Origin of the sequence: Actinoplanes sp. GCM10030250, assembly GCF_042666575.1 — a bacterium.
Classification (GTDB): Bacteria; Actinomycetota; Actinomycetes; order Mycobacteriales; family Micromonosporaceae; genus Actinoplanes.
Map to the genome: position 1 here is coordinate 1 of NZ_JBHTDO010000030.1, position 57259 is coordinate 57259.

Consider the following 57259-nt stretch of genomic DNA (forward strand, 5'->3'; position numbering starts at 1 on the left):
GGGTGGGACTCGTCGAGTGAGCCGTTCGGTGAACCGGTGTACGGCCCTCCGCCGGTCTGAGAGAGCGCCTGATTCACGTACTTGATGTGTTATGTGAGTTCAGGTGCTTTGCCAGTTTGGGGTGGTGCGGAATTTATCGCATCCTGTCTATTTTGGTCCATTTGGCAACACACGCTCATCGGCATGGTCGGGTTTTTAATCGTGGTGACGTTCCGGAGGCCATGAGGGCGGTGAGGATGTACTTGGGTGGCGGTTGAGGTGTCGATGCCGACGGTGCCGTTGTCGAGAATCGGCCGGCGGCCCGGTGAACGTGTCGCGCGAGCACGGGTACGTCGTAGTCAGGCTCGGCGCCCTGGGCGGCCCGAGCGCGAACGCCTACTAGTGGTACAGCTGGAGTCGTAACGGGTCCGGGCTGACCATCAAGTGATTAATGCGTTGCCCGGCGTTTCACGGGGACCGTGAAGTACGAGGTGAACCGGGACCACATCCACATGCCGGTTGTGGCGTCGCGGAACAGGTTGCCGTCGGCATGCAGGCGCACGAGGTGCTCGCGGATCGACGGCGGTGGAGGGCCGTTCAACCAGCGGTGTCCCGGGCAATGCAGCCGGCCTTGCCGGTACAGTTCGTCCATCAGCGCATCGACGGCGTCGACCACCCGGTCGTCCGTTCCTCGGAGGAACTCACGGGGCAGCCGGTTGAGCACCGCACTGATCTCCGCGACCGTTCCCGACGCCTGCTCCGCAGCCGCCGCAGCGATGAACTCGTCTTTCACGCGGTCACCGTACCCGCGCAAGCCAGGTTGTCGGGGAAGTCCGCGACCGCGCGATGGGCGGCACCACGACACTCCGTCGCCCAGCGCAGGGCTCTATGCGACTGGTCCCTACATGCACGTGGGGATTGGCATCCCTAGGGAGTGAGCCTCAGGTGCGTCGTCTGCGCTATCGGCGGCATGAAGGTGAATTGATCAAGACATGCGCATCGGCACTCGAATCACCTTTTTCTTGAATGTCGACCTTCGGCTGGGATCCAGGAGTTTCATGCCACCCTGCTCGCGCTTCGAGAGCGGCCCGACGTTGAAGATGTGCGGGTAGGTATCACCGAGGTCATGGGCGACAACGAATGGCCTTTCAGCGATCATGTCTACGTTGTCGCCAGGGCCTCCGTGCCCGAAGTGCTGCGCTTTACCGCCGCGCTCCAGCCCGAGCCGGAAGTCGGGTCACGCTGGTGGACGGGCTACCCGCCGACCATCGAGATTCCCGTGCCCGAAGGGCAACGGCTGATGACCCTCTGGTGGGATTAGTTCATCCGTCAGCAGGGCCGGTCGGGTGGGCACTCGCTCCGCGGCAGATCCGGATGGCGGGCTCCCGGCTATGGTTTCTCCGTGCTGGTCAAATGGATCACGTGCTGGGCACCGGACCGTGTGGCATTCGGCGTTGGCCAGCAAGCGTGGGCTGAGCTTCACGGCGTTCCTGGCTTCCTGGGTCAGGGTGGTGGCTGGAGCAGGAACACGGCCGGCGTGGCACAGATCTTCGGCCTATGGAACGATCCGGCCAGCTACCAGGCATTCATGGGCGGCGCGCACGACCGCATTGCCGCGGCTCAGGTAGGCACCTTCGATGAGGTTCGGGTACGCATTTTCGACCAGCGGCTCGTCATCGGCGAGGGCTTCCCCGCCGACCATTCCGCGGCTTCGTTGCTGCGGCTCGCGCATTGCCATGTGCGGAAGCGCCGCCAGGCCCATTTCGTCCGGGCGCAGGCCGATGTGTGGAACCCCGGCATGGCAGCGGCGCCAGGCATGTGCGGCGGCGTGTTCGCGCAAAGCGGTGAGGCGGAGTTTCTGGTGCTGTCGGCATGGAGAACGGCCGGAGATCACCAGCGCTACCTCGACGAACGCTTCGGCCAGTTGCGCGAGCGAGCGGGGCTGACAGTCGATCTCGACGCTGTCACCGGTGACGTGGTCGACCTCGAGCCGAGCTGGACCGTCCTTGGTTGATTCCCACGTGGCCTCGGTCAGGGGTTGATCAGTCTCCAGTCGCCTCCGGCCGTCAACTGCACTCGCCAGTACGGCATAGGGTCCGACGCCACGCGCCTACCTGCGTTTTGTTGCCGGGTGCGTTGAATATCGCGGAGTTGTAGACCCACCCTCCGTCCAGCCCTCGATGACCTCGGGTGGAGGACGGACACCAGCACGGTGTTGCCCGGGGTGATGTCGGCGTGCTCAGCCTCCTGCCGCGAGATGGTGAGCACATCGGATAGGAACTGGTAGCCGCTCGTTGGGGGCACTGGTCATCCGGTGGGGAGGAGGCAGTCCGCCCGCCCCGGCGGCTTCGATGGCGGGGTGCCTGAAGACGGGAGACGTCAATGCTGAAGCACCCCAAGGCCGACCGCCAATCCACCGAGGCCCTTGCCGTAGCGCCCCATTTTGGCGCCGAGGGAGTGTCCATACCTCGCCACGAATTGCCGGAGGGCGAGCTGGCGCCGGACGTCGCTTATCAGATCGTGCACGACGAGCTGATGCTGGACGGGAACGCCCGGCTCAACGCGGCCACGTTCGTGACGACGTGGATGGAGCCGCAGGCCGACCGCCTGATGGCGGAGTGTTTCGACAAGAACATGATCGACAAGGACGAGTACCCGCAGACCGCGGAGATCGAGACCCGGTGTGTGAACATCCTGAGTCGTCTCTGGCACGCGCCGGACGCCCAGCAGGCGACCGGATGCTCGACGACCGGGTCGAGCGAGGCGGCGATGCTCGGCGGCCTGGCGCTCAAGCGTCTCTGGCAGCGGCGGCGCGAGGCCGCCGGCCGGCCGGCGGTGCGGCCCAACATCGTGATGGGCATCAACGTCCAGGTGTGCTGGGAGAAGTTCGCCAATTACTGGGACGTCGAGATGCGTCTCGTCCCGATGAACGACGACCGGTACCACCTGACCGCTGAGGGCCTCGAGGAGTACTGCGACGAGAACACCATCGGTGTGGTCGCTGTCCTAGGCTCCACGTTCGACGGTTCATACGAGCCGGTCGGCGAGATCTGCGCGGCGCTGGACGCCTTCCAGGAGCGGACCGGCATCGACGTGCCGGTGCACGTCGACGGCGCCTCGGGCGCGTTCGTCGCACCGTTCCTCGACCCTGACCTGACCTGGGACTTCCGGTTGCCCCGGGTGGCTTCGATCAACACGTCCGGGCACAAGTACGGCCTGGTTTACCCGGGTGTCGGCTGGATCGTGTGGCGTGACGCGAAGGCCCTGCCGGAAGACCTGATCTTCTGGGTGAACTACCTCGGCGACGACATGCCGACCTTCGCGCTGAACTTCTCCCGGCCGGGTGCGCAGGTCGTCGCGCAGTACTACAACTTTCTGCGGCTGGGTTTCGCCGGATACGCCAGGGTCCAAGGCTACGCCCGGGAGGTCGCTACCCGGCTCTCCGGGCGGATCGCCGGACTCGGCTCATTCGAGCTGATCACCCGTGGCGACGAGCTGCCGGTGTTCGCGATCAAACTGCGCGATGAGGTCACCGGCTACACGGTTTTCGACGTGTCGCAGGCGCTGCGGGGACGCGGCTGGCAGGTTCCCGCGTACACGTTCCCGAAGAACCGGGAGGACCTCGCCGTGCTGCGGGTCGTGATCCGGCGCGGGTTCACCCACGACCTGGCCGACATGCTCGTCGATGACCTGCGCCGCCAGGTGCAGCTGCTGGAGAAGCAGCAGCGGGGCGGGGCCGACGCTGCCGGGTTCCACCACTGAGGTGGCGATGGCGTGGTGCTTCGCGCTGGGGTCGGTCTGCTTCCTGATCGGTCCCATCCCGGCCTACGCCGAACTGGTCGGCGCCGCCGCCGACGCGGCCACCTTCTTCATCGGGTCGATCCTGTTCACCGCCGGGGGCGCGCTGCAGGTCAAGGCGGGCGGCGGGCGTGCGGCCCGGTGGGCCGCGATCAGTCAAGCGATCGGTACGGTTTACTTCAACGTCAGCACCTTCCGCGCGATGCAGGTCGCCGTCTCCAGCGACACCTACGACCACCGGGTGTGGCGGCCCGACCTGCTCGGCTCGATCTGCTTCCTGATCTCCGGCGTGATCGCGTATCAGCGCGCCGGCCGGCGCGGCTGGCAGCCCGCGGTCAACCTGCTCGGCTGCGTCTTCTTCGGCGCCTCGGCGGCGGCCGGGTACGTCCTACCGGCCACCGGGTCGATGGTCAGTGAGACCGTCGCCAACGTGAACACCACGCTGGGCGCCGCGTGCTTCCTTGCCTGCGCAGTGCCGGGGCTGCGTTCGTCCCGTACGAGTGACGCGCCCGCCGGCGGTCCCGGGTGATGTTGCCCCACCACACTTCACCTGAACCTCGCCTGGAAGACGCGGCGGACCGCTGGAGACCGTGAGCACAGTGGCCCCGCGCGGTCATCCGCGGGGAATGATGATCGGCGTTGCTCGCCGTGGCTGACTGTGCAGGACGCCGCCGCGCCGCGCCGTCGCCCAGGGCCTGGCGAACGCCGCACAGGAGACACGGCGCCGAAGGCCGAAACCCAGGCAGTCGACCTGGCCGGTCTGGTTCCAGACGTCAGAAGACCCTTGACCAGTCGTCACGCATACTGACCACCGTCCATCCGCTGCGCTGCGCCTCCTTGAGCGCCTCCTCGGCTCCCTCGGTGTAGCCGAATTCCCGAGCCTCGTCGTCGTGCAGGACGAGCAGGCGGAAGAACGGCTTGTCCGCGTGCCGGGTGAAATCGAGCATGGCGATGTCGCCGTTGGAGTTGCCCGCGGCCAGCAACGGCCGACGACCGGCCCGGCTCCAGATCCGGACCGGCTTCTGCGGGCCGTCATCCAAATAGTCGGCCTCGGCCTTGTGGATGATCGTGCCGCCGTGCTCGTCGCTTCGGTAGGCGAGCGCCACGGTGCTGCCGATCACCCGCTCGCGGGGGATGCCGTACACCTCGTCGCTGATCGGGCGCATGAAGTCGCGGCCGCCGCCGGAGGCGATGTAGTTGGTGAAGCCGTTGGTGCTCAGGTACTGCAGCAGGTCGACCATCGGCGTATAGGCGCAGCGCAGATACTCACGGCCCAGGGTGGGGTGTTTCGTCTCGCGCAGGAACTGCGCGGACCGCGCCTCGAAGTCCTCGACCGTGATCCCGTCGTACGCCGTGAGCAGACCTGCGGTGAAGACACCGGCCTTGCGGTCGTCGCCGGCGTAATGGTCGGTCAGAACAGAGCCGAGCCAGCCGAAATCCTGCTCGTAGGCAGCTTTCCACGGCTGTCGGGCTCGCAGTGAGGGATCGGTCTCGGCCATTTCCACGAACCTGCGCAGGATGAAGTCGAGCTGAATCGGCATCGGCTTCTCGCACCACAGTGTGCCGTCGTTGTCGAAGACGGCTACCCGATCCTCGATCGGTACCTCGTTGATCGCGCGCTGGACGAACTCCAGAATTGCGTGCTTGGTCGCCCCGTCCCGCCAGCTCGGCAGTGTCGCGGTCGGGCTGCCACCAGCGGTCGTTGCTGTCATCAGTCCACGATCGGCTGGCGGGCAGAACTGCGGATCACCCTTGCGGGGTGAGGTAACCGGCACTGCGCCGGGCGGCACCGAGCGTGCGATAGATGGCCTTCATATGGGCCTTGACCGTGTTGACCGAGACGCCCAGGCCGGCAGCTATCTCGGCGGCGGTCAACACGGTGGGTAGATAACGCAGTACCTCGGTCTCGCGCTGCCCGCCCAAGATGCGAGCACATAGCCGAGTACCGCGACGGCCAGCATCGCGCGGCGGTCTGCCCGTTTCGACGGTGCCCTCGACCTTTGATCCACTGCCATCCGTGCCACCCCCGGAGAGTCATGCTCGACTGTTCCCGCCGCGCGTTCAGCGATCAACATCACTGGCTGGCACCGGGCTGCCCCGTCCTCACCCGGGCGGGATGAGGCGGCCGGCGGGGCACTCGGCGTTCACTGCCAGGGAATGCGTGCCACTCGACGTCCACAACGCGGAGGCTGACGATGCCGACGGACCGGCCCAACATCCTCGTCATCTGGGGAGACGACATCGGAATTTCCAACCTGAGCTGCTACAGCGACGGGTTGATGGGCTACCGAACACCGAACATCGACCGGATCGCGGACGAGGGAGCCCGGTTCACTGACTACTACGGTGAGCAGAGCTGCACCGCCGGGCGGGCGGCGTTCATCTGCGGGCAGAACCCGATCCGCACCGGGCTCACCAAGGTCGGTATGCCGGGCGCGACCGTCGGCCTGCAGGCGGAGGACCCGACCATCGCGACCGCCTTGAAGGCGCACGGTTACGCGACCGGACAATTCGGCAAGAACCACCTCGGTGACCGCGACGAGCACCTGCCGACGGTGCACGGCTTCGACGAGTTCTTCGGCAACCTCTACCACCTCAACGCGGAGGAGGAGCCCGAACTGGAGGACTACCCGACGCCGGACGAGATGCCGAACTTCCGTCAGCAGTTCGGCCCGCGCGGTGTCATCCACTCCTGGGCGGAGAAGGACGGCACCCAGCGTATCGAGGACACCGGCCCGCTGACCAAGAAGCGGATGGAGACCGTCGATGAGGAATTCCTTGCCGCCGCGTCCAGCTTCATCCGGGACAAGGCAGACGCCGAAGAGCCGTTCTTCGTCTGGTTCAACGCCACCCACATGCACTTCCGAACGCACGTCAAGCCGGAGAGCAAGGGCCAGGCGGGGCGGTGGCAGTCCGATTACCACGACGCAATGGTCGACCACGACAAGCTGGTCGGCGGACTACTTGGGCTGGTTGACGAGCTCGGCATCGCCGAGAACACCATCGTCGTCTACTCCACCGACAACGGCCCGCACATGAACACCTGGCCGGACGGTGGTATGACGCCGTTCCGTGGCGAGAAGAACTCGAACTGGGAAGGTGCCTACCGGGTGCCCGCGGTGGTGCGGTGGCCGGGCCGGATCGCCCCCGGAACCGTGTTCAACGGGATCGTGAGCCACGCCGACTGGTTCCCGACCCTGCTCGCTGCTGCAGGCGTGCCGGACATCGTCGATCAGCTGAAGGCCGGCGCCGACCTGAGCGGTATCCGGTTCAAGGTGCACCTTGACGGCCTCGACCAGACCGCCTACCTCACCGGTGAGGCGCAGGAAAGTCCCCGCAAGCACTTCTTCTACGTCTCCGACGACGGCGACCTGACAGCAGTGCGATTCGCCCATTGGAAATTGGTCTTTCTGGAGCAGCGGGCGCCCGGAACGCTGCGGGTGTGGTTCGAGCCGTTCACCGAGCTGCGGATCCCGAAGATCTTCAACCTGCGCACCGACCCCTACGAGCGGGCCGACATCACCTCGAACACCTACTACGACTGGGTCCTCGACCACGCATGGATCGTCATACCGATGCAGGCGTACGTGAACCAGATGCTGCAAAGTCTCGCCGAGTTCCCCCGGCGGCAGAAGCCGGCCAGCTTCAGCCTCGAGCAGGTACTGGCCAAGCTGCAGAGCGGCATCGGTAGCCCGTGACCGAGCCGACCACCATGTCCGCGACCGCGACGCCGCCGGCGGACGACATGGTGTGGGTTCCCGGGGGTGCGTTCCGGATGGGATCCGACCAGCACTACCCCGAGGAGTCGCCGGCGCGGGTGGTGCAGGTCGACGGATTCTGGGCGGCGCGGTTCACGGTCACGAACACAGCGTTTGCCGCGTTCGTCGCCGAGACCGGCTACCGTACGGTCGCCGAGCGGCCCCTGGACCCGGCCGACTTCCCCGGTGCCCCGGTCGAGAATCTGGTGGCCGGCTCCATGGTGTTCGTCGGCACGCCGGGCCCCGTGGACCTTCGCCACCTCAGCCAGTGGTGGGCCTGGACGCCGGGCGCGTGCTGGCAGCATCCGGACGGGCCGGACAGCGACCTCGACGGCCGTGGCGACCACCCGGTCGTGCACGTCGCCTCCGAGGACGCCGAAGCCTACGCGGCGTGGGCCGGGCTCGCGTTGCCCACGGAGGCTCAGTGGGAGCGCGCAGCCCGCGGCGGCCTCGACGGGGCGACCTACACCTGGGGCGACGACCCGGAGACGCCGCGGCAGCCGAGGGCGAACTACTGGCATGGCGACTTCCCCTGGCGGGCCGAGAAAGGCTACGGCCAGACCATGCCGGTCGGCTCGTTCCCGGCCAACGCCTACGGCCTGTCCGACATGGCCGGCAACGTCTGGGAGTGGACCCAGGACTGGTACGCCGAACGCCGGTGGGCCGACCTCTCACCCTGCTGCTCACCTCACGATCCCCGCGGGGGCGTACGGGAGCAGAGCTACGACCCGGCGCAACCGCAGATCCGGATCCCCCGCAAAGTCGTCAAAGGCGGCTCGTTCCTGTGCGCGGACAGCTACTGCCTGCGGTACCGGCCCGCCGCCCGCCGCCCGCACATGGTCGACACCGGCATGAGCCACATCGGCTTCCGCTGCGTTGCACCCGCCGTCAACTGATCCCTGCCCGGACTGCCCGCCCTCATTCGTCGTCGACGAGGCGGTCCGCCCATCCCCGAAACACCGGCCACTGGCCGAGGAAACAACGCCGAACCGGGCAGGGTCGATGCCTCAGGAGACGCCGAACTCGTCCTTCATGACATCGGCGAGCGGCGAATCGGGCTGCTGCCGGGGGACACCGTCGACTGTCACGTCGACAACCTCGTCGAAGAACGCGACCAGACGGGCGAGCGGCGACGCGTCAGGCAGCGGGTTGAGGTAGGCCCAGGCCAGATTCTGCCCCGCCGCGAACGACAGGTACGTGGCGTGGCCCTTGTACGGGCACGCCGTCACCATGTCGCTGGGCAGAACCTCCGCCTTGACGTCCTCGCGCGGCAGGTAGAACCGTGGGTACAGGTTCGTCTCGAACACAAGTGTCGGAGTGCGCGACTCGGCGAGCAGCACACCGTCCCGCTCGACGCGCACATGCCGGCTGCTGCGCCGCGCGTCGACGCGGGAGAACGGATCGCGCGGGTGCGAGAACAGGGGCTCGTCCTCCTCCGTCCAGTCGAACGCGTCGAAGTCGAACACGACGTGACCGGCGAGGTCCGCGTCGTCCGGGCGGAACGCGGCGCGCTCACGGACGTCGTCCCCCACGCGAACGTCGTACGTCTGCCCGGGTGTGGAATGCACGGATCCGGGAAGTTGCTGCATTTGCCTGCGCTTCGCGCCGCGGCGCCGCGGATCCGATCCACGCAGCTGTAGCACCGTCCGCGATGGTGCGCGAAAGCCCGGCGTCGGCCAGCACACGAACAGCGGCCATGAGAGAGCTTCTTCAGAGGGTCGCCACCTGATCACGGCTCAAATCACGCTGCCGCGCTGCGTACCGTGGTTGCTGTTCTGGCTGTCCCGGTTTCCCCGCGGGAGACGTTAAGGTCGGGTGTGGTCGTTGAGTGGGGTTCCCAGCGGCATCTGTTCGACGTGCCGGACGAGGTCGCGTACTTCAACGCGGCCAGCCTGTCGCCGGTACTGCATGCGGTCCGCGCTGCCGGCGAATCGGCGCTGCGCCGGCGGGCCCGGCCTTGGGAGATCGACGAGGCTGACTGGTTCGCCGAGGTGGAGCGGCTGCGGACACTGGCCGGGCGGCTTGTCGGCGGCGATGCCGAGGGGATCGCGCTGGTGCCGGCGACCAGCTACGGGTTCGCGGTCGCCGCAGCGAATCTCCCGCTCGATGCTCGGCAGAAGATCCTCGTCCTCGCAGAGGAGTACCCGTCCGGCGTCTACACGTGGCGCCGCGTAGCCGAGCGCACCGGCGCGGGCATCCGTACGGTGACCCGGGCGCCCGGGCAGAATTGGACGGAGGCGGTCCTGGCCGCGATCGACGAGCGGGTCGGGATCGTCTCGGTGCCCAACGTCCACTGGACCGACGGTGGGCTGGTCGACCTTGAGCAGGTCGCCGCGCGCACCCACGAGGCCGGCGCCCGGTTCGTCGTCGACGCCAGTCAGTCCCTCGCCGTGATGCCGCTTGACGTCGCCGCGCTACGCCCTGACTTCGTTGTCTCGGTCGGTTACAAGTGGCTGCTGGGCCCGTTCGGACGCGGGTACCTCTGGGTCGCCGAGCAGCATCGCCAGGGCCGGCCGCTGGAGGAGAATTGGATCTTACGGGCCGGCTCGGACGACTTCGCCCGACTCGTCGACTACCGCAACGAGTACCTGCCTGGCGCGCGGCGCTACGACCAAGGCGCACGAACGCTGTTCGAACTGACCCCGATGGCGGTGGCGGCGCTCGAGCAGGTCCTCGCCTGGGGTCCCGCACGGATCGCCGCCGTCCTCGCCACGGTGACCGACGAGATCACCGCGCGGGTCAGGGCCGCGGGGATCGGCGTCACTGCCACCGAGCCGCGCGGCCCGCACCTGCTCGGGCTGCACGTCCCCACCGGCGCGGCCGACCGGGTCGCCGCCGCCCTCAAGGCCGCGAACTGTTTCGTGGCACGCCGGGGCGACGCGATCCGGGTGTCGCCACACATGCACATCACCCCGTCAGACGTCGACCGCCTTGTCACGACCATGGTCTCGAGTCTCTGATGGCGTAATCCGCACCGTTCGTAGCTTCGTCCTGGCCCCAGCCGCACTCTCATCGCGGCATGTGAGTAGGACGACCAGATGGGGCGTTTGCCTCTGCCTTCGAGTGAGGCGCCATCGGCGGCAGTAGCGGAATGAGCGGTCTCGGTGTCCGATACCAGCACACCACAACGACGATCACAGCTTTGATCAACAGCGGATGGTCGACGAATGCCGGAGGGCGACCATCGATGCGCTCGAACACCGGCGAACGCCCGGCACGGAAACTCTCCCGGATTTTCGGGGTATTGCACCTGCGAGGCTGCCTGTCGGATGATTGGGGTTCGCCGAGCAGATTTCAGCATCGCCCGGAGCAGGGAGGGGTTTGCGCTTTGACGACACGCGAACCTAATCCGCCCGCCGCAAACGAGGCGCGAGACATCTGGCTTTCCTACTATGGGTTGCAATACGCGCGAATCGCCCAGCACGAAAATACCCGCCTCCAGATCAGTGGCAGCGTGCTGAGCGCCTCAGTTGTTGCTCTCGGATTGACTGCAGTTGCAACAAAAGGGGCTCTTCGTGCGTTCGCAATCATTTTCTTTGTAGTTGCTGCAGTGAATGTATTCGCCATATTGAACGCGGAAGTTTCGAGGCACTGGGTAAGCGTCCATCAGTCACGGGCGGAACATGCCCTCAGTAAGCTTGATGAGGAACTGCTAAGTCTACACAGAAGCATTTACGAATCAACCAAGCCTGAAGGGGCCGGCTCCTACCGGCGAGTAGGTCTGTCGCTTCTCAGACTGGGAGCCTCAGGAGCCGGACCCCGCGATCATCAGGCGAGGATATTGATCTTCACCCACGCATTGATTGCGCTCATGTCGATTGCTCTTGGCATAGCATGGATTTTCAGATAACAGCCAAGCGGCGAAGATGGTGGCAGTTCGGCCGGGTGCGGCGGCCGCCTCGGCCAGGTCTTCGCTCAGATCGGCAGGTCTACCCGGTGGCCGGTGCCCATGTCGGGTGCCTCGGTATCGGTAACCAAAGCGAACGCCCCGGCCGGTACGCAGCCGAGAGCCGCCACCCGAGAGCCCGCCGCTAACAGGCTCTCCTCGTCCGCTCCTGCCAGGAAAAACACGAAGTAGTCCCCGAACGAGGTCCCCTCGTCATACGGAACATGAACCTCAATGAGCAGTGCCACAACGAAATCGTCCTACGCGCGTGCTCATGGATCAAGCGAGCCGAGGTCGTGCCGACCGCAATCCACGCGGACTCAGCCTCACTCAGCGAACATTTGCCGAACCAATCCCACGCAGTCTTCTCGGCAGGAGCGGACGCCAGCACCGCGAGGCCTGGCTACGGTAAGCGACGACCGCGACCGTGGCCAGCGCACGGGGTGGCTAGTTCAGTTCGTCTGATTTTGATCAGGCTCGGTCGCTGCCTGCGGGGCGATGCCGTTCCGGCGGGTCCGGCACCATGATCGCGTGGTGCTGTGCAGCGGGCGGCTCACCGGCCTTCTGCGGCTGCCAGCTGTCGTCCCGTGCGTGACAACGGCCAATACGATGCGGGAGTGACTGAATCGGAGGAGCACCTGGCGAGGAAGCCGTGGCTTCCGCCCCGCTGGGTCATGCGGATGGCCTGGTCGGTACATCGGGGTCTGTACAAAGGCTCTGGTGGCCGGGTCGGACTGTCACGACCACACGGCAACCACTACGGAACGTTGCGCCTGACCACCACCGGGCGCCGCACCGGTCAGCAGCGTAGCGTTCTCCTCGGTTATTTCGAGGACGGCGCGAACCTGGTCTCGCTGGCCATGAACGGGTGGGGTGAGCCCGAGCCTGCCTGGTGGCTCAACTTGCAGGCGCACCCGGACGCATCCGTCGACCTGGTTGCCGGGCGGCAGTTGGTGCGTGGGCACGCCGCAACAGGCGACGAGCGGTCGCGGCTGTGGGCCCGCTGGCGCGAGATCGACATGAACCTCGACGGCTACGCGGCGCGGCGGTCGTCCGAGACCGCGGTGGTGGTCCTGGAACCCCGACCTGACGCCTCCGACGCGTCGCGGGACAGCTGATCGGCGGCATGTCCGAAATTCATCATCAGCGCTGAAGTCGAGTTTGTCGGAGAAGATCAGCGGTTCCGGCCGTCAGCGGGCTTTTTCCCGGCGGCGGAGGGTGGTCCTTCGTCCGGGAGCTTCTCCTGTCGTGTCCAGCTGGTCCAGCCCCGCTCACGCATCAGGTCGCGCATTATCTGTGCCCCGGGATGGGACTCGTCGGCGAGCGCGTCGAGCAGGTCGTAGGGCAGCTCGTCGCCCGGATCGCCCTGGCCGGCGGTCTCGCCGGCGGCGTAGGCCTCCTCGGACAGTTCTGCCATGATGTCAGCGGCCTCCGCCATGAGAAGGCGGGCAGCCTCCTCCGTCAGGCGTTCGGCGGCCGGTCCGTCGTCCACCAACGTGGACAGGACCAGATAGAGCCGAACCATCCGCGGGTCCTCGAGCTGCGCGAACTTGAACGGCATCCACTCGCGGACCTCCTCCGGCCAGTGGGCCGAGACCAGGATCCACCCGTCCCGCTCGGCGTCCACGAGGCGGTCGGACACCCCGATCTCGCGGAGCCGGTCGAGGTAGGCCAGAACCTCCGGCGGGAGGGCGCCACTGTTTCCGGCGGCCAGCTGGGCGATCTGTTTGCGGCTGGTTTCCAGCCGGGTGATCTCGTCGGAGAGGCGGCCGTCGATGCGATGGATCGCCGCGGTGAAGTCCGCCTCGTCCGCCCGTAGCAGCCCGGCGATTTCGGAGAGTGGCACTCCGGCGTCGGCCAGGGTGCGAATCTTCAGGAGGGCGACGACAGCGGCCGCGCCGTACCGCCGGTAACCGGAGGGGTCGCGCTCCGGCTCCGGCAGCAGGCCGATCTGGTGGTAGTGCCGGACCGCCCGCACAGTGACACCGGCGTACGACGCCAGTTGCCCGATCGTCAGCATGCTCGTGATCCTGCCCCGCTCAGGAGATTTTGCGCCGGTAGACCATGGTGGCGAAGCCGTACGCGACGGCCAGTATGCCGACGCACCATGCCAGCGCCGTCCAGATCTCCGAGCCGACCGGCTGCCCGGTGAACAGGTTTCGCAACGCGTCCACGATCGATGTCACGGGCTGGTTCTCGGCGAACGCACGCACCGGGGCCGGCATCGAGTCGGTCGGCACGAACGCGGAGCTGACGAACGGCAGCAACACCAGCGGATAGGCGAACGCGCTCGCGCCGTCCACCGACTTCGCGGTCAGGCCAGGAATCACCGCCAGCCAGGTCAGCGCCAGGGTGAACAACACCAGGATTCCGGTTACCGCCAGCCATCCCAGCAGGTCCGCACTGGTCCGGAAGCCCATCACCAACGCCACCAGCACGACCACCACCAGTGAGATCAGGTTGGCGACCAGCGAGGTCAGCACATGCGCCCACAACACCGCGGCCCGGGTGATCGGCATCGACAGGAAACGCTCGAAGATTCCGCCCTGAAGATCAGAGAAGAGGCGATAGGCAGTGTACGAGATACCGGACGCGATCGTGATGATCAGGATGCCCGGTAGCAGATAGTTGACGTAGGAGTCGGTGCCGGTCTCGATCGCGCCGCCGAAGACGTAGACGAACAGCAACATGAAGGCGATCGGCATGATGGCGGTGGTGATGATGGTGTCCGGGCTTCGCGCGATGTGGCGCAGCGAGCGGCCGAGCAGGACCGCGGTGTCCCCGATCATGGTTTCGCTCCGACGAGTTTGAGGAAGACGTCTTCCAGGGTCGGCTGCTTCTCGACGTACTCGACCTTGGCTGGTGGGAGCAGCCGTTTGAGTTCGGCGAGGGTGCCGTTCACGATGATCCGGCCCTCGTGCAGGATCGCGATCCGGTCGGCGAGGTGTTCCGCCTCCTCCAGGTGCTGCGTGGTGAGCAGCACCGTCGTGCCGTCCGCGGCGAGTTCCTTGACGGCCTGCCACACCTCCAGCCGGCCCTCCGGGTCCAGGCCGGTCGTCGGCTCGTCCAGGAAGATCACCGGTGGGTTCCCGATCAGGCTCATCGCGATGTCCAGCCGGCGTCGCATGCCACCGGAGTACGTCGCCGTCCGCCGTCCGCCCGCCTCGGTCAGCGAGAACCGGCGCAGCAGGTCGTCCGCGATCGCGCCGGGCTGCTTGAGGTGACGCAGTCTGGCGACCAGGACGAGGTTCTCCCGCCCGGTCAGGATCTCGTCGACCGCCGCGAACTGCCCGGTCAGGCTGATCGACTGCCGGGCGTCGGCGGCCTGGTCCGCCACGTCGAACCCGTTGACGCTCGCGGTTCCGGCGTCGGCTTTGAGCAGTGTGGACAGGATCCGTATCAGGGTGGTCTTGCCGGCACCGTTCGAGCCGAGCAGAGCGAAGACGCTGCCGCGCGCGACCGTGATGTCCACGCCACGCAGCACATGCACTTCTTTGAACGACTTCTCCAGGCCTTGTACGCGGATCGCGTCGGCCGCCGGCGGATTGTTCATGCCGCCAGCATGGAGGGTTGACGCTGCGTCAGGGTCAACCCGTTTCTTCACAAAATTCTCCGCAACCGCGGTAGGGACGGGTGGCCCGGCCTGGTGGATGGTGCCTTGCCCGCTTCACCGATGCGCCGCTGGGTTCCTGACGGCTCTCTTGACCGCACACGCATCGATGCCTATGGTCGTCTCGAAACACGTGAGAAACGTTACCCATGGCTCTGGCCTGCGGGGTTGTCGACGCCTTCAGTGTGCTCGCGAAACGGAAGTGGCTGGCGCGGCCGCGTCGATGAAACGTTCCAAGCGATCAGGAGGGAACGACGATGCATCGATCCGCGTCTTCCGTGGCGGCAGCTACGCCGTCACGGTCCCGCACCGCTGACCATCCCCATCCCCATCGGTAAGGAGACACCATGGTGCACAGAACGCGTTTCAGGAGAACCCTGGCCGCGTCGGCGATCGCTCTCGCCGCGCTCGTCGCCACTGCGGTGCCGAGCCCGGCATCGGCTGCCAGCCCTTATGAGCGCGGCCCGAACCCGACGGCGGCAAGCGTCGCCGCCACGACCGGCCCGTTCGCCACCGCGTCGGTCTCGGTCGCCCGGGGCAACGGCTTCGGCGGCGGGGTGATCTATTACCCCACCGACACCAGCCAGGGTACGTTCGGCGGGGTGGCGATCTCGCCCGGACTCAACGGCACCTGGCCGGGGATCGCCTGGCTCGGGCCGCGGCTCGCCTCGCAGGGTTTCGTGGTGTTCGGCATCGAGACGAACAACCTCAACGACAGCCCGGTCAGCCGCGGAACCCAGCTGCTGGCGGCCCTGGACTACCTCACCCGCAGCAGCACGGTGCGCACCCGGGTCGACGGGAACCGGCTTGCGGTGATCGGGCACTCCATGGGTGGCGGCGGAGCCCTCGACGCGGCACTGCGGCGGCCCGCTCTGCAGGCCGCGATCGGCAACGCACCGCACCTGCCCTCGGGAAGCCTGGCGAACGACCGGGTTCCGACGCTGATCTACGCCATGCAGAACGACACCCTGGTGCCCCCGTCGCGGCTGACCAGCCTGTACAACACGATCCCGTCGACCACCGAGCGTGCCTACATCGAGGTGACGGGAGCGGGTCACAACTACATCGGGCAGCCGAGCACGGTCCTGGCACGCACGATGATCCCCTGGCTGAAGATCTTCGTCGACGACGATGCCCGCTACAGCCAGTTCCTGTGCCCGCTGAACAGCACGTCGGGCATCTCCCAGTACCGCAACAGCTGCCCGCTGATCTGACACTCCCGCTGCGCCGTGCGGCGGGCGAGGCTTGCGGTTCTGGCCGAATGAAGCCGTTCCCGGCGGGAGTAGCTGCGCACATTGGGGTTGCGTGTGCGCTGGTAGGGCCGATGGCGTGGGTAAACGCGCACCCAACCTCAACGTGCGCGCCTACCCACGCCGCTCGGCTCCGCCGGCCCGCGAACTAGCTCGCCGGCGCTCCGGGAGGCGCGAAATAGTCACGGAGGTGGGCTATCCGCCCGTCGCGGACGCGGAAGATCTGCACCAGGGAGACTGTCGCACTCTGCCCGTCCGCCCCGACGAGCATCGCGTCAACCTCGGCGATGAAGACGTCAGGATCACCGGTCTCGTGCAGCACGAGGCCGGACCGCTCCGCGTCAACCGTGCCGATGAAGGCCGGCTCCCGGTGGTACGCGACAACCCCGGCCCGGATCGCCTCCCGCCCCTCCAGAACGCGGGGCAGCGCGTGATCCCCGGGAACCAGAGGCGCCTCATAAACCCCGTCCTCGGTGAACAGCTCCGCCACCGCGCCGGGATTGCGGGTGATCGCGCCCGCATACACATACCGCTCGAAAATCTCTCGGTGAGTCACTCTCCACTGTATCCCCGCCGACCGAGAGACCGTCTCCCCGCCGACCGAAAGACTGTCTCCCCGCCGGCCGAGAGGTCACTGCACCGGCGGAATCGCGGGCCTCGCCTTCTGCGGATAGATCGTCTCGTGGCGGGCCAGCATCGCGACGAACTGGCCGATCTTCCGCTCGCGCGTCTCCGCCCGCTTGACCCGGTTGACGCGGACGATGAGCGCGAACAGGTTGGCCTTGGTGAGCACGTCGAACATGGCCTGCGCGGCCGGCTCGGCAGCGATCGCGGCGAGCAGGTCGTCCGGCACCACGGCCTCCGAGGGCGGGGCATAGGCGGCCGCCCACCGCCCGTCCGCCTTCGCGGCTTCCACCGCGGCCTGGCCGGTGGGCTGCATCCGGCCCTCCGCCTCCAGCCGGGCCACGTTCTCGACGTTGCGCTGCGACCAGACGCTGCGGGACCTGCGAGGCGTGAGCCGGATCCACGAGGTCTGCTCGTCACGCTTGCGGGCCTGCCCGTCGATCCAGCCGAAACACAGCGCCTCGTCGACCGCGTGCTGCCAGGTCAGGGTGGTGGCCGTCCCGCCCTTTTTGGTCAGGGCGAGCCATACTCCCGGCGACGCGGCGTGGTTTTCCCGCAACCACGCGCGCAGCGCCCCGGCGTCGGCGACGATCAGTTCCTCGAGATCAGCACTGGGCATAGGCCAGGCTAACCCGGGGTGCGGCGCGCGTGGATCAGGACCAGCCGCTCGGGAAAGAGCACTGGTGCCTGCACCCCGGCAACGGCGAGCGCTCTGCCGTTGAGCGTGACCCCGGCGTCCCACCAGGGCAGGCGATGCTTCGTCGGCGCGTCCACCTGGTCGCCCGGTGGCAGCGGCGCCAGGTGATAGGCGGCGCCGGGATCCAGCCCCGGCAGGCGTACCTGCCCCGGCGGTGACCAGACGGTGGTGGCGGTGCTGGCCAGGGCGTACACCGCTTGGGACAGGTCGTCGGCGACGACACCGTGCACCCACAATGACGGGTCCGGATGGTCGGAGCGGATGACCGTACCGTTGTGCAGCAGTTCTCGGATTTGTTTGTAGAGGCGAATCCAAGCGGCGAGGCGTTCCCGGTCGGCCGTGTCCGCCTGGGTCAGATCCCACTCGATGCCGAAGTGGCCGAACAGGGCGGTGCCGGCCCGGAAGTCAAGGGTGTGTACCCGGCCGGTGGTGTGCGAGACGGTCGGGCCGACGTGTGCGCCGATCATCTCCGGCGGGACCAGCAGGCCGGTCCAGCGCTGGATGGCCTGACGTTCCAGGGCGTCGTTGCAGTCGCTGGTCCAGATGCGGTCGGTGCGTTCGAGGATGCCGAGGTCGACGCGGGAGCCGCCGGAGGAGCAGGATTCGATCTCCACGCCAGGGTGCCTGGTGCGCAGTTCGTCGAGCAGCCGGTAGACCTGGAGGGTCTGGACGTGCACGCCCGCCTCGCCGCCGGGGGAGTGGCCGGCGTCGATGAGGTCGCGGTTGTGGTCCCACTTGAGGTAACCGATGTCGTATTCGGTCAGCAGCGCGTCGAGCCGCTCCAGGAGGTAGTCGTAGGCGCCGGCGTGGCCGAGATCCAGGACCTGCTGATAGCGGGACTCGGGTGGGAGCCGCCCGCCGGTCTGCATGATCCAGTCCGGGTGGGCGCGGGCGAGGTCGGAGTCCGGGTTGACCATCTCCGGTTCGACCCAGAGGCCGAACTCCAGGTTCAGGGCGCGGACGTGGTCGACGAGCGGGTGCAGGCCCTTGGGCCAGACGGTCTCGTCGACGTACCAGTCGCCGAGACCCGCGTGTTCGTGCCGGCGGTGCCGGAACCAGCCGTCGTCGAGGACGAACCGTTCGACACCGACCTGGGCCGCGACGTCGGCGAGCGCGGTGAGTTTGGCCAGGTCATGGTCGAAGTAGACGGCCTCCCAGGTGTTCAGGATGACCGGGCGGGCAGAGCGCGGGTGGTGCGGCCGGGCGCGCAGGGAACGGTGGAATCGGTGGGACAGACCATCAAGACCTTGACTGTACGAGCCATGCAGCCAGGGACTTCGGTAGGAGTCACCGGGTGACAGCCGGACCTCGCCGGCGAGCAGGAGTTCACCGCCGCCGAGCAGTGACACTCCGGTGGACGTGCGCTCGGCGACCGTACGGTGATTGCCGCTCCATCCGACATGGACCCCCCACACCTCGCCGGCGCTGAAACCGAAGCCCGCCTCGCCGGCGGCGAGAATGATCGACGCGTCGGCGCCGGTACGGCCGCGCCGGTTCTCCCGCAGCCTGGTGCCGACGGTGAAGGGCTGCCGTTGCGGAATGCGTTCGCGCAGGTGCCGGCCGGTGAAGTCGAGAATCTCGGTGGCCTGCGTCGGTACCGGCAGGGTGGGCATCAGGCTGTCGAGCTGGAACACCGACGCCGGGTGGGTGTTGGTGAGCGTGGCGCGCTGCCGCACGAGGCCGGAATCGGTCATCAGCAGCTCCAGCCGCAGTGACAGGGCGGCGGCCTCGTCGTGTGCCGTGACGGTGAGCCGGTGGCGCGCCGGGGCTGGATCCTGATCTTCGACCGTTTCCGCGGCGAGTTCGTCGATGGTGAACGCGGTGGAGAAGGCGGTGCCGTCGCGGTGGCCGGTGACTCCCGGGGTGCCGATCCAGCCGGCCGAGTGTTCCGGCAGCACGCTGACCGGCACGACCGTGTCGATGTTGTTGGAGACCGGTTGGGGGGTCGCGGCCAGCGCCAGGGCGCCGAGCTCGGCGAGCGTGAGCTCACCGAGGTCGGCACCCCAGTGCAGCACCCTGGGCAGCAGCGGGCCGGTGCAGTCGAGCACCAGGCTCACCCCGCTCGCGCGCCAGTGCAGCAGGTGTTCCGTCATTGCGCTACCTCGAACAGGGCGTTGAGCTGGTTGTTGAGGCCGGTGAGCGAGCTGACGGGCTCCTCGCCGATGTAGACGGCGTCGAGCCGCGGTTGGAGCAGGGCGGTGATGTCCGCGGCGTTGGTGGTCACCGGGAACAGGAACGTCGTCTTGTCGACGACCTGGTTGGTGAACGGGGTGACGTCGAGGTCGCGTTCCCGCTGGTTGTAGGCGATGGCGCGCTCGGTGGCCGCGGGCCGGGCGGGGAACACCACGCCGGAGTCGGCGATCATGTTCTGGCACTCGGCGCCGGACATGAACTTCACCCACTTCGCCGCGTCCTCCGGCTGGTCGGAGAGGCTGGTGACGGAGTCGGCGAGGCCGTTGAACATCGACGCCCGCTTACCGGTGGGCCCGGTCGGCGTCGGGGCGATGCCGACGTCGAGCTTCGTGCCGGAGGCGTCGGTGAGCTTGCTGAACGTGGAGACCATCCACGATCCGCTGATGCCCATGGCGGCGATCCCGGACTGGATCTGCTTGTCGGTGCCGATCGGGTTGGCGCCGCCCATCTCGGCGTAGGTGGGCATGAAGCCCTTCTCCGCCAGCCCGAAATACCAGGACAGGGTGTCCTGGAAGACCGGCTGGTCGAGGTTGAACCGGGTGCCCCAGGGGTTCTTGTCGGTGACCGTCCACCCGGTGCTGCCGGTGAACGCCGACCACTGGGTCTGGCCCCAGCCGCCGCCTCCGGAGCCCTCCGAGGACAGGCCGTGGATGCGGACGTTGTTCTTGTCGAAGCCTGGTTCGTCACCGCGGACACCGTTGGCGTCGATGGTCAGGTGCGCGACGGCCTTCTCGAAGGTGCCGCCGTCGACCAAGTTCCAGGAGAGGCTCTGCATGTCGGACTCGGAGATCCCGGCCTCCTTGACGGCTGCCCTGTCGTAGAAGATCGCGACCGTGTCCCAGTCCTTCGGTACGCCGTACCGTTTGCCGTCCTGGCCCTTCCAGAGTTCGGCGAGGCCCTCCTGGTAGTCGCTGTCCTGGATGTCGCTGGTGGCGGCGAGGTCGTCGAGCGGGAGCAGCACGTTGAGGTCGACGTACTGGGCGAACTTGGCGAGGTGGTCGGTGAACACGTCCGGCGCGGTGTCGGCGATGAACCCGGCCGTGATCTTGGACCAGTAGGTGTCCCAGCCGTTCTGCGTTATCCGTACGGTGAGACCCGGATTCTGTTTCTGGAAGGCGTCGGCGCACTGCTGGTAGCCGGGCTGCTGACCCGAGTCCCACAGCCAGTAGTCGATGACGCCGTCGGCGGTGGTGGCGGCGTTGCCGCAGGCGGCGGTGAGCAGGCCGAGCGTGAGCGCGGCCGCCCCGGTCCTGAGTCGGGTGATCACGGGGTTCCCCTCACTTGATGCCGCTGAAGCCGATGGAGTTGACGATGCGTTTGGCGAAGACCATGAACAGCAGCAGCATCGGCAGCGCCGCGACCAGGGTTGCCGCCATCAGACCGGCCCAGTCCGGCCCGGTCTGCGGTGTCTGGCTCTTGAAGACGCCGAGGGCGACGGTGAGGACCCGGGACCTGTCGGTGTAGCTGACCATCAGGGCCCAGAAGTACTCGTTCCACGCCGAGATGTAGGTGAGGATCGACAGCGTCGCGATAGGCGCCACCGACATCGGCAGGATGAGCTGGAAGAACACCCGTACCTTCGACGAGCCGTCGATCAGCGCCGCCTCCTCGACCTCCTTGGAGATGCCGAGGAAGAACTGGCGCAGGAAGAACACCGCGAACGGGGTCATCAGCATGGTGGGCAGCGCGATGCCGAGCAGGGTGTCGACCAGGCCGAGCTGCTTGATCAGTACGAAGTTCGGCAGCAGCGTGAAGATGGCCGGAATCATCAGCCCGGCGAGGAAGAACGCGAACCACTTCTCGCGGTGTTTCCACTCCAGGCGGGCGAACGCGTAGGCGGCCATCGCGGAGAAGAACACCTGCCCGCCGGTGACCAGGGTGGACACGACAACCGAGTTGAACAGGTAGCGCCAGAAGTTGATGGGCTGCCCGGCGCCGCCCGCGTCGATGGCCTCCTGGCCGGTCTGCAGGCCGAAGACACGCTGGAAGCCGCCGAGCGACGGTTGCACCGGCAGCAGGCTGTCGGTCCCGGCGTAGAGGGCGTTGTTGCTGGACAGGGCGGTACGCAGGATCCAGTAGAACGGGAACAGGCTGATCAGGATGACGAGGATCATGAAGGCCCAGGCGAGCGCGCGGCCCACGCTGAACTTCTTCGGCTCGGGGGGTTCGACGGTACGAGCGGGGGGTGTCGGTCCGGCGGTGGTGGCCGGCGGGGCGACGTCGATGGCCATCGCCACTCCTTCTAGTTGAGGTCGGACGTGTCGGCCCGGCTGACCCGGTACTGGATGAAGGTGATGACCACGAGGACGATCAGCAGCGCCACGGACATCGCCGAGGCGTAGCCGAACTGGAAGCGGCCGAACGCGACGTCGTAGATGTAGAACTGCAGGACGCGGGAGGCGTCGACCGGGCCGCCGCGGGTGGTGATGGCGACGGTGTCGAAGACCTGGAACGAGCCGACCACCGTGATGATCAGGACCAGGGCGAGGACGGGGCGCAGCAGTGGCACGGTGATGCTGCGGAACATGCGCGGTTCGCTGGCGCCGTCCATGCGGCCGGCCTCGTACAGCGTCTCGGGGATCGTCTGCAGCCCGGCGAAGATCAGCAGCGCGGTGTAGCCGACGTGCCGCCACACGTTGATGAACGCGATGGTGGGGATGACCCACGCCTCCGAGGACAGGAACGCGATCCGGTCCAGGCCGATCGCGGCGATGATCGTGTTACCGATGCCGAGCTGGTAGTCGAGGATCCACAGGAACACCATCGCGGCGACCACGTTCGACACCAGGTAGGGCGTCAGCACCGCGCCGCGCAGCCAGGTCCGGCGGGTCAGCCGCTGCATCATCACGGCGATCACCAGCGCGAGGACCGTCTGCAGGACGATGTTGACGAACACGTAGTAGACGGTCACCCGCATCGAGTTCCAGAACACCGGGTCCTGGACCATCCGGATGTAGTTGTCCAGGCCGTTGAACTCCGGCGGGGTGAGCAGGTTGAACTTGGTGAAGCTCAGGTAGATGCCGCGCAGGGTCGGCCAGACCAGGAAGACGGTGAAGCCGATCAGCGCGGGGAGGATGAACAGCAGCGCGAGGCGGGTGTCGTCGCGCTTGCGGCTGGCGGGAGCTGTCGTCGGGCCGGTGCCTGCCGGCGTCGTGGTGGTCACCATCGGGTCTCCTTCGCCGTACCGGTGTCAGTCGCCGGGAGCTCGGGGGGAGCGCCGGCTTTCCGGCTTGTGCGGGAGCCAGCCGATCCGGATCGGATGGCGGGTGGGCTGGCGGCTTTCGATGTGGCGCCGCGTGGGCTGGCGGCTTTCGATGTGGTGCCGCGTGGCGCAGATATTTTCAATCAGATTGAAAATAATCCACGGGACCCTCTGTGACAAGGGTCACTTGTAAGCTTGCGTCGTGGTGATCGAGACCCGCCCCGACCCTTCGCGCAACAACGACCGTGCCCTGAGCGCGGGCGAGCTCGCGGTCGCCCGCCATCTGCTCATCCACGGACCGGCCACCCGCGGCGACCTCGGCGACCGCCTCAACCTGTCCTACGCGTCGACCTCCCGCGCCGCGCGCGCCCTGATCCAGGAGGGGATGGCCTCCGAGGCCCTGGAGCAGGAGTCCGCCGTGGGCCGCCCGCGCCAGGTGCTGACCGCGGTGCCCACCGCCCGCCACGTCCTCGGCTGCAAACTCACCACCGACACCGCCTACGGCGTGGTCTGCGACATGTACGGCAACGTCACCGCCGCCGCCCGTGCAGCGCTGCCGAGACCGGACTCCAGCGGCACGGTATCCCTGGCCGGCACGGTGAAGGTCATCGCGCAGCTCACCACGAGACTCGGCCGGAAGGTGCCCTCCCTGGACGGCATCGGCATCGCGCTGGGCGGCGTCGTCTCCGGCCGGTCGACGGTGCGGGAGGGCACGTTCCTCGGCTGGCGCGACGTCGAGCTGGCCGGCCCGGTCACCGAACGGACCGGCCTGCCCGTCACCGTCACCAACGACGTGACCGCCCTGGCCCGGGAGCAGCTGTGGTTCGGCGCGGGGCGCTCGCACTCGACCTTCGGTGTCATCACTGTCGGTGCCGGGTTGGGGTTCGGCGTCGTACGCGAAGGTGTTGCTGTTGAAGAGCTGATCGACAACGGTCATCTGCTGGCGCATGTGCCGGTTGACCCGCGTGGTCCGGTCTGTGGGCTCGGCCATCGTGGCTGTGCCGCCGCCTATCTCAACCGGGAGGACGTCGAGCGAAGGGTTTCCGCTGCGGCCGGGCGAACGGTCACCTTCGACGATCTGATCCGGGATCGTGCGGCGGGTGACGAGGATGCGGCACGGCTGCTGGATGAGGCGGCCCGTGCGCTGGGTCATCTGATCGCCACCTTCGCGGGGGCGCTGCAGACGCCGTGCATCGTTCTCGCTGGTGAGGATGTGGCTGCCTTCGCCGGGTCCAGGGTGATGGATGAGGTGATCGCTGACCGGTTGCGTCCCGGGCCGGACGAGGCGCAGCGGTGCGTGCTGGATCTGATCACCACGCCGCTCACCTTCAACGACTGGGCCCGCGGCGCTGCCGTCGCCGGCATCCAGAACATCCTCGGAGCCGTCTAGCGGTTCAGGAGGCCGGCCCGCGGCCGAGCCGCGTCCTGCTGCGCGGCGGGCAGCGGCTTGCCGTAGAGCCAGCCCTGCCCGAAGTCGCAGCCGCTGGACCGCAGCCAGTCACGCTGGACGGTGGTCTCGACGCCCTCGGCGACGACACGGTGCCCCAGCGCGTGTGACATGGCCAGGACCGCGCGCACGATCGGCTCGTTCGGGCCCCCGTTGCCGACGCCGGAGATGAACGCCCGATCGATCTTGACGATGGCGACCGGTAGCTGTTGCAGGTAGCTCAGCGAGGAGTAGCCGGTGCCGAAGTCGTCGATGCAGAGCGTGATGCCGAGGTCCTTGAGCTGGTGCAGTGCGGTAAGGCAGGTCTCCGGATCCGCCATGAACCCGGATTCGGTGACCTCCAGCCAGAGCCCCTCGGGTGGCAGGGCGGTCCTGGCGAGGATGTCCCGGACCCGGTCGACCAGGTCCGGTTCGCGCAGTTGCCGTACGGCCAGGTTGACCGAGACGTGCAGGGGGAGTCCGGGCGGGCGCGCGGTCCGCCACGCCTGGGTCTGCGCGGCCGCCTCCTCCAGCAGCCAGGCCCCGGCGGAGACGATCATCCCGGTGTCCTCGGCGACCGGGATGAACTCGACCGGCGACACCGCGCCGAGTTCGGGATGCGTCCACCGCATCAGGGCCTCGAAACCGTCGACCTGTTCGGTCGCCAGATGGACGAGGGGCTGGTAGTGCACGGCGAGTTCGCCACGGGTCCCGGCGCCGCGGAACGCGCGTTCGAGGCTGAACCGGCGGCGGATCCGCTCGCGCAGGGCCGGGTCGAAGACGGCGAACCGGTTGCGGCCGCTGTCCTTCGCCCGGTACATCGCGGTGTCGGCGTCGCGGAACAGCTCCACCGCGCTCCAGCTGCCGTGCGCGTGGGCGATGCCGATCGAGGCGGTGACGTCGACAGCGCCCACCGACAGTGGCAGTGGCGCGGCCAGGACGGTGAGCAGGCGCTCCGCGGTCGCCTCGGCGTCCGGCCCTTCCCCGGCCGGCCCTTCGCCAACCGGCGCCGGGAGAGCGGCCGGCCCCGGGAGAGCGGCAGCCCCCGGGAGCGCGACCATGAACTCATCGCCGCCGACGCGGCAGACCACATCCTCGGTGCGCACCGCAGCCGCGATCCGGGCGGCAACCGCGCGCAGCAGTTCGTCGCCGACCTCATGACCCCAGTGATCGTTGATCAGCTTGAACCGATCGAGGTCGATCAGCAGCACGCTGACCCGCGGCTGCCCAGGCTCGGCGGCCCAAGCCTCGACGGCGGCGGCGAGGGTCTCCCGGTTGGGCAGTCCGGTCAGCGGATCGTGCTCGGCCCGCCAGCGTGCCTCCTGCTCGGCTCGGGCGCGGGAGTTGTTCGCCCGTACGACGCGTGCCACTACGGCGCCGATCAGCGCGAGCGAGAGTGCCGCTCTGACCAGCGTGAACGGCCTGCCCGCCGGCGGCACCGCCACGCTCAGCACCGTTGGGACGCACAGCGCCGCGGCGATCGCGGCGGTGCGTCCCGTGCGCAGCTGCCAGGAGCGGGCCCGGACCCGCTGGGTGAGCACCCGCACCGTGGGATGCAGCAGGCAGGCCGCGTTGGCGGCGTCCGCGATCAGGACCACGGCGCCCATCACGTTCAGTGGGATGCTGTCCGGGCCGGAGGCGAACCAGCCCCGTGTGGCGAGCACCATGTTCCCGGCCAGCAACGCCACACCGCTGATCGTGAAGAACCACAGGGCGGGCGCGCCGGTGCGGCCCAGCAGCAACATCGGCAACGCGATGATCAGCAGGAGGCCACCGGCCAGCGGCAGGGCCGCCGCGACCAGGTTCTGCCACCGCGGGTCGTCACCGGCGAACCACGGTTCCATCCACAGCGACCACACCACGATCGCCGCTCCGACGCCGATGAGCACCGCGTCCACCCGGGCCGGGTCGTCGTCGGCGGCCCGGCTGCGCCGGAGCAGATCCAGCACCCCCGCGATCAGCAGCAGATAGTTCGGCAGCACCACCGCGTTCGGGATCGCCGCGAGCACGGTGTGCGCCGGCCCGTCGACGCTGGTCACCAGCAGACGCACACTCTCGCCGACCAGCGACAGGCTCTGCGCGGCCAGGATCAGGATCCAGGGCCGGCGATGCCCGGCCGCCACGTTCCCGCGAACACCGGCAATCCCGGCAACCACACAGACAAGAACACCGATGACGTACGCCGACGAAGCCGTTGCCGGCGCAGCAGCACCCACGAACACCGCGGCGGGGATACCGGCACCCATGAGAATCCAGGCGGCAGCGGCCCACCGGGCGGTGCGGACGGGCGGCAGTGCGACGTCGTCCCACACAACCTTCGTATCGGCAGTCCCGGCGGCCGCCTTAACCGTGGCCCCGGCCACCTGCCGATCCGCCGCCCTGCCGAGCCGGCCCGGAAGATGATCTGACCAACCCAACACAGGCAGGAGTACGAGGGTGAGTTTCCGGCTGGCGGCGTACGCCGTGTGCATCGAGCGTGAGCGGGTGCTGCTCGCCCGCTATGTCTCCCCACTGGCGGGTGACACACAGTGGACCCTTCCGGGTGGCAGGGTCGAGCACGCGGAAGACCCGTTCGTCGACGTCGGGCTGGCTCTCGCGCAGACGCTTCCCCGACCGGGCACGTCACTCCGGTCCCGGTCGGTGGCCTGATCCAGCACTGAGTCAGGGAGGAAGCGGTCAGGGGATGAAACACACCTCGGGGAAGGCCCGGCTCGGACCGTCGAGCAACCGGCTCCGGGCGCCGCGGAGGTGACGGTCGAAGAAGGCCAGAGGGTAGGCCTGCTGGATCCGGGTCGCACGGACCGGATCCAGCGTGCCGATCCAGCTCTCGATCTCCTCGTCACCCGAACCCATCAGCCTCACCAACTGCGGAATCACCCACTCGTGGTCGCAGTAGGCGCCGTGCAGGCCGCCCTTGGCCCGCACGTCGAGCCGCCAGCCGCGCAGGAGCTGCCAGAACTCCTCGACGGCCGGCGCGTCGGCCCGGTTGAAGTCCGCGGTCATCAGCATGAACGGCCGGTCCAGGGCGGTGGGCCGTGGCCCCGACTCCATCAGGCCGTCGAAGCTGAGGCCGGCCCGCACGCGGCTGTCCTCGTTCATGACCAGGGCGGCGGCGGTGCCGCCCTTCGAGAAGCCGAACACGCCGACGTGGCGCATGTCGAGCGCGGCGCCCAGGCCGGCGGGCAGCGGAAGACGCCCGGGGTTGCGGCCGGCGGCGATCTTCTCCAGGCGGTCGAGGACGAACAGGATGTCGTAGGCGTGGGTCCACGGTGTGGTCGACACGTCGTCGGGGACGGCGAGCCGGCCGTCGGGGAACTCGACGTAGGCGTCGTGGGGGTGATCGACGGTGGCCACGATGAAACCGTGGCTGGCCAGCTCCTGCACCACGACGGTGGCCTCGGAACGGTGGCCGGCGGCGCCGTGCGAGAACAGGATCACGGGGTGGCGGCCGGGAAGCGCCGGAGCTCCCTCACGGCCCGACGTGAGGGGTCCCGTCGCGACGTCCGGGTCGAAGCCGTTGTCCCCGAGCAGCCCCCGCATCGGCGCGGCGGGCATCCACAGCGCCCGCGGATGACGCCGGGCGCCGGGCGCAGCCGGGTACCACACGCTGGCCATCGTGTTGCGGTCGGCGAGGTGCAGCGACACGGTGCCGACCAGGTGTGGGCCGGTGGGCGCGGGCATGGTGAGCCGGGTGGGGGCTGCGCCCATTCGGCCGGCACCGGAGGGGGCGGCCATCACTCGGCCGGCGCCCGGGGCGGCGGTCCCTCGGCCGGCAGTCGGGGCGGCGATCGCCCGGCCGGCACCGGCAGCCGTGGCGAGCGGGACGGCCAGGCCGGCGGCGAGCAGGCCGCGGCGGGTCAGCGTCATCAGTTCTCCCTGGTGGTTTCGACGCGGGCGATCAGCACCTTCAGGCGGCCGATCTCCTCGGCGAGGGCGGTGTTACCGGCGGGGGTGAGGGTGATCCAGGTGCGGCCGCGCTTGCCCTCGTAACCCTTCTCGATGTCGATCAGGCCGGCCGTCTCCAGCACGGTCAGGTGCTTGGAGAGGTTGCCGGCGGTCAGGTCGAGGTGGACCCGCAGGTAGCCGAACTCGACGCGCCGCGCCTCGTGCGCGATGGCGAGGATGCCCAGCCGCACCCGCTGGTGCACGACCTCGTCGAGGCCGGTGACCGGGTGGTCGGACGGTTCAGGGTTGTCGGACGGTTCCGGGTTGTCGGTCTCGGCGGTCACTGCTGCCTCCGGCGGGCTTTGGCGAAGCCGATCCCGCCCGCCAGGAGCACGATGCCGGTGACGAGCTGGGGTAGTGCCATCGACATCCGGATTTGGGCATTCGTCCCCGACAGGAACGACGGGGTCGCCCAGTCCGGCGGGATCATGCCCTCGGTCGTCGGCAGCACCAGCAGCACCAGCACCAGGTAGCCCACGGTGAACAGCAGCAGCGCGACGTTACGTTCGAGCGCGGCCAGCACGAGCAGCGCAAGACCGATCAGGCCCCACGGTGCGATCAGCCGGTCCAGCACGATCCACCAGAACGGCGGGCCGCCCTCGAACGGCGGGTTGCTCGGGAAATAGGCGGCCGCCGCCGTATACGCGGCCGTGAACACGACGGCCGTCACGGCACCGGTGATCGCATAGGGCAGCACGCGGGCGCCCAGTCCCCGCTCCCGGGCGGCCCGCACGTAGCTGACGGCGATCGCCCCATAGGCGAGCAGGAGCGCGGGCGGCCAGTAGTAGAGCATGCCCCGGCGCGCGAAGACGCAGCCGCTGTCGTCGCAGTCCAGCTTCATGAAGAGCCAGTCGAACGGGATGGCCACGAAGGTCACCGCGGCCAGCACCAGCAGCGCCACCCAGGTCAGACGCTGGTCCCGGCGCACGCGGCCGGCCAGATCACGCACGTCGGCGAGGAGGCGGTGGGGATCATCGCCGGTTGAGATGGAGTTGGTGGTCATGGCAATAGGTTTCCACAGCAAACCTATTTGCGCCAGCCCTAACTTGGCGACGCACAGTCCAAGCGCCGTCGGTGGCAGCGCGCCGTCATTGGCAGCGCGCCGTCGGTAGCAGCGTGCGTGCCGGGTGCGCCGGGCTCAAGCGGACGGCATGGCGGGGGAGCGCAGGCCGAGCCACTGCTCGGCGTCCCAGGCGTGGAACCGTTCCACCTCGGTGAAGCCGAGTTTTGCCGCGAGGCGCATCGAGGCGACGTTGGCGGTCTGGGTGGTGAGCACCACCGGCTCGCCGGGAAGGACGCCGTCGAGCCAGTCGAGGGCCGCGGCGCACGCTTCGGCGGCGTACCCGAAGCCCCACGCCCGCGGCAGGAAGAGGTAACCGAGATCGGCCTTTCCCGCGGCGGCGGGGCGACGGTGCCCGGTTGCTCTCCTGAGCAGGATCTGGCCGATCATCGCGCCGTCGAGATCAACGACGAAGCTCCCGGGCCACCGCTCGGGCACCTCGGGCAGGTCGCGTTCGAGTTCGTCGCGCGGGCGGGGACCGCCGAGGTAGGTGTTCACCTCCGGCGAGGCGAACAACTCGATGAACGCTGCCCGATCCCGGGCCTCAGGCTCACGGAGCACGAGCCGCGCGGTCGTGATCGGCTCGGGCGGCCACGCTGTGACTCCCAGATCTGACATGCGCGCAGGCTAGCAACCCGGGCGGGCGTCCCTGTGTCGTGATGGGACAGACGCTCGCCACCTGCCCGAAAGGGCGCCCACCTCGCGGTGAGCGCCCTTCCCTGAGCTACCTACGGCTTACTTGTAGGTGATGTCGCTCTTGTTGACCTTGCAGTTGCTGTCGTTCCAGCCCTCGCCGAGGTAGCTGGGCTCGCTGCCCTTGGCGACGCCCTTGTACTTGCCGCACACCGTGGCGCCGGAGCTGTTGGTGAGCGTGACGCGGGTGATGGTGGCGGTGTCGCCCCAGTTGCTGTTGATGCCCGCGACCATGTCGATGTTGTTCAGCAGCACGTTGTCGATCTTGACGTGGCGCTCGTACGAGTTCGTGCAGTTGCCGCAACCGCGGTACAGCTTGCCGGAGCCGTTGAGGTAGAAGCCGGAGATGCTGACCGTACCGTTGCCATTGTGCTGGAAGGTCTTGTCGCTGCCGGACTTCGCGCCGCCGCCGATGACGTAACTGGTTCCGCCGCCGGTGCCCTTGAAGGTCGCGGCGTCCTCGCCGATGTCGTTCCACCACACGTTGCGGATGGTGCAGGTGCCCTCGCAGTGCACGCCGTCACCGGCGGGGGAGCCGAGGATGACGTTCTGCAGGGTGCCGCCGTTGGCGATCTTGAACATCGGGTCCTGGGACTCGTCCTGGGAGCCGTCGCCGATGCAGCAGTAGGTCTTCATGCCACCGTCGAAGGTGCCCGAGACGTTGACCGTGCCGGAGATGCTCACCGAGCCGGCTGAGGACGGCCACGCGCCGGTCGGAGTGCCGGTGCCGCCGGTCGGGGTCGGGCCGGCAGTCGGGCTGGTGGTCGGGCTCGGGCCGGTGGTCGGGTTCGAACCGCCGCTGGAGTACGTCTCGAACTCGGCGATCCGCGGCGCGCTGGACGCGCTGGTGATGTCGAGGGTCAGCTTCTTCAGCGAGGTCGAGGAGAAGTTGATGGTGCTCGGGCTGCCGCTGCCGCTGGCGAGCACCGAACCCGAGTCGGCGTTGAGCAGCCGCCAGGCACTGATCGAACCGCCGCCCGAGGCCTGCTTGATGACGGCCGAGGAAACCGTCGTGGCGCTGCCCCACTTGACCGAGACGTAACCGGTCGAGCTGCCCGGCGCCCAGTAGGTGCTGGCGTTGCCGTCCCGGACGTTGCCGTAGCTGGTCCCGCTGGCCTTGCTGGAGCCGTCGGCGCCGGCGCTGAGGCTCAGGTTGTCGGCAGCCATGGCGTTCGGCAACGGCAGCGTCAGCATGATCGCGGCGCTCGCCACCGCGGTGGCTCCTCCGGCTATCCACCGTAGGGCGACTGGACGTCTCATCCGTGTCTCACCTTCTCATCAGGAATGCGTCGCGCCCCCGCTACCGGCAGGAAAGCGCTTTCCTGGCCGAGAATAGAGCTGGATCGATGTGTTGACAAGACGTTGTCCGATTCGGGAGTGATGAGAGTTACACCGCCGCGTGATGACCCGATCAGCGGTGATCCTGAGCGGCCACCGTGATCCTGAGCGGCCACCGTGATCATGCACGCCCGCCGTGATCCTGAGCGGCCACCGTGATCATGCACGCCCGCCGTGATCATGCGCGGCCGCAGCGGGCCGGGCCGGTTCGCAGGGCTGAGCGGACCCCTACCGGTGACACCGGATCGGGTGACAACCGCTGCGTCGCCGCGCCGGCTGTCCATATTCTGCGTGGATGGCGGACCTGGCGCACCGCGGGAAGCAACTCTCGGTCACGGTGCTGGTCCTGTTGTGGTTTGCTGCTGTGCCTTTGCCGGCTTCGGCGGCGGCAGCGCCGCGGCCGGATTCAGCCGCTTGCGAACGATGGCGCATCCTTACCGAAAGGCAAACCGCGCGGACGGCGAAAATCGTGGACCGCAATGCCGATGAGTTGGCCTTTCACCACTGCATGACAGGATCAACCGCGGATGATGAGGTAGAACTGCGAGACCTCGATGGTGACTATTCTCCGCGCACCGATTCGCCCTGCGAGAGATCCGAAGGTTACCTGTCGGCGATGACCTCACCTGCGGGAGGAGGTCCAGCATTCGCACCGGCCGGCAGTTCGGACGAACGTGTTGAGGCTGATTGCATCGCCGACAAGACCGAACTCGTCCGCTATTTCTATGCCAGGCCGGATTCCTGCTATGACGCTGTCAACGACCCCGATCTGTACGCCGGCAAGTGCAGGTGGCAGAGCGGCCTGCAGATCGAAAAGTTCGAGCACTCCCCGTTCATCGGATGGTGGCTGACGATCATTTTCGTCATCGTCGTTGTTCTCGGCGCAGCCGCGGGCGCGTCGGGCTCACGACGGTCGGGCCCCGGACCCATGGGTAAGGGATGCCTCATCTGCGGCGCGTCGCACAGCACTGCATATCACCAGGGCCGCGGCGGTTGACCGGACCCGCCCGGCAAGCGGCTGATCAGGGCGCCGCGAACATCTGGGCCGCCATGCGCCGCGAGTTGTCGACGGCCGCGAATCCACGCGGCAGCATGATCGCCTGGTAGGCCGCCACCGCTTCGACCGGAGTCCGTCCGCCTCGTGCGGCGGAGAGGATTTCCTTCGCCAGCGTGGCGGCGTCGGCCAGCGCGGTGTTCGCTCCGGCACCCCCGGTGGGCGGCATGGTGTGGATCGCGTCGCCGAGCACGGTGACCGGGCCCGGTGCCCACGCCGGTATCCGGTCGGCGATCCGGAACGTGATCGGGAGGAACGATGCGATGTCCGCGCGGGCGTAGACGTCGCGAATCACCGGATGCCAGTCGGCGACAGTGTCCGACGAGAGTTTCCACAGTTCTTCCGACGACATGCGGAACAGCCTCTCGTCCGTGACACCGAGACGATCCGGGGTCGCGACGAGGGTGACCATGAGGTAGTCCGGTGTTCCCTCCACAGGGGTGCGGAATCGGACAGTGCCGAAGGCGGCGCCGCACGTGCTGCCACCCGAGACCCAGCACAGGCCACGCTCGAACTCCTCCGGTGACAACAGTCCCGTGAGGGGCATCCGGCCGTAGAGACACCGCAGGCCGAAGTCGTGCGGCACCGCTTCCGGGAGCAATTGGCGCCGAACGGCCGACCCCGCTCCGTCCGCGCCGACCAGCAGGCTCCCCTCGTCGCTGCCGCCTTCGGCGAACCGGACCCGTACCCGCCCTGAGTCGGTCACCTGATAGCCCGACACCGTGTGCCCGAACCGGACGACATCGTCGAGGCCGGTGAGCAGGCCTCGGCGGAAGGTGTCGCGGTCGACGGCGGTGAGCCGGCCGGCGGGGGTGCCGGGGAAATGCTGCTTGTGGATCAGCTGCAGCCCGGTGGTGAAGGTCGTCACCAGATCGCCGTTGCGGCCGCTGGTGCGGCGCAGCACCGCCATCACGTCCGGCGGGAGGCAGTCGGCCAGTGCCGCGTTGCCGGCCGGGTCGATGTGGATCCGGTAGCCCTGGTTCCGGATGCGTGGTGTGGGGTCCTGCTCGTAGACGACGACATCGAGCCCGGCGTGACGCAGCGCCTGCGCCAGCGTCAGGCCGCCGACACCGCCACCGGCGATGAGGATCCTCGTATTTTCCGGCATTTCACTCTCCCTTGTGAACTTCGGTGCCCCCAAGGGTGCGCCCGGGAAGTGAAGTAGTCAAGCGTACGAATGAGAATTTCAAGCGTTCATTTGATTGTGTCGGACGAAGCTATGATCGCGGGTATGTCCGCGTCGAAACCCCGAAGGTCCCCCAAGCCGCAGGAGCGGCAGCGCGATCCCGAGCGCACCCGCGCGCTGATCCTCGACGCCGCGATGGCCGAGTTCGGCGCGCATGGCTACGCGGGTGCCAGGATCAGCGCGATCGCCGCCCGCGCCGGGGTGAACGTACAGCTGATCTCCTACTACTTCGACGGCAAAGAGGGCCTCTACCAAGCCATTTCGCGGCAGTGGCAGCAACGGCAGGGTGAGCTGGCACCCGCGGGCACGCCCTTGCCGGAGCAGTTACGTCGCTATGCGCTGGAGGCACTGCACAACCCGGACGGCGTCCGCCTGCTCGCCTGGAACGGGCTCGAGTACGCCGGATCCGACGGGGACCCGCCGACCGGCATGTTCGCGCAGACCATCGACGAATTGCGGGCACGGCGGGAGGCGGGTGACCTGCCGGCCGATCTGGATCCGGGCTACCTGCTGGTCATGCTGATGGCGATGGCCATGGCGCCCACCACGCTGCCGCACATCGTCGAGGGCACCTGCGGCGTCGACCCGCGCTCGCCCGAGTTCCTCGACCGGTTCGCCGGCCAGGTGGCCATCGTGGCCAGGCATCTCGGGCTCGGCTGACCGAAGCCGCGTCAGGGCGCTCCGGAACGAGGACCTGGGGGCAGCACCAGAGGCGTCGCGTCACTCGGCGGCGCGGTGAGGGCCGCCGCGAGCGCCGGGCTGAGGCGCAGCGTGCTCTGTGCCCAGGACCCGGTCGCGACGGCCGCTGCCACGCAGGATCAGCACGATCGCCGCAGCGGCCGCGATCCAGATGCTCCACTGCACCGGTCCCGCCATCCGGCTGTCGGGAGGCGGCGGCAGGAGCACCATCTGCAGTGCCGCGCCGGCCGGGACGACAAGCGCCGCGACCGCTCCGATCGCACCGGGACGCCGGATCAGCGCGCCGACCGCTCCCAGCGGAGGACCCAGCAGCACGCTGCCGATCAGCCAGTACCGAGTCACCCAGCCCCACCAGCTGCCGCCGTCGAAGAGCAGGTCGGCGCCGTAGTAGGCGGTGGTCGCACAGAGCAGCGTGAGACCACCGGCGAGGGCGCCCCGCACCATGCCCGCCACCGGCCGCGCGTGCCGGCTCACCAGCCAGCCCGCCAGCACAGCGGCGGCCGCCCACGCCCATCCGGCGTCGAGGATCAGACTGGCGAACTCGGCCGTCTGAGACCAGGCACCCCGCTCGGCCCGAGCTGTACCGACCTCACCGAGAACCGCCGGTACGTGATTGACGACCGAATCGACGACGCCCAGCAACGTTCCGAGAATCGGCCCGACGCCCACCCACCACACGCGACCGCGCCAAGAACTCACGACGTCATTGTGCCGTGCCCGCGCCGCATCCGTGGTCCGCGGGTCACGGGTGCCGCGGATCGCACACGAGCTCGAACACCTTTCCGTCCGGGGCTCGGAAATGCTGCCAGAAGTAGCCGTCTCCACCGCCCTGTTTGGTACCGATCAGTTCGATCCCGGCCTGCCGCAACTCGGTGACGGCCGCATCGATGTCGTCCACGAGCAGGCTCGCCACGACCTTTTCCACAGCGAATTGTTCGGCCGGATCGTCGGCGCCGGGCCCGAAGACCTCGAGCTTGTCACCGTTCGGGAAGCGGAACACCGCGAAGTCGGGTCGCTCGTACTCCGCGGCCACTCCGACGGTGTCCGCGAAGAAGTCCCTCATCTGCTGATAGGAGTCGGTCTTCACGCCGACCCAGGAGATCCCTCGAACCCGCATTCGCGTATTCCCTTCGTTGTCAGTCTCCAGGATCTCAGTTACCGACGAGCGGCAGCGTGACCGCCAAAGGCCAGGCCACGACGATGGAGCCGGTCAGAGCGATCACCCACGCGGACACTGAGAACCGGTTCAGGAACGCACTCCACAATGCCTGCCAGAGCATCAGGCCGATCAGCGGGAACAGCACCAGAATGACAAAGCCGTGGGTCAATCCGGTGACGGCCGCGGCAGCCAGGACCGCCACGAAGACCGCGGCGATCGCCAGCAGGCTCAGTGGTGCGCCGGCGGCGGCGTGTTCGGCCGCATAGGCGAACAGGGCAAAGGCCGACCAGACGATCAGGAGCAGCCACCATCGATTTCCGGCGGGCCAGGCGTGGGTCATTCCTAAATGCAGGGGTACGGCAATCGCGGCAATCGCGTATGCGATAGTCACAAGCAGCGCAGGGCGGCTCGTCATGTGCCCACGTCTGATCGCGTACGCGGGACGCCGCACCGCATATCCGAGAAGCAGCACCCCGATGACCGCCGCATACCCGATCACGTAGCCGGCGATCGCCACTGGCAGGTGGTTCGTGGGCAGGAACCGGGCAGCCACCGCCCCGGCCACCGCCGCCACCCCCGTGACCACCGTGATCCGGGCCGCCGCCGCGATGCGACCCGGTTCCGGCGCCGGCCGTTCAGCACGGGCCGCGCCGCAGAGCAGGGCCGCTAGCGGGTATAACCCCAGCACGAAGGCCAGCACCAGCAGCGCCGCACCCGCGAGGCGACGTGCGGGAAACGGGATCGCGGCGTTGTCGCGTGGACCGTCGAAGGCGCTGTCGAGCCAGGCGACAGTCTCGCGGTGGGTCTCGGGGGCGTACAGAACGGTGATGTGCTCAACGCCGGGCACGATGCGGACCGCGCGGTCGCCGCGCTCGGCCGCGACGTCGACGGCGACCGCGCGGAAGTCCGGGAACTCCAGAGCTCCGGCGATGGTGAGCAGCCGTGCGGGCCGTTCAGCGGAGGCGACGGACGAGTCCGGCAGGGAGATCGCCACAGTCGCGGTCACGTCGGGGTGGGCGGACGCGTACCGGGTGACAGCACCGGCGCCCATCGAGTGCCCGACCAGCGCGACCCGCGACGGGTCGACGTCGGGCAGTGAGCGCAGGTGGGCCAGCGCCACGTCCAGATCGTGTTGGAGGACCTGTGTGGACTCGGCAGTCCCGGCGGCCTGGTCCGGCAGCGGTCGCGTGTTCGCACCGTGGCCGGCGAAGTCCAGCAGGACGACCACATAGCCGCGAGCCGCCAGGGTGTCGCCGAACGGTGCCATCAGCTTCGCCGACCCGGAGAAGCCGTGCGCGACGACAACACCGGGGTGGGGCCCGCTCGCGGAGGGGTGCACCTCGTCGAGCGGGACTCCGGCGGAGGTGACGTGCTCACGGCGCAGGTCGTGACCGGCTCCGGCGATCAGCCAGACGCCGCCGGCAACCAGAACCAGCAGGAGAACCAGCAACCGCTTCACAAGGCTCTCCCCGCGACTGATCCGACGGTGCACGGTAGCAGCGACGGGCCAGTGCAGCGCCGGCATGACATCGGGGAAGCGGGGAGGCTGTCACGCGTGGCGCCTCAGCGTCGTACACGATGATGTTCTGCTCTCTGGCTCGCAGCGCCAGGGGCTCAACGGTCCTCCGGGGTGCTGGTGGTCTCGACCCGCGCGATGAGCTGCTTGAGCCGGCCGATCTCTGCGGCGAGGGCGGTGTTGCCGCTGGCGGTCAGGGTGATCCACGTGCGGCCGCGCCGGCCCTCGTAGCCTTTCTCGACCTTGATCAGGCCGGCCTCCTCCAGCACGCTTAGATGCTTGGAGAGGTTTCCGGCGGTCAGCTCCAGGTGGGTGCGCAGGTAGCCGAACTCGACCCGGCGGGCCTCGTGGGTGATGGTGAGGATGCCGAGCCGCACCCGCTGGTGCACCACCTCGTCCAGGCCGGTGACCGGGTGCGCGGCGTCGGGGTCCGGGGCGCTGGTTACGGCCGTCACCGGTGCTGCCGGCCGGCGGCCCGGAAGCCGAACCCGCCGAGGAGCAGCACAACGCCGGCGATGAGCTGCGGCACGGCCAGTCCCAGCCGGATTTCCCAGTGCGGCGGTCCGAAGCCGAAGTTCATCGGCAGCACCAGAAGCACCAGGGCCAGGTAGGCGAGGGTGAACAGCAGCAGCGCGACGTTGCGCTCCAACCAGGCCAGCACCAGCAGGGCGACGCCGATCACGCCCCACGGTGCGACCAGCCGATCAAGGACCAGCCACCAGTACGACAGCGGCTGTTCCACCGGGTGGCTCGGAAAGTACAGGGCCGCGGCCACCCAGACGGCGGTGAACACGAGGGTGGTGGCGGCACCGGTTATCGCGTACGGCAGCACCCGCGCACCCAGCCCCCGCGCCCGGGTGACTCGGGTGTAGCAGACGGCGATGGCCGTGTATGCCGCCAGGAGCGCGAGCGGCCAGTAATACAGCACGCCCCGCCGCGCGAACTCGCAGCTGCCGTCGGGCAGGCAGTTCAGGTTCATGCCGAACCAGTCGAACGGGATTCCCACCAGCGTCACCGCACCCAGGACGAGCAGGGCGACCCAGGTGACCCGCTGGTCGCGACGCACCCGGTGGGTGAGGGCTCGCACATCCGCGAGGAGCCGATGGGGATCGTCGGCGGTGGGCATCGAATCAGTGGTCATGCCAATAGCTTTCCACAGCCAACCTATCGGCGCTAGTGCCGAGTTTCGGTGCACGTTAGTGTGCATCGGTGAGCATCTCGGATGGTGACATCGCGCCCGACTTCGAGCTTCCCGACCAGGACGGCACGCCGCGGCGGCTGACCGATCTCCTGGTGGACGGGCCCGTCGTCCTCTTCTTCTATCCCGGCGCGATGACCAAGGGGTGCACCGCGGAGGCCTGCCACTTCCGTGACCTGGCGGCGGAATACCGCGCGGCCGGCGTGCAGCGGGTGGGCATCAGCAGGGATCCCGTCGAGAAGCAGAAGCTCTTCGCGGAGACGCACACCTTCGACTATCCGCTGTTGTCCGATCCGGAGTCGGTGACCATCGCGGCGTACGGTGTGAAACGAAAGCTGAACCTCGGCGCGCTGAGCACCAAGCGGATGACGTTCGTGATCGGGACGGACCAGCGGATCCTCGGCGTGATCCACAGCGAGCTGGACATGAACCAGCACGCGGCGCAGGCCCTGAGCGTGGCGGCTGCCGCCAAGCCCTGACGGCCGCGGGGCCTACGCGACGGCCGCGGGGCCTACGCGACGGCCGCGGGGCCTTACGCGGCGGCCAGCTGGTTGCGGCCGGACCGCTTGGCCACGTAAAGGCGTTCGTCCGCGCGGTTGTACAGCTCACGGCCCGGTTCGCCGGCCTGGCAACCGGCCAGTCCCATGCTGAGGGTGACCGTCAGGCCCGGCACGATGGTGTTCCAGTCGCGGGCCTGGATCACCCGGCGGATGCGCTCGCCGACCTGCTGGGCCTCCTCCTCGCCGGTGGCCAGGAACAGGGCGAACTCGTCGCCGCCGAAGCGGATCGCGACCTCGTCGTGGCGGCAGTGTGCGCGCAGGACCGCGGCGATCTCGCCGAGCACCCGGTCGCCGACGCCGTGCGAGTAGCGGTCGTTGATGTCCTTGAAGTGGTCCACGTCGATGAGCAGCAGGGAGCCGCCGTAGGCGACCGTGTCGATCCGGCGGTCGAACATCCGGCGGTTGCCCAGCCCGGTCAGCGCGTCCGAGGCGGCGGCCAGGTCCGCGGTGGTGCGCGCGGCTTCGAGCTCCACCCGGCGGTAGGCCTGGCGCAGCATCGTGCGCCGGTCGAGCCGGAGCTGCCACAGGGCTTCGACATGGCTGCGCAGCGACTCCAGCACTGTCCGGGTGGCGTCGCCGGGGAACTCGTGTACGGCGGTGAGGGCCAGCTCGTACTGGAAGAGGAGCCGCTGCGATCGCAGGACCGAGATCTCCAGGGCGGCCCGGAACTCCCGGCGGGCGGCACGCCACTCGCCGGCGGCTCGCAGGATCAGCCCGTACGCGAGGTGCAGCAGGCGGGACTCATGGGTCTGGCCCGCCGCGCGCATCTTGGGAAGCAACTCGCCGACGATGATGTGCGCCTCGTCGAGCCGGCCGGACTTGGCGTGACAGACCGCGAGCACCGCCGCACCCAGCGGGGAGTCGATGCCCTGTGCGGTCCAGTACTGGAGCACGGCCGCGCTCTTGTCGATGAGGGCCGCCGCCTCCTCCGTACGATCGACCTGCTCCAGTCTCAAAGCCCACTCGAGCCATAGCTCGGTCTGGGTCAGCTCAGCCGCGGACCGGTACAGATCATCCGGGGACTCGAACGACTCCAGGGACCGGCGCATGGCGTCGTCGGCGAGTTCGAACAGTTCGGCGCCGCGGGCGGCCTCACCCAGCGAGGACATGGCGGAGAAGTATCGCGGACCCTTGCGCGGCGCCACGTCCAGCACGGCCATCGCGCGGGCGACGTAGTGCAGGCCGTCGTCGATGCGCCCGAGATTGATCAGCACCTCGGCGGTGTCCGCCATGATCTTGGCGTCGGTGGCCTTCGGGCCGCCGAGCACCGACTGGTCGGCGATCAGGTCCTCGGCGATGCGCAATGCCTCGTCGAGCCGGCCGAGCGCGCTGAGCGCGTACATCCGGCCCAGCCGGCTGACCCGGTGGGTCCGGTGGTCGCCGAGCATCAGCGTGATCGCTTCCGCCTCGTCCGCGGCGAGAAGGGTCTCCGTGTGGTGACCGCGAATGGTCAGGTCATGCACGTGCAGCGCGAGACCGGCATAGGGACCGTACGGTGACACCAGCACCGGTAGGCGGTTCATAGGCGTCTCCCCGTTTCTCACGGCCCTATCGTCGGCCGCGGCGGGCCCGACGTGAGGTGTCCGGCCTGATTGACGGCTCCGGCGATCAGGCGCTCCGCGGAGGCAGCGGTCGTCGGTTCTGCTTCTCCACCTCCCGGGCCATCGCCCGCAGGGTCGCGCCGAAACCCGCCCGCCCGGCCAGCGACAACACCGGCCCGGCGAACCGGGTGAGGCGATGAGGCGTCACCGTCACGTCCTCGCCCCACTCGACCCGGCTGGTGCCGCCGGGCAGCGGCACGACGGTGAACCAGGCCCGGCCGAGCACCACGCGACCACGTTTGACAACCTCGCAGCGTCCCGGCTCGTCGCCGGCCGGTGGCTGCCAGAATTCCACCGTCATCGGGTCGTCGAACGCGAGTGGGCCGATCCCGGTCCGGGCGACGAACTGCGCGCCCACTCCGCCGGGCCGGGATGTCGTCACCCGTACCGTGGTCAGCGGTGCCCAATCACCGTGCCGGCGCCAGTCCACCAGGGCGGCCCAGACCTCGCTTGCGGGCGCACGCACGCCCTGGGTGACGGTGAATCGGGCCATCCGGCGGCTCCTGTGATCTAGGGGGAGTGGGATCACCAGCAAAGCACGCGACGCGCGGACCCGGCGAGAATCCGGTGCAACGCCCGGCCAGGCTGTCCTCCTCATCGGGGGACGATGAGGCAACAATGTGAAGGTGGACGAGCTGGTCGGCCGGAGTGTTGATGTGGACCTGCGGGGCGCCCGCGGAGTCATCGTGGGCGACGACGCGACGATGCATCTGTACCCGCCAGGGCAGCGGCCGTCCTGGTGGACCCGTTCCGGCTACATAGATCAGGTTCGTGACATCGCGCCCGGTGGCGGCGCCGTGGGCGCCTTGCGGGACCGAGACGCCGAACTCTCCGAGCTCACCACTTTCTGCGCGGGTGACGGCACCTATCTGTGGTGGATCGCGGGGCCCTGGGCGGGCAAGTCCGCGCTGCTGTCCACCTTCGTACTGCGACCGCCCCCTGAGGTGGAGGTCGTTTCGTTCTTCATCACCGCGCGGCTTGCCGACCAGTCCGGGAGCCCCGCGTTCACGGACATGCTCATCGATCAGCTCTCCGCCATCCTGGGGGAGACAGTTCCCGGATCACTCAATCCGGCTCGCGCCGATACCTACCGGCGGGCATTGCTGACCGCGGCCGCGAAGAAGGTCCAAGACGAGGGCCGCCGGCTCGTTCTCGTCGTCGACGGTCTCGATGAGGACCGGGGTAACAAACCGGGCTCCGAGATACCCAGCGTGGCCTCGCTCCTGCCACGGGTCTGCGACAACGGACTACAGGTGGTGGTTTCCAGCCGCCCGGATCCGGAACTTCCGCGTGACCTGCCGTCCGATCATCCATTGCGCGTGAACTGCCAGGTCCGGGAGCTGGCCACCTCCCCGCACGCCTCCGAGTTCGCCGAGCGGGCGAACCAGGAGCTGCTGGTCCTGCTGGAGGGGAACAAGCTGCAGCGCCATGCCATCGGACTGATCGCGGCCTGCGGCGGTGGACTCACCCTGGGCGAACTCGAGGAGCTGACCCGTAAACCGCCGTACATGCTCGAGAAGCTGCTGCACGGAGTTTTCGGCCGCACGGTGGTCGGGCGCGCCGACGCGGATCAGAGGCGGTTGTACCTGTTCGCTCACGAGACGCTACGGGAGTCCGCGGTCCAGAGCCTCGGTGCAGGCCTGAAGACGTACCGCAAGAGGATCCACGATTGGGCCGACAGGTACCGGCCCGAATGGCCGCCGGACACCCCGCAATACCTGCTCCGCGGGTATGTCCGGATGCTCACCGACCAGGCCGACGCCGACCGGCTCGCCGCCCTCGCCACCGACCCGGTCCGCCACGACCGCATGCTGAACCTGTCCGGCGGAGACTTCGCCGCGCTCTCCGAGATTCGCGCCTGCCAGAGCCTGATTCTGGCCAAGGAGGAAACCGCGGACACCGATCTCTACTGTCTCCTCCGGCTCGCACATCACCGTGACCAGCTCGAGAGCCGTAACAGCAACACGCCGGCCGGCCTGCCGGCCGTCTGGGCCGTGCTGGGCCAGCCGACCCGGGCGGAGGCTCTCGCCCGCAGCATCACCGACCCGTCCCGGCAGGAACGAGCGCTGGCCGGGGTCGCCGGGGCGGCTGCGTGTACCGGCGACCTGCAGCGGGCGGCGGACATCGCCGCCGGCATCAACGACCTGTCCCTGCGGGCGGCCACGCTGACCGATGTCGTACGCGTGGCGGCCGTCGCCGGTGACGTGAAGTGGGCAGCCGATACCGCCGCCGGCATCGACCCGCCCCTGTCCGAGCGAACGGCGACTCTGTTGGCGCGCGCCGCGGCGGCGAGTGGTGATCTGCGATTGGCCCAGCTCATCGCTGGTCGCATCGCCGAACCGCAGGGGCGGTCCGGGGCGTTGACGGCTTTGGTGACCGACGCCGCCGGTCTCGGTGACCCGGCGCGCGCGGTGGTTCTGGCCGAGGCCGCCGAGCGAGCGGCCGCCGACATTCTCGAATTGCCGATCCGGGCTCGATATCTCATCGAGCTGATGGATGCGCTGAGGCGCGCTGACGAGGCGCATCGGGTCCTGGTTCTCGCGGACACCGCCGAAGACGCCGCACGGGGGATCCTGGAACGTCCTGATCGTTGGGAAGTGCAGGCTGAACTGGCGCGCGCGGTGGCCGCTGCCGGCGATGTCGAGCGAGCCACCCGGATCGCGGCCCAGCTCGACGACGAATTCCTGCGAGTGAAGGCGCTGGCCGCCCTGCCCGGCGCATCCGTGGGTGCTCACCGGACTGTGGTCGCATCCGCCTCGGAGGCCGCCGTGCAACTTGCCGGCGACGTCAGCGACCTGAACGTGCGCCGGCGGGCGCTCGCCATGGCGGGCCGGCCACCGGTGGCGGCATCGGGCGATGTGCGGCATCCTCCGGACGATCGGGCCGCGATGCGAACGGTGGCCGAAGCGGTGCAGATCGTTCTTGAACCGGTGACAGCGCTGGCAGAAGCCGCCGTACGGTTCGCCGACAGTGCCCTGGACCCGGCACAGCGGGCAGCCGGGGTGCATCACAGCGGGCCACGTCTGGCCGAGGCCTGCCATGTGGTGGAACGGCAACACGTGATGCAATTGAGTGAGGCCGCGCAAGGTGCGGCTTACAGTGCCAATGACCCGTCGCGGCAGGCACAAACGCTGGCTGATCTGGTCCGGGCCGCGCTGGGGCCTGAGCTGTTCCGACAGGCGAGGCGGCTGGCTCGCGCCGCGATCCGGGCGGTCGAGACCGCCGCCGATCGTGAAGCCGACCAGGACGGGTTCGAGGAACAGGCGCTTGCGTTGCGCGACATGGCAGCTGCCGTCCATGCCGCCTGCGCTTCGTGGCGGCCCGCGGACCTGGTGATCGCCGTGGAGCGGGGTGCCGGACGTCGCAACTCGCTCGATCGGGCGCAGACACTGACCGCTGTCGCGCAGGCTGTCGTCGGCAAGAACGACCGGCAAGACGTTCTGACCCTCGCCGGCGCCGCGGACCGAGCGGCATGCGCGGTCGTGGACTCTGTCGAGCGGGCGCGAGCACTGAGCGAGGTGGCGAGGGTCTTCGCGATTGCTGGTGACCTCCCGCGAGGTCTGCGGGTCGCCCACGGCATCACTGAATGGCAGACGCGGGACGCTGCTCTGGCCGGACTGGCACATCGCGCCGCGGTGGCCGACGACGTGGACTCGGCCGTCCGGATCACCGAGGCCATGCACGATCCGTCGCGCCGGACGCAGACGCTGGAAGCCCTGGCCCGCGACGCGGCAACCGCGGGCGAGCACGAGCGTGCGGTACGAATCGCGCGCGGGTTCCAGGATCCGTCCCAGATAGCCCGCATTCTGGCCGGTCTGGCGCGTGCGGCGGCGGACGAGGGTGAGACGGAACGAGCCGCCGGCCTCGCCGACGCCGCGGAGAAGACCGCGCGCAGTATCGTCGACCAGCTCCGGGAGGCGCGGGCTCTGACGGACCTGGCCCGCGCGACCGCGGCAGCCGGCGATCGGGAACGAGCCATCGACCTGGCCGCCACCGCGGAGGAGACCGCACGGGGTATCGCTGATCCGTACCGCCAGGCGCAGGCGCTCGCGGAGGTGGCGCGCGCCTTGGTGGAAGTAGGCGATCATGAACGAGCGGGGCGGGCCGCGCTGGCCATCGCCCAGCAGACCGAGCAGGTGCGAACAGTGGCCGAACTGGCTCGAACGGTGGCGGCGATCGGTGAGACGGACCTGGCCATGCGCCTGGTGCATGACGTCACCGACCCCTACGGCAAGCACGAGACCCTGGCGAAGCTGGCCGCCGGGCTGGCCTCCGACGGTGACATGCAACCGGCCGTCCGCATCGCCTCGGGGATCGCCAACCCCTCTCATCACGCGTCGACGCTGACCGAACTGGCCGGCATCGCCGCTCTGAGCGGCGACCCGGGCCAGGCCACAGCGCTGGTCGACGCGACCGTCGACCTCGCGCACAGTGTGACTGACTCGCACGTTCAAGCGCAGATGCTCGCCGCCCTGGCCGGCGCGGTGGCGGCCGCTGGTGACGTCGCTCAGGCCGTGCGGGTCGCCGGCGCCATCGCCAGCGAGTCCCGGCGTACCCAGACGCTGCAGGACCTGGTCCGCTTCGAGGCGACGGCCGGTGATCTGGAGCATGCCTTACAGATCGCGGGTGGCATCGCCGAGAAATCCCAGCAGGCACAAGCCATGATCGATCTCATTCGGCTGATGGCAGCCAACGGTCGTATGGAGCATGCCGAAAACCTTGCCCGCGACCTCACCGACGACCTTCTGCGCAACAGAACCCTCGCTGAGGTCGCCTCCATGCGCCGGTGGGCGCCGACCCTTGCCGGGGCGACCGAGCAGGCCGCTCGCAGCATCACCGACCGGCATCTGCAGAGGCATACGCTCGCACGCCTGGCCGGACGGATCGCCGATCGCGGTGACGTGCCGCGGGCCCTCCAGATCACGTGGCGCCTCACCGACCCGAAGACGCGAGGCACGGCGCTGGCCGACGTGGCACGCGCGGTGGCGGACTCCGGCGACATCGAACAGGCCGCCGACATCGCGGCCCGGATCGGAGACGACCCGGCCCAGGCCCGTGAGCTGGCCGGTCTGGTCAGCAAGGTGGCGAGCGCGGGCGACATCCGATGGGCCGCCCGGGTCGCAACGAGGATCAGGGACTCGGCGCGTCAGGCTGAGGAACTGCTGGACCTCATTGGCCCGCTCGTGGACGCGGGCGACATCGATGACGCCTGCGAATTAGCTGTCGGCATCGCCGATCCTCACCGGCAAGCGCGCGCTCTCACCGATCTCGCCGCCATCTCCGCCGGCACGGGCGATGTGGGCAGGGCGCTCCGGCTCGCCGACCGCATCTCCGATCCGGCCCTTCGTGCCTTCGCGCTCACCGAGTTGGCGGCCACCGGTGTCGCCGCCTTCGCCCGTGCCGCCGAGCAGTCCGCCGCATCGGTCCTCGACCCCTCCCGAAAAGCGCTCTGCCTGGCCCACCTCGCCGCCCAGGCAGCACCGGGCAGCCCTCGGCATGCGAGAGCTCTCGCCATCTCCGCGGAGCGCGTCGCCGAACTCGTCGCCGACCAGGCCGAGCAGGCACAGACGCTGATCGAGATGGCCCGGATTCCCGGCATGCCGCACGCGGCCCGCTTGATCGGCAAGGCTCTGACGCTGGCTCCTTGGCGCGTCTCACTTCCGGCTCTGGCCACCATGTACCCCCACCTGCTGCGGAGGTTCACCACCCCTCAACCGGCCTGACACGCGCGCGGAACCGGCCAGTCGCGCCCGGCGTCGAACCCGGGTGCGCCCGCTTCCGCTCGCCACTGCCGCCGTCGCCGCCCTCACCCTGCTCACCGGCTCCATCCACCGGCCGCACCGGGACATCCCCGAGCCGCCCACCGACCCCGGCATCGCCGTGCTCCAGGTCAAGGAGTGGCGCAGCCTGGTCGGGCCGTCGGAGCGGGCGCAACTGCCCGAGGTCACCGTCATGGGCGGCGGCCGGGTGATCGTTCCGGCCGGCCAGGACGGCGCGTTGCAGCGGGCGGCGGAGCACATGCTCACCCCGGATCGGTACCGCCACCTCTACCGTTTGGCGCACGACGCCGGCCTGGCACGGAACCGGTTCGTCGCCTCGCCGATGGAGGCCACCGACGGATCGATGCTGGTGGTGACGCTGCGCTCGGGTGGGCGGACCTACACCACGAAGATCACGAACCCCGGTGGGGACGAGGGCGACCGATTCCGTTCAGCGCTGAGTGCCCTGATCGCCCCCGCTACGTCGACGCCGTACCGGCCGATGGCCTACGCCGCGCTCGTCACCGGAGGATTCGGCACGAAGGAGAGCCAGGTAGAGGCCCAGCCCTGGCCCGGGGGAGGTGACCTCACCACCGGCGTGCGGACCTACCTCGGCCTCTGCACCATACTCACCAGCGCGCCGCCGGCGGCGACCGAAACCGCCCAGTGGAAGTCCGGCGGCCAGACGCTCTGGGTCACGCTCCGGCCGTTGCTGCCGCACGAAAGCACCTGCACCGATCTGGACAGGGGCACCCCCTGAAAGCCGGGTCAGGACGTCCGGCTCGTGGCGGCCAGGGCGAGCGCGCCGAGCACGGACCGGCTCAGTTCGTCGATGCCGACGGTGTCGAGCGCGGCCAGCGACCGCTCCAGCAGGCCGGCGATCATGCTCTCCACCGCGGCCGATGCGCCGGTGTCGACGATGATTTCCCGCAGGACGGCGATGCCGGCCGCATCAAGACGAGGGTCACCGAGAAGAGATTCAAAGACCTTCTCCTGTACGGCGTCCGCGCTCTCAAGAGCGAGCGCAACCAGGACTGTGCGTTTGCCTTCGCGCAGGTCGTCGCCGGCCGGTTTCCCGGTCAGTCCGGTGTCGCCGAAGACGCCGAGGACGTCGTCGCGGAGCTGGAACGCCTCGCCCAGCGGCAGCCCGAACGTCGAGAGGCCGGCCAGCAGGTTGTCGCCGGCCCCGGCGAGCTGCCCGCCGAGCAGCAGGGGATGTTCGACGGTGTACTTGGCACTCTTGTACTGCACGACCCGGCGAGCGCGTTGCAGCGCTCCCTCGCGGCGCCCGCCGGCGATCGCCTGTTCCAGCAGGTCGAGGTACTGCCCGCCCATCAGCTGGGTGCGCATGCTGTTGAAGGTGGCGCGCCCCCGGGCGAGGGCGGCCGGAGGTAGTCCGCTGCTGGTGTAGAGCTCGTCGCTCCACGTCAGGCACAGATCCCCGGCGAGCACGGCGGCGGACACTCCGAAGTGGTCGCCGTCGCCGGTCCACGCGCTGCCGCGATGCAGGGTCGCGAACCGGCGGTGCATGGCCGGGGCGCCGCGGCGCATGTCGGAGGCGTCCATGACGTCGTCGTGGATGAGCGCGGCCGCCTGGAAGAACTCCAGTGCCGTGGCCGCTGCGACGGCTGCCGGTTCGTCGGGTGCTCCGGCGGCCCGCCAGGCCCAGTAGCAGAAGGCCGGCCGCAGCCGTTTTCCGCCGCTCATCAGGTCGGCGACGTACTGCACCAGCGGCGCGCAGTCGGCACTGACGCCGGCCAGCAACCGGGCCTGCGCCGACAGGAAACGCTCGATCTCCTGCTGAACCCGATCCCTGAGACCCGCTGCGTCAAGCGGCGACGCGGCGAGATGCGGCGACGCGGCGAGATGCGGCGAGGTGGGAAGAGGCGGCGAGGTGGCGACGTGCGGCGACGCGGCGATGTGGGGCGACGCGGCGATGTGGGGCGACGCGGCGAGATGGGGCGAGGACTGCAGGGCCATGAGAGGTCGTCTCCTGATATCGGGTGCGGGCGTCGCGGAGGGGTCAGTCAGCGGCGCGGCGGCCGGAGCCGGTGAGCCGTGCCGAGGCGAGCAGGCCGATCAGTAGGAAGCCGGCCGCCGTGAACGCCGTCCAGCTCGTCGCCGTGGAGAACGCCTCGGCGTCGGCGGCCAGCGGCGCCGTGCCCGGATCAGCCGCCAGGCCGGGAATGGCGGCGCCGGCACTGTCCTCGACGGCCGTCACCACCGCGGTGCGCTGCTGCGAGGGCACGCCGCGTTCGTCCAGGGCGGTGTCCAGCTGACCGGCGGCGGTGCTGAACAGGACGGTGCCCAGAACGGCGATCCCCAGCGCGGAGCCGAGCTGCCGGGTCGTGCTCTGGGTGCCGGACGCCTGGCCGCTCATCGCCACCGGCACGTCGGCGAGCACCACGCCGGTGATCTGTGCGGTGGCCAGGCCGACGCCGACGCTCTCCCACCAGGCGGTGTCGGAGGCCGCGACGAGCCCGACGCCCGCGACGCCGGCCAGCTCGAGCACGATGCCCAGGCGGACGCCAGCGGCGCCGGGGTGATGTCTCTGCTGTCATGAATCTCGTTATACAAGTAATCAGATTGTCTTGCTACTTGGAGGGCTTATGATTTTCCCGTGATCAGGCGGCAGGCACAGCAGCGCAGTAACATGGCTCTCGCCCTGCGCGAAATGCTGCGGGCCAACGGAGAGGCGACCCAGGGGCTCGCCCGCCGGCTCGGCGTCGGCGTCACCGACGCGTTGGCCCTGGATCACCTGCTGAGCAGCGCGGACGGGCTGGGGCCGACCGAGTTGGCGCACCGGCTCAACATCCGGTCCGCCTCGGCGACCACGCTTGTCGACCGGCTCGACGCGGCCGGGCACGCCCGGCGGGTGCCGCACCCGTCCGACCGGCGCCGGCAGACCATCGTCGCGACCGAAAAAGCCTATGAAGAGGCCATCGGTGCGCTGGCGCCGTTGTTCGCCGGAGTCGAGCAGGCGGCGGCCCGGCTGACGCCCGAGCAGGCCGCCGCCACCGCGGCCTTTCTGCGTGAGGTCGCCGCGGTGATGCGCGACTACGCCGCCGAACAGCGGTAGCCCCTTGTCCGGCTGACGGATGCGGGGCGGTCGTCACGCCGTACCCCTGCATTGTTGGTGTTGTTGATGTGCGCCTGCTGGTGGGTCCCCCGTGCGAGCTACCGGGGAGTGTCCACCGCGGGGTGACGATTTCGGTCAGCCGGATCCATAACCTTCGACGGAGCCGCGGCGTTCGGGCCGCGAGAACCTCATGAAGGAACGATCTCTCATGCGTGTGGTCAAACAGTTCCTGGCGGTCGTCGCTGTCGCTTTCGCGGGCGGTCAGGGTGCCGCCGCGGTGCAGGAAAACGCCTGGCTGACGCTGGTGGTCGGTGCCGTGACAGCCGTTGTCGCGGTCGTCGTCTACGGATGGGTGGTGCGGCGCACCGAGCGCCGGGAGGTGACCGAGATCGCCCGGCACGGAGCGGTTGCCAGGACCGGCCGGGGAGTGCTGATCGGAATCGGAATGTTCGCGGTGGTGATCGGCAACATCGCGTTCCTCGGCGGTTACCAGGTGCACGGTGTCGGCTCGGTCACCGGCGCGATCGGCCTGCTCGGTTTCATGGCCGCGGCCGCCGTGACCGAGGAACTGATCTTCCGCGGCGTGCTGTTCCGCATCCTCGAGGAACGCGCCGGCACCATGATCTCGCTGCTCGTGACCGGCGTGGTGTTCGGCGTGATGCACCTGTTCAACCCGGGCGCCAGCCTGTGGGGTGCGATCGCCATCGCGATCGAGGCCGGTTTCATGCTCGCCGCCTGTTACGCCGCCACCCGCAACCTGTGGGTGCCGATCGGGCTGCACTTCGGCTGGAACTTCGCCGCGGGTGGCATCTTCAGCGCGGTGGTGTCCGGTAATGGTCAGCCCGACGGGCTGCTCGACGCCACCACCTCGGGCCCGGCCGTGCTCACCGGCGGCGATTTCGGCCCGGAGGCGAGCCTGTACGCGGTGGTGGCGGGCGCGGTGCTCACGCTGGTGTTCCTGTGGCTGGCCCGGCGCCGCGGCACGATCGTCCCGCGTCGCCGCCGCCCGGCCGGCGCTACAGTGCTGCCGTGATCGACTCCCTTGCGGACGTGTGGCGCCGCCGTGACGTCGTGGTCCGGGATCTCCCGCTGGGATTGCTGCTCGCCGTCGCCTGCTCGGTGGCGGCGCTGGACAACCGCGGCACGCAGCTCGGTGACCTGCCGCAGCGCCCGTTCGACGCGCTGGCTGTCGGGGTGATCGCCCTGGAGTGTCTCCCGCTGGCCGTCCGCCGGCGCCTGCCCGCCGTCTGCCTCGCGCTGGTGGCGATCGGGTTCGCGATCGACCAGCTCCGCGGCTATCACACGGTGGCGGGCACAGCGCTGCCGATCGCGCTGCTGAGCGCCGGGGCTCATCTCGAACGGCACCGGCTTCCCGTCGTGATCCTGGCGTCCGCGGCCTACGTACCCCTGACCCTTGCCCTGACCCGGGACGGATCGGCCGAGGGTGTGGCCGGGTTCGTCACGTTCTACCTGGCCCTCGCGCTTGCGTGGGGCGCCGGTGCGTGGCTGCGGACGAGCCGGGCCGCCGAGGAGCAGCAGCGTCGGCACGTCGCGGAGAGCGCCCGCGCCGCGGAACGGACCCGCATCGCCCGCGAGCTCCACGACGTCGTGACCCACCACGTGACGGCGATGGTGGTGCAGGCCGAGGCGGCGCGATACCTGACCGCCGCGCCGGAACGCCTCGACCCGACGCTGACCGCCATCACCGACACCGGCCGGCGGGCCATCGCGGACCTGCGGCACCTGCTCGACCTGCTCAACCCCGACCACGGCACAGACCTGCTCAACCCCGACCACGGCACTGACCCGCGGGCCCCGCTCGCCGGCGACCTGACCGCCCTCGTGGAGCAGACCCGGCAGGCCGGGCAGCCGGTGGAGTTCACCGAGACCGGCCGGCCTGCAGCGGCGACGGGCAGCGCCGAGGTCGCCACCTACCGGGTCGTGCAGGAGGCGCTGACGAACGCCCTCAAGTACGCGCACGGCAGCCGCACCACCGTCCACGTACGCCACAGCGACAGGGAGACCCTGGTGGAGGTCAGCACCGACGGCTCGGGTACGGGGTTCTCGCCCGGCGGGAGCGGGCGCGGCCTCGCCGGGCTGGGTGAACGCGTCGGCGTGCTCGGCGGCGAGTTCAGCGCCGGCCGGCGGGACGGCGACATGTTCGTCGTCCAGGCGCGCATCCCGACAGGAAGTCCACGGTGACCACACCGATCCGCGTGCTGATCTGCGACGACCAGGCGCTGATCCGCACCGGCTTCACCACGATCGTCGGTGCCCAGCCCGACATGGAGGTGGTGGGCGAGTGCGGGGACGGGCGCGCCGCTGTCGATCTCGCCGCCCGGGTGCACCCGGACGTGGTCGTCATGGACGTGCGGATGCCGGTCCTCGACGGCATCGAAGCAACCCGCCTGCTGGCCGGCGCCGGTATCGCGGATCCAATCAAGGTGCTGGTGGTGACCACGTTCAACCTCGACGAGTACGTCTACGAGGCGTTGCGCGCCGGCGCCAGCGGATTCCTGCTCAAGGACGCCCCGCCGGCCCAGCTGCTGAACGGCATCCGCACCGTCGCGACCGGCGCCGCGCTGCTGGCACCCGAGGTGACCCGGCAGCTCGTCGGCAGGTACGCGGCACGGATCCGCCCCGCCGGGGGCACACCGGACGGCGTCGCCCTGACCCCGCGCGAGCTGGAGGTGCTGCGCCTGATCGCCGGCGGCCTCTCCAACAGCGAGATCGCGGCGACCCTGGTGATCAGCCCGGAGACCGTCAAGACGTACGTGTCACGCCTCCTCACCAAGCTGGACCTGCGCGACCGGGTCCAGGCGGTGGTCTACGCCTACCGCCGCGGTTTGGTGACCTGATCGTCCGGGACCCCGCCGCGCTGACCGGTCTGGGCCTCGACGGCGGCTCGCTCGCCCGCGACCGGCACGAGGGCGGCGGCGATCAGAGGGATGGCAGCCACCACGGCGTAGGCCGGCGCGAAACTCGCGGCGCCGATCGCCAAGGCCACCACCGGCGGCGTGGCGGCTGTCACCACGTTCTGGCCGGTGGTCTGGATACCGAGCGCGCGGCCTGCCCACGCGGGCCCGGCGTATTCGGCGACGGCGGTGAAGGACAGGCCGTTGCTGCTCACCGCCACCACGCTCAGGAACAGCAGGAGCGGCACGGCCGTACCCGATCCGGTTGCCGCCGCGGCAGCCAGCGCCAGCATCGCCCCGCCGGTCACCACCGCGATGATCCGCATCGGTCTGAGCCGGCTGCCGGTGCGGTCCGACCAGTAGCCGGCGGCGAGGCGGCTGAGCGCGCCGAACACCTGCGCGCCGGCCAGCAGGTGCCCGGCGGCGAGGGCGGTCCAGCCGCGGGCGTCGGTGAGGAACACCAGCGCGAAGGTGGTGATCGTGAACTGGGGCACTATGAGGAGCGCGCTGGCGGCGTGGATGCGCCACAGGCCGGCGGCACGGTAGGGCGAGATCGTCGGCGGCTCCGGTGCACGCGAGCCGGCCGAGGACGCCTGTGCGGCCGGATCGCGTACAAAAACGAATGCCGCCGTTGCCGCGGCCAGGAACAACGCGGCGAGAAACAACAGCGGCACGCCGGTGCCCCCGGCGGCGAGAGCCGGCAGCGTGGCCGCGGCCAGCGCGATACCCATCGGCCCGGCACTCTGCCGGAGGCCCATCGCCAGGGCGCGCTCGTGCCGCGCGAACCAGCCGAGGATCAGCCGCCCGCTCGCCAGCACCGCCCCGCCGGCCGCACCGGCGAGTGCCAGGCACAGAGCCAGGGTCGCCGTGTCGTGGGCCCAGCGGGCGGCGAGCACGATGAGCCCGGCGATCCCGAGGCCGGTGGACAGCACGACACGCTCGCCCCACCGGTCGGCCGCGGCGCCCCAGGCGATCAGCGTGAGCATCACGCCGACGGTGGGGCAGGCCACCAGCAAGCCGGTCTGCTCCAGGGTGAGGCCCTCGTCGCGGTATGCCGGGATCAGGTAGGCGAGCCCGTACTGGAAAGTGCTGCCCGCGGTCATCGCCAGCATGCCGACGACCAGCATCAGCCAGCGTCTGCGCTCACCCGGCATCTACGGACCCCCGTCCCTCGTCGATCTTCAAGCGCGACGCCAATGTAGCTCCCGGCGTACTGACGCCTTCACGACGAAGGCCGCGTGACCCCGCGAAGCGGTCATACGCTGGGGCGATCCTCGGGGGAGGGGTTCATCATGAAGGTCGCCGTCGTGGGCGCCGGCCCGGTCGGGCTGTTCACCGCCATCGCGCTCGCCCGCCGCGGTAACCAGGTTGCGGTCGTCGACCGCGATCCGGGCCCGGCCGCCGACGGCAGCTGGCCCCGCCGCGGCGTCATGCAGTTCCATCACCCGCACGGCTTCCGCCAGCAGATCGGCGACGCCCTCGAGGTGGAGATGCCGGAGGTGCTCGGCAAGCTTCTCGACGCGGGCGCGGAGACCGCCGTGCTGCCGGCCCAGGACGGCCGGCCGGAACAGGTCGTCGGTCTGCACTGCCGGCGGTTGACCTTCGAGCGGGTGCTGCGTGCCACCGCGGTGGCCCAGCCGGGTGTCACCCTTGTCGCCGGTCACGCCGACGACGTGCTGCGCACCCGAGGAAAAGCAGCGGGGGTACGGGTGGACGGCCGCGAACTTCCCGCCGACCTGGTGATCAACGCGTCCGGCCGGGCCGGGAAGCTCGCCGACGACGTCCGCGTCCCCGGGCAGAGCAGCGACTGCGGTCTGTCCTACGTGTCCCGGCAGTACGAACTGCTCCCCGGTGCGGAACTCGGCCCGATGAACACCCCGGTCGGCATCGTGCAGACCCTGCGCGGCTACCTGATCGCGGTGTTCCTCCAGGACAACCGCACCTTCTGCGCGCTGATCGCCCGGCCCACCGCGAACCGGCGCCTCGCCGCCCTGCGCTTCCCGGAGCTGTTCGAGGCCGCCGCCCGGGCCGTCCCCGCCCTTGCTGCCTGGGTGAGCGAGGACCGCAGCCGACCGATCACGCCGGTGCTGCCCGGCGGGCGGTTGCACAACACGTACCGCGGCCAGCTCGACGACAACGGCCGGGTCGGCCTGCCCGGCCTGCTGCACGGCGGCGACACGGTCTGCACCACCAACCCGACGGCCGGCCGCGGCATCGCCCTCGCCCTGCGCCAGTCCTGCCAGATGCTGCGCCTGCTCGACGATCACCCCGGCGACCCGGAAGCAGCAGGCCTGGCCCTGGACGCCTGGTGCACCGACCAGGTACGCCCCTGGTTCGACGACCACGTCCACTGGGACGCTGACCTGCTCCGCCGCTGGGACGGCGGCGACGTCGACGTGACCCGGCGGCTACCCAGCGACCTCATCATGGAGGCGACCGCTGTGGACCCGTCACTGTTGCGAGTGGTCGGCCCGTACATGTCGATGAAGGTTCTGCCGACGGCCCTCGACGAGGTGGAACCCCGGGCCCGGGAGATCTTCGCGGGCGGCTGGCGCCCACCGCAACATCCCGGCCCCACCGCCGACGAGCTCGCCGAGCTGATCACGCTCCGCCCGGTGTCGCGTTGACCTTGTGGACAGCGGCTCAGGTCAGGCAGTCGAACGCCGCCAGCGCCTGCCCCTCGATGGTGCTGCGCCACTGTCGCCTCGAGGACGGCACCGAATTCATGACTTGTCGTCGGCGTCAACCCGAGGCGGCAGCGTCGATGGCGGCTTCCAGCAGCGCGCGGTTGCGGACATTTCGCCGCTCCATACCAAGCTGGTGGCGCAGAGCGCCGAGAACATAGCGGCGCGCGTGAGGCGGGAGTTCATAGACCGTACTGATGCAGTCGAGGTAGTCCGCGTCACAGGGTGTCGGATCATCGGCGTGCTGGGTCGCGAACGCTCCGTTCGCACTCAGGACCCGTAAAAGTGCGCCGCCCGGTGTGACGCTGTCGTTGAAGGGTGACAGGAACAGGTCGGCGTGGACGGACTCCAGCTGGCTGATGACCTGCCGGACTGCCGGCGCTTCCCGCAGGACTGTCCGATGCGGGGGAGCGCCGGACATGCCAGCAGGCAGGGCGGTACTGCCGACCAGCCCGACGGCCATGCTGTGCGGCCCGGTTCGGACGACCGCGACTTCGTCGCGGAATGATCGCCACGAGGCTGTGTCCAGCCCCGCCTGCCACATAGCGACGATACGACGGAACGCTCCGACCGGGTCGACGGCAGGACATAGTTTCCGCACGTCGACCAAGCCGCCCTCAATGACGCTGAGCAGGATGACCAGATTGAGCGAATAGGCCGCCATCCTTCCGAGAACGTCGACCTGGGCCGGCTGGTACCCCTTCGTCGCCCCGGGCGCCGGCTCATCAACACTGTCGCGGAACGCTCGGCAGACATGCGCTACGGCTTCTCGGGTGTCCATCTGGCCGACCAGCATCTCGGCGAGGAACTCAAGGGACCTTCCCCATGCCGTCAACGGGCGGTACGAAAGAACGGTGTACAGGAGATCCGCATGCCGTCGCCGTTCGTCTTCGGCAGGGGCTGTCAGCCCAGCGACGGACCTGGATACGAAACGTGCGACGAGATATTCGCCGAACGTAGCGTGCATGAATTCGTAGCTGTGGTGGATGCGCATGCTGGTATTGGGTGCGGGGCGGCGGACCGTTGACCTTGCAACGTGGATGAAGAAGAATCGGCTGACCAGGCGCTCGCCTGGTGAGAGCCAGAGAGCGCGCATTGCCGAAGGATCTGCATGACTACCGGCGAACGCGAGCAAGTCGGCGTCGAGTTCGGTGTCGAACACCGACTGCCGGGAACGGTTGAACATGCCGAAGGCGGCGACGCATAACCTTTCGATCTCAGCGTCGATCAATCCAGCGAGCGCGGCTGCCGACTCGCCGCGACGATGTTTGCGTAGCTCTCGTTCGATGAATCCGTGTATGAGTTGTTCGTAGAACGACGAGGCGGTCAGCAAGGCGCTGTTGTTCTGCAGCCGGTTTCCGTTGGCGTCATGAAGTGCGAGCAGAAGGAGCATGAGTGGTTGCTCCGCGAGTTCCCGGTACCTCCAGACTGTGTCGATGGTCAATGGCTGCAACGCGTTCTTCGCCAGATACGGTGCAATCGAGGTCTGCCAGCTGTCGAGCCAGCGAGTGCTCTGCGCGCGGTCGAAAGGTAACAACTTCAACACAGCGCTCCCGACCGGGACGTGGAATCGATGTGCGACAGCGATGCGGCTCGTCACCACGGTGAGGATGGGATTGCCGTTCGCCCACTCCGTCGACTGAAACTGTGAGATTCGGTCCAGATAGTCGGCACGGTTGGTGCTGCTGCTCTGAAGCAACTCGTCGAACCCGTCGAGCAGCACTACGACCGTCCGCGTAGTGCTGCTGACGACCTCGTCCCATACCGCAGCTCTGTTCGTGGCGTCGAGGACGGCGTGCTCGATCTGTTTCACGACAGCGTCGTCGGCGGGAACATACCGGAGCCGCACCAGAACAGGCAGATAGCCGCTGACCGCCAGTACGGCGCCGAGGGCGCGCATGAACACGGATTTGCCGGAACCGGGGTCGCCGAACACGACGACCGGGAAGCGGGCGATTTCCGGATGGGTGAAGCAGCCCGCGAGGAACGCGGCAAGGTCACAGCGTTCTATGCGGCTGTGCCACCAGCGCTCCTCGAACGTGGGGGCGCCGTGGAGATTCAGGGTGGCCCGAAAGCGGGGGTCAAGGTAGGAGCGCTTCAGCGGCGGCGGGTTCATGCCGTCCTCCATGAGGAGGTCGGCCGCGTCGATGATCGGCTGTTCAACATCTGTCTCACGGGCTCTCAGCAACGCCCGTGTGAGCGCCGACTCGGGCTGCCCGGGTAGCCGTCCGACGGTAGACAGCAGCTGCTGGACCGCCCGCAGCCCTTGTCCGGGCAATAGTTCCTGGGACGGATCGGTGTTTCGATCGGGGCCGGCCCAGAGGCCCACCTGCGGATAGCGGACGGCCAAGGCGTTGAATGCGCTGATGTATGCCCGCAGGACCGCCGGC

General features: G+C 69.0%; 52 protein-coding genes and 1 pseudogene (1 of these 53 cut by a window edge). 21 read left to right on the forward strand and 32 right to left on the reverse strand.

Features of this window, described 5'->3' with window-relative positions:
* Positions 1-427: 427 nt before the first annotated feature.
* The gene (locus ACFQV6_RS31320) at positions 428-772 is read right to left on the reverse strand and encodes a hypothetical protein (protein WP_378031239.1); all 345 of its coding nucleotides are present in this window, start codon (positions 770-772) and stop codon (positions 428-430) included.
* A 333-nt stretch (positions 773-1105) separates the two neighbouring features.
* Between ACFQV6_RS31320 and ACFQV6_RS31325 the strand changes: the two genes are divergently transcribed.
* The 4 genes from ACFQV6_RS31325 to ACFQV6_RS31340 all read left to right on the forward strand — a co-directional run bounded on the left by ACFQV6_RS31325 (position 1106) and on the right by ACFQV6_RS31340 (position 4306).
* Positions 1106-1300, forward strand: coding sequence for a hypothetical protein (locus ACFQV6_RS31325; RefSeq protein ID WP_378031240.1), 195 nt, complete (start codon positions 1106-1108; stop codon positions 1298-1300).
* Between the two features lie 81 nt (positions 1301-1381).
* Positions 1382-1993, forward strand: coding sequence for a DUF4937 domain-containing protein (locus ACFQV6_RS31330; RefSeq protein WP_378031241.1), 612 nt, complete (start codon positions 1382-1384; stop codon positions 1991-1993).
* A 368-nt stretch (positions 1994-2361) separates the two neighbouring features.
* Positions 2362-3741 carry a glutamate decarboxylase gene (locus ACFQV6_RS31335; RefSeq protein ID WP_378031242.1) on the forward strand — a complete coding sequence of 460 codons (1380 nt, stop codon included), beginning with the start codon at positions 2362-2364 and terminating at the stop codon, positions 3739-3741.
* 7 nt (positions 3742-3748) lie between these two features.
* Entirely contained in the window at positions 3749-4306 is a 558-nt protein-coding gene (locus ACFQV6_RS31340) for a hypothetical protein (protein WP_378031243.1), read from the forward strand.
* A gap of 244 nt (positions 4307-4550) precedes the next feature.
* Here ACFQV6_RS31340 and ACFQV6_RS31345 read toward each other — a convergent pair whose 3' ends face one another.
* Both ACFQV6_RS31345 and ACFQV6_RS31350 read right to left on the reverse strand, forming a co-directional pair.
* Positions 4551-5489 carry an HAD family hydrolase gene (locus tag ACFQV6_RS31345; RefSeq protein WP_378031244.1) on the reverse strand — a complete coding sequence of 313 codons (939 nt, stop codon included), beginning with the start codon at positions 5487-5489 and terminating at the stop codon, positions 4551-4553.
* Positions 5490-5523: 34 nt separating this feature from the next.
* Positions 5524-5700 (reverse strand): response regulator transcription factor, encoded by a 177-nt coding sequence (locus ACFQV6_RS31350; protein ID WP_378031245.1) that lies wholly within the window; start codon positions 5698-5700, stop codon positions 5524-5526.
* A gap of 272 nt (positions 5701-5972) precedes the next feature.
* Here ACFQV6_RS31350 and ACFQV6_RS31355 point away from each other — a divergent pair, with 272 nt between their 5' ends.
* Together ACFQV6_RS31355 and ACFQV6_RS31360 are read left to right on the forward strand one after the other, a co-directional pair.
* Positions 5973-7475 carry an arylsulfatase gene (locus ACFQV6_RS31355; protein ID WP_378031246.1) on the forward strand — a complete coding sequence of 501 codons (1503 nt, stop codon included), beginning with the start codon at positions 5973-5975 and terminating at the stop codon, positions 7473-7475.
* Between the two features lie 14 nt (positions 7476-7489).
* Positions 7490-8431, forward strand: coding sequence for a formylglycine-generating enzyme family protein (locus tag ACFQV6_RS31360; RefSeq protein WP_378031357.1), 942 nt, complete (start codon positions 7490-7492; stop codon positions 8429-8431).
* A gap of 111 nt (positions 8432-8542) precedes the next feature.
* Here ACFQV6_RS31360 and ACFQV6_RS31365 read toward each other — a convergent pair whose 3' ends face one another.
* Positions 8543-9067 (reverse strand): DUF427 domain-containing protein, encoded by a 525-nt coding sequence (locus ACFQV6_RS31365; RefSeq protein WP_378031247.1) that lies wholly within the window; start codon positions 9065-9067, stop codon positions 8543-8545.
* A 285-nt stretch (positions 9068-9352) separates the two neighbouring features.
* Here ACFQV6_RS31365 and ACFQV6_RS31370 point away from each other — a divergent pair, with 285 nt between their 5' ends.
* Positions 9353-10495 (forward strand): aminotransferase class V-fold PLP-dependent enzyme, encoded by a 1143-nt coding sequence (locus ACFQV6_RS31370; protein ID WP_378031248.1) that lies wholly within the window; start codon positions 9353-9355, stop codon positions 10493-10495.
* Between the two features lie 955 nt (positions 10496-11450).
* Here the strand turns inward: ACFQV6_RS31370 and ACFQV6_RS31375 are convergent.
* The gene (locus ACFQV6_RS31375; protein ID WP_378031249.1) at positions 11451-11669 is read right to left on the reverse strand and encodes a hypothetical protein; all 219 of its coding nucleotides are present in this window, start codon (positions 11667-11669) and stop codon (positions 11451-11453) included.
* A 369-nt stretch (positions 11670-12038) separates the two neighbouring features.
* On the opposite strand from ACFQV6_RS31375, the gene ACFQV6_RS31380 reads away from it, so the two are divergent.
* The gene (locus ACFQV6_RS31380; protein WP_378031250.1) at positions 12039-12539 is read left to right on the forward strand and encodes a nitroreductase/quinone reductase family protein; all 501 of its coding nucleotides are present in this window, start codon (positions 12039-12041) and stop codon (positions 12537-12539) included.
* A gap of 56 nt (positions 12540-12595) precedes the next feature.
* On the opposite strand, the gene ACFQV6_RS31385 is transcribed toward ACFQV6_RS31380, so the two are convergent.
* Genes ACFQV6_RS31385 through ACFQV6_RS31395 form a run of 3 tightly spaced genes read right to left on the reverse strand, consistent with a single transcriptional unit; the run spans position 12596 to position 14974 of the window.
* Positions 12596-13441, reverse strand: a complete 846-nt coding sequence (locus ACFQV6_RS31385) for a MerR family transcriptional regulator (protein ID WP_378031251.1) — start codon at positions 13439-13441, stop codon at positions 12596-12598.
* Between the two features lie 19 nt (positions 13442-13460).
* Entirely contained in the window at positions 13461-14210 is a 750-nt protein-coding gene (locus tag ACFQV6_RS31390; protein ID WP_378031252.1) for an ABC transporter permease, read from the reverse strand.
* A complete protein-coding gene (locus ACFQV6_RS31395; RefSeq protein ID WP_378031253.1) occupies positions 14207-14974 on the reverse strand; it encodes an ABC transporter ATP-binding protein in 768 nt (255 codons plus the stop codon). Before ACFQV6_RS31395 ends, ACFQV6_RS31390 begins: the two co-directional genes overlap by 4 nt.
* Before the next feature lie 404 nt (positions 14975-15378).
* Between ACFQV6_RS31395 and ACFQV6_RS31400 the strand changes: the two genes are divergently transcribed.
* Complete coding sequence (locus ACFQV6_RS31400; protein WP_378031254.1) at positions 15379-16245, forward strand: dienelactone hydrolase family protein; 867 nt, start codon at positions 15379-15381, stop codon at positions 16243-16245.
* 184 nt (positions 16246-16429) lie between these two features.
* On the opposite strand, the gene ACFQV6_RS31405 is transcribed toward ACFQV6_RS31400, so the two are convergent.
* The 6 genes from ACFQV6_RS31405 to ACFQV6_RS31430 all read right to left on the reverse strand — a co-directional run bounded on the left by ACFQV6_RS31405 (position 16430) and on the right by ACFQV6_RS31430 (position 22961).
* Positions 16430-16837, reverse strand: coding sequence for a nuclear transport factor 2 family protein (locus tag ACFQV6_RS31405; RefSeq protein WP_378031255.1), 408 nt, complete (start codon positions 16835-16837; stop codon positions 16430-16432).
* Positions 16838-16912: 75 nt separating this feature from the next.
* Positions 16913-17524, reverse strand: coding sequence for a YdeI family protein (locus tag ACFQV6_RS31410; RefSeq protein ID WP_378031256.1), 612 nt, complete (start codon positions 17522-17524; stop codon positions 16913-16915).
* 8 nt (positions 17525-17532) lie between these two features.
* Positions 17533-19695: an alpha-galactosidase gene (locus ACFQV6_RS31415; RefSeq protein ID WP_378031257.1), complete on the reverse strand. Its 2163-nt coding sequence runs from the start codon at positions 19693-19695 to the stop codon at positions 17533-17535.
* Positions 19692-21062 (reverse strand): ABC transporter substrate-binding protein, encoded by a 1371-nt coding sequence (locus tag ACFQV6_RS31420; RefSeq protein WP_378031258.1) that lies wholly within the window; start codon positions 21060-21062, stop codon positions 19692-19694. Before ACFQV6_RS31420 ends, ACFQV6_RS31415 begins: the two co-directional genes overlap by 4 nt.
* 10 nt (positions 21063-21072) lie before the next feature.
* A complete protein-coding gene (locus ACFQV6_RS31425; RefSeq protein WP_378031259.1) occupies positions 21073-22026 on the reverse strand; it encodes a carbohydrate ABC transporter permease in 954 nt (317 codons plus the stop codon).
* Positions 22027-22037: 11 nt separating this feature from the next.
* Positions 22038-22961 carry a carbohydrate ABC transporter permease gene (locus ACFQV6_RS31430; protein WP_378031260.1) on the reverse strand — a complete coding sequence of 308 codons (924 nt, stop codon included), beginning with the start codon at positions 22959-22961 and terminating at the stop codon, positions 22038-22040.
* Positions 22962-23199: 238 nt separating this feature from the next.
* Between ACFQV6_RS31430 and ACFQV6_RS31435 the strand changes: the two genes are divergently transcribed.
* Positions 23200-24387: an ROK family protein gene (locus ACFQV6_RS31435; RefSeq protein WP_378031261.1), complete on the forward strand. Its 1188-nt coding sequence runs from the start codon at positions 23200-23202 to the stop codon at positions 24385-24387.
* Here ACFQV6_RS31435 and ACFQV6_RS31440 read toward each other — a convergent pair.
* The gene (locus ACFQV6_RS31440) at positions 24384-26735 is read right to left on the reverse strand and encodes a putative bifunctional diguanylate cyclase/phosphodiesterase (protein ID WP_378031262.1); all 2352 of its coding nucleotides are present in this window, start codon (positions 26733-26735) and stop codon (positions 24384-24386) included. The two genes, ACFQV6_RS31435 and ACFQV6_RS31440, sit on opposite strands and share 4 nt — an antisense overlap.
* A 124-nt stretch (positions 26736-26859) precedes the next feature.
* Between ACFQV6_RS31440 and ACFQV6_RS31445 the strand changes: the two genes are divergently transcribed.
* Positions 26860-27072: an NUDIX domain-containing protein gene (locus ACFQV6_RS31445; RefSeq protein WP_378031263.1), complete on the forward strand. Its 213-nt coding sequence runs from the start codon at positions 26860-26862 to the stop codon at positions 27070-27072.
* A gap of 27 nt (positions 27073-27099) precedes the next feature.
* Here ACFQV6_RS31445 and ACFQV6_RS31450 read toward each other — a convergent pair whose 3' ends face one another.
* The 5 genes from ACFQV6_RS31450 to ACFQV6_RS31470 all read right to left on the reverse strand — a co-directional run bounded on the left by ACFQV6_RS31450 (position 27100) and on the right by ACFQV6_RS31470 (position 31381).
* Complete coding sequence (locus ACFQV6_RS31450; protein WP_378031264.1) at positions 27100-28290, reverse strand: alpha/beta hydrolase family protein; 1191 nt, start codon at positions 28288-28290, stop codon at positions 27100-27102.
* Complete coding sequence (locus tag ACFQV6_RS31455; RefSeq protein ID WP_378031265.1) at positions 28290-28652, reverse strand: transcriptional regulator; 363 nt, start codon at positions 28650-28652, stop codon at positions 28290-28292. Before ACFQV6_RS31455 ends, ACFQV6_RS31450 begins: the two co-directional genes overlap by 1 nt.
* Positions 28649-29371, reverse strand: coding sequence for a hypothetical protein (locus tag ACFQV6_RS31460; protein ID WP_378031266.1), 723 nt, complete (start codon positions 29369-29371; stop codon positions 28649-28651). The genes ACFQV6_RS31455 and ACFQV6_RS31460 overlap by 4 nt, the downstream gene beginning before the upstream one ends.
* Before the next feature lie 135 nt (positions 29372-29506).
* Positions 29507-30046, reverse strand: coding sequence for a GNAT family N-acetyltransferase (locus ACFQV6_RS31465; RefSeq protein ID WP_378031267.1), 540 nt, complete (start codon positions 30044-30046; stop codon positions 29507-29509).
* 117 nt (positions 30047-30163) lie between these two features.
* Positions 30164-31381 carry a pectate lyase gene (locus ACFQV6_RS31470; protein WP_378031268.1) on the reverse strand — a complete coding sequence of 406 codons (1218 nt, stop codon included), beginning with the start codon at positions 31379-31381 and terminating at the stop codon, positions 30164-30166.
* Positions 31382-31754: 373 nt separating this feature from the next.
* Here ACFQV6_RS31470 and ACFQV6_RS31475 point away from each other — a divergent pair, with 373 nt between their 5' ends.
* The gene (locus ACFQV6_RS31475; protein ID WP_378031269.1) at positions 31755-32456 is read left to right on the forward strand and encodes a hypothetical protein; all 702 of its coding nucleotides are present in this window, start codon (positions 31755-31757) and stop codon (positions 32454-32456) included.
* Positions 32457-32481: 25 nt separating this feature from the next.
* Here the strand turns inward: ACFQV6_RS31475 and ACFQV6_RS31480 are convergent, their stop codons facing one another.
* Entirely contained in the window at positions 32482-33621 is a 1140-nt protein-coding gene (locus ACFQV6_RS31480; protein WP_378031270.1) for an FAD-dependent oxidoreductase, read from the reverse strand.
* 123 nt (positions 33622-33744) lie between these two features.
* Between ACFQV6_RS31480 and ACFQV6_RS31485 the strand changes: the two genes are divergently transcribed.
* The gene (locus tag ACFQV6_RS31485; RefSeq protein WP_378031271.1) at positions 33745-34359 is read left to right on the forward strand and encodes a TetR/AcrR family transcriptional regulator; all 615 of its coding nucleotides are present in this window, start codon (positions 33745-33747) and stop codon (positions 34357-34359) included.
* Positions 34360-34419: 60 nt separating this feature from the next.
* Here the strand turns inward: ACFQV6_RS31485 and ACFQV6_RS31490 are convergent, their stop codons facing one another.
* The 5 genes from ACFQV6_RS31490 to ACFQV6_RS31510 form a co-directional block, all read right to left on the reverse strand.
* Positions 34420-35097: a DUF6518 family protein gene (locus ACFQV6_RS31490; protein ID WP_378031272.1), complete on the reverse strand. Its 678-nt coding sequence runs from the start codon at positions 35095-35097 to the stop codon at positions 34420-34422.
* A gap of 43 nt (positions 35098-35140) precedes the next feature.
* Positions 35141-35515, reverse strand: coding sequence for a VOC family protein (locus tag ACFQV6_RS31495; RefSeq protein ID WP_378031273.1), 375 nt, complete (start codon positions 35513-35515; stop codon positions 35141-35143).
* A gap of 34 nt (positions 35516-35549) precedes the next feature.
* Complete coding sequence (locus ACFQV6_RS31500) at positions 35550-37016, reverse strand: dienelactone hydrolase family protein (protein ID WP_378031274.1); 1467 nt, start codon at positions 37014-37016, stop codon at positions 35550-35552.
* A 155-nt stretch (positions 37017-37171) separates the two neighbouring features.
* Positions 37172-37528 (reverse strand): transcriptional regulator, encoded by a 357-nt coding sequence (locus ACFQV6_RS31505; protein ID WP_378031275.1) that lies wholly within the window; start codon positions 37526-37528, stop codon positions 37172-37174.
* Entirely contained in the window at positions 37525-38214 is a 690-nt protein-coding gene (locus ACFQV6_RS31510) for a hypothetical protein (RefSeq protein ID WP_378031276.1), read from the reverse strand. Before ACFQV6_RS31510 ends, ACFQV6_RS31505 begins: the two co-directional genes overlap by 4 nt.
* Positions 38215-38282: 68 nt before the next feature.
* Here ACFQV6_RS31510 and ACFQV6_RS31515 point away from each other — a divergent pair, with 68 nt between their 5' ends.
* A complete protein-coding gene (locus ACFQV6_RS31515; RefSeq protein ID WP_378031277.1) occupies positions 38283-38750 on the forward strand; it encodes a peroxiredoxin in 468 nt (155 codons plus the stop codon).
* Positions 38751-38803: 53 nt separating this feature from the next.
* Here ACFQV6_RS31515 and ACFQV6_RS31520 read toward each other — a convergent pair whose 3' ends face one another.
* Together ACFQV6_RS31520 and ACFQV6_RS31525 are read right to left on the reverse strand one after the other, a co-directional pair.
* Complete coding sequence (locus tag ACFQV6_RS31520) at positions 38804-40354, reverse strand: diguanylate cyclase (RefSeq protein WP_378031278.1); 1551 nt, start codon at positions 40352-40354, stop codon at positions 38804-38806.
* Between the two features lie 85 nt (positions 40355-40439).
* Positions 40440-40925, reverse strand: a complete 486-nt coding sequence (locus ACFQV6_RS31525; RefSeq protein ID WP_378031279.1) for an SRPBCC family protein — start codon at positions 40923-40925, stop codon at positions 40440-40442.
* Between the two features lie 133 nt (positions 40926-41058).
* Between ACFQV6_RS31525 and ACFQV6_RS31530 the strand changes: the two genes are divergently transcribed.
* Positions 41059-46155: a hypothetical protein gene (locus ACFQV6_RS31530; RefSeq protein WP_378031280.1), complete on the forward strand. Its 5097-nt coding sequence runs from the start codon at positions 41059-41061 to the stop codon at positions 46153-46155.
* A 43-nt stretch (positions 46156-46198) separates the two neighbouring features.
* Positions 46199-46951: a hypothetical protein gene (locus tag ACFQV6_RS31535; protein ID WP_378031281.1), complete on the forward strand. Its 753-nt coding sequence runs from the start codon at positions 46199-46201 to the stop codon at positions 46949-46951.
* An 8-nt stretch (positions 46952-46959) separates the two neighbouring features.
* On the opposite strand, the gene ACFQV6_RS31540 is transcribed toward ACFQV6_RS31535, so the two are convergent.
* Together ACFQV6_RS31540 and ACFQV6_RS31545 are read right to left on the reverse strand one after the other, a co-directional pair.
* Entirely contained in the window at positions 46960-48171 is a 1212-nt protein-coding gene (locus ACFQV6_RS31540) for a polyprenyl synthetase family protein (protein ID WP_378031358.1), read from the reverse strand.
* Positions 48172-48192: 21 nt separating this feature from the next.
* Positions 48193-48718 (reverse strand): annotated as a pseudogene (locus ACFQV6_RS31545) (MFS transporter); the annotation flags it as partial.
* 147 nt (positions 48719-48865) lie between these two features.
* Here ACFQV6_RS31545 and ACFQV6_RS31550 point away from each other — a divergent pair.
* The 4 genes from ACFQV6_RS31550 (at position 48866) to ACFQV6_RS31565 (ending at position 52128) form a co-directional block, all read left to right on the forward strand.
* Positions 48866-49270 (forward strand): MarR family winged helix-turn-helix transcriptional regulator, encoded by a 405-nt coding sequence (locus tag ACFQV6_RS31550; protein WP_378031359.1) that lies wholly within the window; start codon positions 48866-48868, stop codon positions 49268-49270.
* Between the two features lie 208 nt (positions 49271-49478).
* A complete protein-coding gene (locus ACFQV6_RS31555) occupies positions 49479-50303 on the forward strand; it encodes a CPBP family intramembrane glutamic endopeptidase (RefSeq protein WP_378031282.1) in 825 nt (274 codons plus the stop codon).
* Positions 50300-51472 carry a sensor histidine kinase gene (locus ACFQV6_RS31560; RefSeq protein WP_378031283.1) on the forward strand — a complete coding sequence of 391 codons (1173 nt, stop codon included), beginning with the start codon at positions 50300-50302 and terminating at the stop codon, positions 51470-51472. The genes ACFQV6_RS31555 and ACFQV6_RS31560 overlap by 4 nt, the downstream gene beginning before the upstream one ends.
* Entirely contained in the window at positions 51469-52128 is a 660-nt protein-coding gene (locus tag ACFQV6_RS31565) for a response regulator (protein WP_378031284.1), read from the forward strand. Before ACFQV6_RS31560 ends, ACFQV6_RS31565 begins: the two co-directional genes overlap by 4 nt.
* On the opposite strand, the gene ACFQV6_RS31570 is transcribed toward ACFQV6_RS31565, so the two are convergent.
* Positions 52104-53339 carry an MFS transporter gene (locus ACFQV6_RS31570; RefSeq protein WP_378031285.1) on the reverse strand — a complete coding sequence of 412 codons (1236 nt, stop codon included), beginning with the start codon at positions 53337-53339 and terminating at the stop codon, positions 52104-52106. The genes ACFQV6_RS31565 and ACFQV6_RS31570 overlap by 25 nt on opposite strands.
* Before the next feature lie 138 nt (positions 53340-53477).
* Here ACFQV6_RS31570 and ACFQV6_RS31575 point away from each other — a divergent pair, with 138 nt between their 5' ends.
* Positions 53478-54812 (forward strand): FAD-dependent oxidoreductase, encoded by a 1335-nt coding sequence (locus ACFQV6_RS31575; protein WP_378031286.1) that lies wholly within the window; start codon positions 53478-53480, stop codon positions 54810-54812.
* Between the two features lie 115 nt (positions 54813-54927).
* On the opposite strand, the gene ACFQV6_RS31580 is transcribed toward ACFQV6_RS31575, so the two are convergent.
* On the reverse strand, positions 54928-57259 hold the 3' portion of the coding sequence (locus tag ACFQV6_RS31580; protein WP_378031287.1) for an NACHT domain-containing protein. Its footprint extends 671 nt past the window's final position; only the last 2332 of its 3003 coding nucleotides appear in the window; the start codon falls outside the window, past its right edge; the stop codon is at positions 54928-54930.

Coding starts and splice junctions, on each gene's coding strand:
- ACFQV6_RS31485 (WP_378031271.1), top strand. CDS start 33,745: ATGTCCGCGTCGAAACCCCGAAGGTCCCCCAAGCCGCAGGAGCGGCAG.
- ACFQV6_RS31495 (WP_378031273.1), bottom strand. CDS start 35,515: ATGCGGGTTCGAGGGATCTCCTGGGTCGGCGTGAAGACCGACTCCTAT.
- ACFQV6_RS31575 (WP_378031286.1), top strand. CDS start 53,478: ATGAAGGTCGCCGTCGTGGGCGCCGGCCCGGTCGGGCTGTTCACCGCC.
- ACFQV6_RS31355 (WP_378031246.1), top strand. CDS start 5,973: ATGCCGACGGACCGGCCCAACATCCTCGTCATCTGGGGAGACGACATC.
- ACFQV6_RS31555 (WP_378031282.1), top strand. CDS start 49,479: ATGCGTGTGGTCAAACAGTTCCTGGCGGTCGTCGCTGTCGCTTTCGCG.
- ACFQV6_RS31450 (WP_378031264.1), bottom strand. CDS start 28,290: ATGACGCTGACCCGCCGCGGCCTGCTCGCCGCCGGCCTGGCCGTCCCG.
- ACFQV6_RS31430 (WP_378031260.1), bottom strand. CDS start 22,961: ATGGTGACCACCACGACGCCGGCAGGCACCGGCCCGACGACAGCTCCC.
- ACFQV6_RS31335 (WP_378031242.1), top strand. CDS start 2,362: ATGCTGAAGCACCCCAAGGCCGACCGCCAATCCACCGAGGCCCTTGCC.
- ACFQV6_RS31550 (WP_378031359.1), top strand. CDS start 48,866: ATGCTGCGGGCCAACGGAGAGGCGACCCAGGGGCTCGCCCGCCGGCTC.
- ACFQV6_RS31325 (WP_378031240.1), top strand. CDS start 1,106: ATGGGCGACAACGAATGGCCTTTCAGCGATCATGTCTACGTTGTCGCC.
- ACFQV6_RS31540 (WP_378031358.1), bottom strand. CDS start 48,171: ATGGCCCTGCAGTCCTCGCCCCATCTCGCCGCGTCGCCCCACATCGCC.
- ACFQV6_RS31360 (WP_378031357.1), top strand. CDS start 7,490: ATGTCCGCGACCGCGACGCCGCCGGCGGACGACATGGTGTGGGTTCCC.
- ACFQV6_RS31460 (WP_378031266.1), bottom strand. CDS start 29,371: ATGACCACCAACTCCATCTCAACCGGCGATGATCCCCACCGCCTCCTC.
- ACFQV6_RS31510 (WP_378031276.1), bottom strand. CDS start 38,214: ATGACCACTGATTCGATGCCCACCGCCGACGATCCCCATCGGCTCCTC.
- ACFQV6_RS31525 (WP_378031279.1), bottom strand. CDS start 40,925: ATGGCCCGATTCACCGTCACCCAGGGCGTGCGTGCGCCCGCAAGCGAG.
- ACFQV6_RS31385 (WP_378031251.1), bottom strand. CDS start 13,441: ATGCTGACGATCGGGCAACTGGCGTCGTACGCCGGTGTCACTGTGCGG.
- ACFQV6_RS31410 (WP_378031256.1), bottom strand. CDS start 17,524: ATGCCCAGTGCTGATCTCGAGGAACTGATCGTCGCCGACGCCGGGGCG.
- ACFQV6_RS31520 (WP_378031278.1), bottom strand. CDS start 40,354: ATGAACCGCCTACCGGTGCTGGTGTCACCGTACGGTCCCTATGCCGGT.
- ACFQV6_RS31345 (WP_378031244.1), bottom strand. CDS start 5,489: ATGACAGCAACGACCGCTGGTGGCAGCCCGACCGCGACACTGCCGAGC.
- ACFQV6_RS31465 (WP_378031267.1), bottom strand. CDS start 30,046: ATGTCAGATCTGGGAGTCACAGCGTGGCCGCCCGAGCCGATCACGACC.
- ACFQV6_RS31480 (WP_378031270.1), bottom strand. CDS start 33,621: ATGCCGGAAAATACGAGGATCCTCATCGCCGGTGGCGGTGTCGGCGGC.
- ACFQV6_RS31395 (WP_378031253.1), bottom strand. CDS start 14,974: ATGAACAATCCGCCGGCGGCCGACGCGATCCGCGTACAAGGCCTGGAG.
- ACFQV6_RS31425 (WP_378031259.1), bottom strand. CDS start 22,026: ATGGCCATCGACGTCGCCCCGCCGGCCACCACCGCCGGACCGACACCC.
- ACFQV6_RS31340 (WP_378031243.1), top strand. CDS start 3,749: ATGGCGTGGTGCTTCGCGCTGGGGTCGGTCTGCTTCCTGATCGGTCCC.
- ACFQV6_RS31415 (WP_378031257.1), bottom strand. CDS start 19,695: ATGACGGAACACCTGCTGCACTGGCGCGCGAGCGGGGTGAGCCTGGTG.
- ACFQV6_RS31390 (WP_378031252.1), bottom strand. CDS start 14,210: ATGATCGGGGACACCGCGGTCCTGCTCGGCCGCTCGCTGCGCCACATC.
- ACFQV6_RS31475 (WP_378031269.1), top strand. CDS start 31,755: ATGGCGGACCTGGCGCACCGCGGGAAGCAACTCTCGGTCACGGTGCTG.
- ACFQV6_RS31570 (WP_378031285.1), bottom strand. CDS start 53,339: ATGCCGGGTGAGCGCAGACGCTGGCTGATGCTGGTCGTCGGCATGCTG.
- ACFQV6_RS31470 (WP_378031268.1), bottom strand. CDS start 31,381: ATGAGACGTCCAGTCGCCCTACGGTGGATAGCCGGAGGAGCCACCGCG.
- ACFQV6_RS31400 (WP_378031254.1), top strand. CDS start 15,379: ATGGTGCACAGAACGCGTTTCAGGAGAACCCTGGCCGCGTCGGCGATC.